Below are 57,671 nucleotides of genomic sequence, written 5' to 3'. Positions count from 1 at the left end.
AGCGATAATCTGCTGCCGCTGCTGGGATTAGGTGAACGCCTGTATCCACAACTGGAAGAACTGTTTGGTACCAACCCTGATAAAACATTTGAAGAATTACCCACTGTAGCAGAACTGAAAGACTATTGGGAAAAGGTAAGCAGCAGGTTGGCAGCACACTTCAAACACATGCAAACCTACGAATGGCTGGAACCGCACACCCGTGTTTCGGAAGAAGACTTTGCCGCCGATCCGTTCCGCAACAAACTGAATGTATTGATGAGCAGAACAGTTCATATCGGTTATCACCTGGGTCAGTTAACCCTGTTGAAACCGGAGGAGCCTATTGCATAATTTTCGCTTTCACTGAGGATGTTTTAGAATGAGCGGAGGCCTGCAAATGCAGGCCTCCGCTCATTTACAGGTACGCAACAGGTAGTTTTCGCAAACCGCCCACTCTTCAAAGCAACTATGTAAACAGTTACCAGCAATCGGTAACGCCTTCCAACAAACGGGTAACCACTTCTGGCAACCTTTCAACAATTCCTGGCAAATCAGCAGTACCTACCGGTTACCGGAAAAACATTTTAACCTTCCCGGCTATTATTTTCCATTACTTTCCAATGACTATTGGTTAACCCGGAGCTATTTTCCACTAATTGATACAAAATACCGGCTACCCAAAACAGATTTCCAGGCTACTCTGGAATTTGTTGCGTGTAAAAGTGTTGGATGGACTACTAACCTGAAAACAGGTTCGTTTACGATGCAACAATTTTTCAAAATCTGCCCGTAAGTTTTGGTTATGTAGTAGCAATATTTGGATCCCCTGGAATTAGTTCTGGCTAACGGGAAATCATTTTAGAGTAGCTGGAAATCTGTTTTGGGTAACCGGGAATGAGTTTGGGTTAGCCGAAAATCAATTTGGTTGAAACAGAAATCATTGGAGAGTTACCAAAAACTGTTGCCGGTTAACCTGCACCACTAACAGGGTAAACGGAAATGATTCCATGCTACCCGGCACTGTTTTTTAATTTACCAGCAATCATTTCAAGGTAGCTGAAAATTACTCCAACATATCCTGCAATAAGTTTTTGCTACCCAAAAGTTTCTGCAGAATACCCTGCAATTATTACAAAGTACCCTGGAATTACTGGCGGGCAACCAGAAATAAATCCAGGTTAGCTTACACTAACCCACGCAACCTGGAAAATGGGTCTCCCCTTGCGGACAAAAGAAAAGGGGTTGATCATTTTTATGATCAACCCCTCTATGAAAAAAGCATTATGACTGATTAATGTCTTCCACCTCTTCCGCCGCCACCGCCGCCGGATGATCTGCCGCCACCACCACCAGATGGAGCGCTAAAAGATCGACCACCGCCGCCAGAAGGCGCACTGAAAGTACGGCCGCCGCCACCACCAGGATTACCACCAGAAGGACGGGAATAACCGCCGGAAGGTGCGCTGTTCCTGTATTGCTGGAAGTTTTGTGTACGTTGTTCGCCACGGTTCATTTGCTGTTGCTGGCGATTTAAACCCTGGATGGTTTCTCTGCGGTTGTTATCCACCTGCTGCCACTGGGTTTGCTGGCGTTGCTGCCATTGCCCCTGGTTGCCACGTTGATATACATTACCGTTACCATCTGTATACACACGGCCATTATTAGCGCCACCGTTAGCTGCTCTGCCACCACCCGCTGTATTACCGCCGGGGTTACCGCCTGCTACACGGCCACCATTCATACCGCTGTTGTTAATACCGTTGCTGAAGCCATTGCCACCATTATTACCATTAAAGTCCTGGCGGGCACCACCTCTGCCACCATTAAAACCACCATTGTTGCCACCGTTAAAACCGCCGTTGTTTACACGACCACCATCTCTACCGCCTGCTCCGCGGCCACCACCATTGGTAACCACATCATTACGGTAGTTATAAATGTTGTTGATTGAACGGCCACCATTCATTCCCTGACCTGCATAACGACCTCCCATTCTGCCTCCATCACGGCCACCGCCTGCATTTCTGCCACCGGTGAAATTTCCCATACGGTTGCCACCGCCATAGTATCCGCCACCATAGTGCGGGCCATAATAACCGCCATGTGAGTAACCGCCATAGTAACGGTACGGAGGACGATAAATGGAAGGGCCCCACCAGCCACCACACCAGCCGCCCCAGTTGTTATAACCACCATAACCCCAGCCCATATTAAACCAGCCAAAGCTATAGTTAAAACCAAGGTTCCAACCCCACCATGGGTTATAGCTTACACCAAAACCCCAGGTGTATGGGCGGGCGTAGTAATAGTTACCCCACCATGGAGAGTAGTTATAACCGGTACCGTAAATAACTGTACCGCCATATACGTAGTTGTTTAAATAACCGGGCGTATAACCCATGTACACATAATCAGGTGTGGCATCATATACATACACATATTTCAGGTTGTAAGCAGGGCTGCTTGGTGGAATCTGCTCCACTTCGTCCGGCCTGTCGGTACTTACCGCCCAGGGGCCATCAGGACTATCAGACACAAACCATACCCCTTTATCCACACTATAATATCTTCCTTTATACCCTAATACAGAGCTTTGCGTGTTTACCGCATACGTTAAATCGGTACCAGTGATGGCTTCAAATTTAGGCTGACCATCGTAGGTAACAGAAGTGCTGGCGGAGTGACGGTCTACTTTAGCCGTTTGTGGTATCTGGGCATCCATTACCGCCTCACGGGCAGCGCTGGTACCAGGCACACTGGCCAACACGTTATCTTTTGGCGATCCTTCCGGAATTTTAGCAAAGTCGGCCGGTAACTGGTTAGAAGCTACATACGACCAGCTGCCATTCAATTTATCCGTTTTATACCAGCGACCCGATAACAGCACATAGTATTGCTGTGTATCGGCATCCAGGAATAAATCCTGTTGTGAGTTATCTGCATATTGCAGGTTGGTGCCCTGGATTTCTACAAACGATGGATTACCATTGGTTTGTATTAATTCCGCCGGAACCGTGCTTACTATAATTTCAGGAACCGCATCACTTTGTGCCTGTGCCACATCAGCCGAATCGCGATAACCTACATCACTGTTGTTTTGGTTATCTACCGCAGTTGCTACTTTGGTTAAGTTAGCAGGCGTTGATTCTGTATAAGCATATGGCCCTTTAGCGCTGGTAGCTTTAAACCACTTTTTAGCACCATACAGGTAAAAGTTGCCGTCACTGTTTTTCACAATGGTGAAAGGAGTATTTACTACGGCGCTTACGCCCCAGTCTTTATTTTCTTTCAGCTTAGGCTCCCCATCAATCAGCACCAGCATCGAAGGCGATGTAGCATAATAGATTTTAGGTGCTTTGTTGCTTAAATCCTGCGACAGTTTTTTCTGATCGGCGTTGGCATCGATGGAAGTAAGTATTACATCCTGCGACAGGTCTTTTTCCACTGCCGGCAGTCCTGCTTCCAGGCTCGTTTTTACATAGCTGAGCGTGTTGGCATCTACCTCGTCCGGAAACTTCAGGTTGGGCACCCTTGCGCTTTGCACACTGATGCGCCTGTTGTCCCTATCGGTTTCTACCATACTTACCGACCAGAACGTACCAAAAACAGGTTCGCTGGAGGCATCTTTCTGATAGGAGACAGCTGCGCGTGATTTTAAGATATTACCCGAAAAAGATTCTGGCTGCGGTTCGTATACTTTTATGATGGATCCGTTGGTGGAGTTAATCACCCTCGGCCATTCGCCCTGCTGTGCATTGGCGGCGCGGGTAAAGCCGGCCATGAGCAGAGAAAGTAGGATTATTCTTAAGGTTGTCATAATGCTAATTCTAATGCAAATTAGACACCATATCGATAGAAATGTTACACCGCGGGATTAACATTATACAATCCTTAACCTAATGGCTTGTTAAGCAGTATAAACGTGCCTATTTCACCGATAAATAAAGGCGGGCTGCCTACGATGGTAAACAGCCCGCCCTATACTTTTTTTTCTTATTTCACTTCTTTCAGCAGCTCGGTTACGGCTGCTTCCAATTGCTGGTCTTTACCCTTACCTGCAACCTGATACTCGTTCATTACTTTAATATCGGGCTCAGTCTGATGATTTTCAAGGTATTGTCCTTTCATATCCTTACAACCCAGCGGCGGAACGCCCCAGCGCAAGCCGGGTTCCTGCAGCATTTCCCAGCCGGCAAATGTACAGGTGCCTGGCACCGGCATTCCTACCAGTTTGCCCAGTTTTAACTCCTGGTAAGTAAAGGCATAACAATGCCCATCGCTGTAATTAGATTCACATGCCAGGGAAATGCTGGGTTTGGTCCAGCGGAAATTAGGTTCATACCCATTGCTGCGGGTGTCGGTGGAATAATCCATAAACTTCTTGCCACCTAAAAACATAGCCAGATCGGCTACCAGGTCGCCACCGCCATTAAAACGCGTGTCTATTACAATACCTTTCCGGTTAATGTACTTGCCCATCATTTCTTCAAAAGTGGCCCTGTAAGCACCATCGTTCATGCCGGGAATATGCACATAGCCCAGGGAGCCATTACTTAAACGATCTACCTCTTCCTGGTTACGGCGCACCCATCTTTTATACAGCAGTTCACTTTCTTCACCCGGCGTAACAGGTTTTACAGTTACCTCTTTTTTAACAGCACCATCAGCAATTACCAGCAACACATTTTTGCCGGCTTTGCGGTTGAGGTATTGCGCCAGGTCTTTATCCGGTGTAATCACCTCACCATCTATCGATTCAATGATCATACCCGGCTTCACCGTAAATACTGCCTTGTCCAGCGGACCTCCTTTCAGCACTTCTTCAATCAACACCCCATTGCCCTGGTGCGCATAGCTGTAAAAAGCACCTAACGAAGCAGTTACATCGCCACTGCCACCACTGCCATAATAAGCAGCCCCGCTATGGCTCACGTTCAGCTCGCCTAATAGCTCACTCAGCAGCTCGGCAAACTCGTAGCCGTCACCTATAAAAGGCAGGTATTTTTCGTAATCGGGCTTATAGCTATCCCAGTTTACACCATGCATGCTGGCGGTATAAAAAGTTTCTTTTGTTCTGCGCCATACATGCTCAAACATAAACCTGCGTTCGGCCGCAATATCCAGCGTCATTTCGCCGGCAATAGAAAGTGATTCGCGTTTGCCGCTGCTTACTTCTATTTTAGATATACTGCCACCCGCTGCCAGGAATATGTTTTTTTGATCTTTATCCCATTCCATACTACCACCCGAAGAATTTAACGCCACCAGCATTTTAGTTTCTTTCGTGCGTAGATTGGTAGTCCATAAATTGGTGCCTTTTTCAAAGCGGGCCAGGTAATACAGGTTCTCCCCATCCTTGCTTACCAATGCATCGCTCAACGAAGAGGAGTGAATGGTAAAGCGTGCTTTGCGATAAACAAGATCCTGCCAATCTATTTTTACAGAGTCTTTTTTCGTTTCTTTCTTTTTACTGGAATCAGCTTTGGCTTTGTTTTCCTCTATCTCTTTTTGCAGGGTAGCTTCTTCCTTGCTGAGTTTAAAGTTGTCGAAAGCTTCCTGTGTAAAGAATAGTCCATACACATCCATTTGTGAGCTGCCGCTTTGCGCTACCGACTTTAAACCATCCCGGTTAGAGAACCACAACATGGCCTTACCACCCATAATCCATTTGCCGCTCATATCACTAAAACCATTTTCAGTAAGGTTTACCACCTTGCCCTTGCCATCGGCCTGTATCAGCCCTATTTCTCCGCGTGCAACACCTGGCAATGAATAGTCGAACAGCAACCATTTACCATCCGGGCTCCATTCAAAATACTGATCTACATCGCCCATCGAAAACAGCTCCTGATCGGTTAACAAGGTTCTTATTTTGCCGGAAGCGATGTTGTACACTTTCAGGTTCATCCTGTCTTCAATAAAAGCCACTTCTTTACCATCGGGCGAATACAAAGGCTGGTAGGTTTCGTGTTCGCTGGCAAACAGCAGGCTTTCTTTCAGCAGGGTAGCTGCATAAAAATAAGGCTCTTCACTACGCTGTCTTTTAGTTTCGTATATCTTCCAGCTGTTGCCCCTTTCACTGGCATATAACAAGGCTTTGCCATCAGGCGAAAAAACCACGCTTCTTTCCTGCTCGGGCGTGTTGGTAATGCGCCGGGTAACGCCCCCTTCCACACTGCTTACAAACACCTCGCCGCGGTAGATATAAGCCACTTCCTTTCCATTGGGCGATACCGCCATATCCCGCACCCCGCCATTTACCTGCATTACCTGCTCGTTGTTGCTTTTTACATCAGCGGCAATGGTAATATTCACTTTGGCAGGTTTGCCGTTGGCTTGCTGGGTATATAACTCGCCATCATAACTAAAACACAGCAGGCCGTTATCCGATACCGTTAAAAAACGTACCGGGTGCTTTTTAAAAGCCGTAACCTGTTGCGATGCACCGCCTTCCAGGCTCATTTTGTGCACGTTAAACGATCCGCTTTCTTCACTTAAATAATAAAAAGCTTTATCATTATCGGTAAACACCGGCGTTCTGTCTTCCCCGTTGAAGGTGGTTATTTTACGATGGGTGCCGCTTTCTTTATCATACACCCATATATCGCGGGTAATAGAAGAAGTATGGTGTTTGCGCCAGGTGTTTTCACCACCTTTCTTATCCTGGTATAACAGGTAACGCTGATTTTTACTCAGCCGCACCTCCTCGGCGGGCGTAGTCAGCAATTGCTGCACCCTGCCCCCGGTAATAGCCACCTGGTATAGCTCGGGCTGTGATGCACTGGGGAATTCGCGGTTGGCAGACGCATCCTGCCGGGCTGCACCAAACAACACAGTTTTGTTATCGGCCGAAAACTCATATGGATATTCGGATGCGGAATGATAGGTAACCCTTCGCGGCTCGCCACCGCCAGCAGGCATTACAAACACGTCAAAATTGCCAAAGCGGTCGCTGGCAAAGGCAATGCTTTTACCATCATGGCTCCACACCGGCATATAGTCGTGCGCAGCGTGTTGCGTAAGCGATGTAGCCGCGCCGCCTGTTGCAGGCACCCGGTACAAATCGCCTTTATAGGTAAATACAATAGTTTGCCCGTCGGGCGAAATAGCAGCGTAACGCAGCCAGCCCGGTGTAACCTGTGCCCATAAGACACTTACCGGAACCGCTGCCAGCAGAAGCAGTATTAATTTTCTCATTACAATTTAAATAGGCTAGTAAGGTACAACAACTCCGCTTTTCAACATTGTTTTTTAGGATGAAAGGAACATCTGCAATGCTTAGCGGGACATCTACTTTCTTTGCCCCTGCGCGCGCCACAGGATATAAAAAACTCTCTTATCTTGTTTACACTTTCCAGTTTTCGTATTCTCAACCCCATACTTGTGAACAATTATAAACGAACAGTCATTGTTGTTGTACTGGTATGCCTGCTGCAAACTACTAACGCATACACACAAACAACCGGCCCTGCAAAGGTGGTACAAAGCTATTCCGTTGCCTGGCAAAGGCTATTGGCTATTAACACCTGTCAATACCTGCTAACCAGCGTGCAATGTGTAACAGATCCCGACAGCGCCATGCTGTATGCCTGCCGCCAACACCGGCTTAGCAGACTACTGCCTTATAACGAGGCATACAATACAGGCCTTCCCTCAGCAGGCAGCCAGCTGATAGACTCCGGCTATATAGAGCAGGCTGATGCCCTGGTAAATCACATCCCCGCCGGTAAGCAAACAGAACTGTTGCTGGACCTGGCCAATTACTACCTCCACCAACCCACATCCTCCAAAGCGGACATGGACAAGGCCTGGAACTATCTGCAACGTGCCCATGTGCAAAGTATGCAAACCAGCCTGGAAGCTACCACCTGGCTACTAATGGGCCAATACCATTTTTTAAACCGCCACCGCGCAGAAAGTGACATCTGTTTTTTGAAAGCAGAAGAACTGGCAGCCAGCAAAAACAACAAATACCTGCTGGCCCTTATCTGCGAAAGCCGGGGTAAATGCCAGCCACAAAACAGCACTACCCGGCTGGAATATTTTCAAAAAAGCAGGCAACTGTTTCACCAGCTGAACAAACCCGAAAAAGAAATTGAAATACTGTCTTTCATCATTGCTTTTCATTCGCCCGGTGACACGGTAGCTGCCGCTAAAGCGCTGGCGCAACAACTGGCCCTGGAAAATGCCATGGGTTATAAACACACCCAGTACAACTACGATGCCCAGGCTTGTATGGCAGAGATACGCGGCGATATAACGGCCACTATTCAATACGAACACCAGGCATTGCAAAGCATGCAATACACTGGTGACACTACCCTGGCCACCATCTTTTACGCAAGACTGGGCAAAGCTTATTGCCAACTTGGTAAATCCGAAGAAGGCATAGCCTGGCTACAAAAAGCCATTGCCCAACGCAAAAGCCTACCCCAGTCATCCTGGTACAGTAGTTTTTTATGGTTAACCCGGCAGCTGATGGTACATCATTCGCCACAGGAAGCATTCAACCTGATGACGGCAGTATCGGCCACGCATCCCCCCGCCACCTTGCCCGACAACATCTTTTACCTGCAACTGCAGGGTGAATGTTACCAACAACTACAGCAACCTAAACAGGCCGATGACTACTATACCCGCTTTCACCAACTGGTAGAGCAACTGCCGGCCCAATACCCTGCCACAGGACTACCGGAACTGTATTGCAGCATTGCCGGCTTTTATATAGATCAGAAAAACATGCCACGCAGCCGTCAGTATATCAACAAAGCCATCAGTTTATCTGGCAGCAACTATTCCTTATTCAACCAGGCACACCTGGAGTGGATTCAATTCAGGCTGGATTCAGCCTCAGGCAGTTACAATGCAGCCTTGCAGCATCATATTGCTTACACCCTATTAAACGATTCGCTATACAACCTTTCGCAACGCAAACAAATGGATGAACTGGTGAACACGCAGCAATCAGAACAGGAAAAACACCATCTATCCTTACAACAACAACAAACGCTGTTAAAGCAGGCAGCTAAAAACCAGGCTTATTTGTTACAAAGTGTTATACTCACAAGCATTACTGTAGCACTGCTATTAGCAGGTTTATTCCTGCACCAACACCGGTTAAAAAAGCGGGAAAACCAGCTAGCCCGGGAAAAGAACCTGAACCTGCAAAAGCTGGCACACGAAAACGAATGGCTGCTGAAACAAATGCCCTACCATGCCAAAAACCACCTGCAAACAATGGTAAGGCTACTACAATCGCAATCGACCTATTTACAGGACAATGCACTGCTGGCTTTGGTAGACAGCGCAAACCGCACACAGGCGCTCTCCCTGATACACCATAAACTGCACCAGAACGACAACCTTACTTCCTTCAACATGCAAACCTATTTACCCAGGCTGGTAGCCTGTTTAAAAAACAACTTTGCGTTTGCCAGGGATATTCATTTTCAATTGGAGATAGCCGCCATGGAACTGAATATTTCGCAGGCTATACCGCTGGTGCTGATTATAAACGAAGCCGTTACCAACGCTATTAAATATGCCTTTAACGATAGCAACAGCCACAATGAAATCAGCATTACAATGCAAAAGATCGCTGGCCAGCAGGTGGAATTATTGATAGCAGATAATGGCAAGGGTTTGCCCCCGCGGCTTAACAGTTTACGCACCAATAGCATGGGCACTATATTGATGCGGGAGCTTACAGAAGATATGAATGGCCAGTTTACTATTAGTACCCACCATGGCACCCTTATATCAGTTGTATTTGAACCAGCCCCCCTTTTTCAGGAACAAGCCATGCAGGAATAGGCGGCTTACCTATTCTATTGTTAAAATTTCTCCTTTGGGTATGGACACATTATATACAACAATACTTTTATGCTTATTTTTTATATCATAAAACTACTGACGTGAAAAAAGCCCTTATCCTTTCCGGCATGTGCCTGTTAGCCGGTGTAGCCAGCCATGCACAATACCACATTTCAACAGACAACCTGGTAAAACAATTTTTAACCGCCAGTACCGAACAGCACATTTTTGTAAAAGGAACAGATTTAAAGCAGGTAATATGCCTGAATAAAAGCGAGGCCATTGATTCGCTGGAAGTAACGAACCTAACCGCCATCCGCATTTACAAAAAAGACAATTCTAAAACCACCTTTTACTTTAATACGATCAAACTTACCGATAGCACCATTACCGGTTGCAAAACGCATTTCTTCAATTCTTACATCAAACCTATCGCGTTAACAGATATTGAAAGAATTGAGATCATGCGTTAATCACAATATTTTTTATTCTGCCCGCAAACTTTTTACCGGTGCGGCAACAGCCGCTTTTATAGCCTGAAAGCTCACTGTGAGTAAGGCTATTACAACCGCTAATGCACCTGCTGCCACAAACATCCACCAGCTTAACTGAATGCGGTATACAAAGTTTTGCAACCATTGCCCCATTACAAACCAGGCTATAGGGGCTGCAATAACAATAGCTATCAGCACCAGCTTAATAAAGTCTTTAGACAGCAATGTTGTAATACTCATTGCCGATGCACCCAGCACCTTACGTACACCTATTTCTTTTAACCGCTGTTCGGCAGAAAAAGTAGCCAGGCCAAACAGGCCTAAACAAGCAATGATAATAGCAATGCAGGTGAAGTAGGTAACAATATGCGAGGTGCGCGTTTCCCTTTCATAATTGCGCAGAAAATCCTGGTCTAAAAAAGAATAAGAGAAAGGCGTGCCCGGGAATATTCTGCTCCAGGTTTTCCCGATGTTGTCCAGCGCACTATGATAGCCGGTAGTTTTCAAAGAAGCGATTACATAAGCGTAGCGGTTGCCAAACGTATTGGCAGTAAGGCCAAAAGGTTTTATTTCGTTATGCAGGCTTTCGTAATGATAATTCTTTACAACACCTACTATCCTCAACAAACCGTGCTGCTCTTTAAAATCGTATTGTATGGTTTTACCTACAGCATTATCTACCGTATATCCCAGTTTAGCAATAGCCGCTTCGTTCAATACAATGCTATTAGAATCGGCAGTGAACGCTTTGGAAAAAGAACGGCCTTTCAGTAATTCAATGCCTAAGGTGGGGATGTAATTGTCTTCTACAGAGCACAGCTGTATATCCACATGCTCTTTGCTACTTTTTCCTTCTGCGTAAAACAACAGATCGTTTAAGTTAGGAATGCCCGGATAGGTAGAACCTGCCGTAACCGCTTTTACTGCCGGCTGCTTTAGTAACTCGTTTTTGAATGCCTGGTAATTTTGCTGTACGTGTTCATTGCCCGACTGCACAGGCAATATCACCTGCTGTTCTTTTTGAAAACCCAGCTGCTGGTTTTGCATATAATTCAACTGACGGGCTATTACAATAGCCGCCAGCACCAGGCATATAGAAACCGTGAACTGAAACACCACCAGCCCTTTGCGAATCATTACTGCCGATAACTGGTTCATCAGTCTGCCTTTTAACACGGCAATAGGTTTAAAAGCTGCCAGATAAAAAGCGGGGTAAATTCCTGCCGCCAACCCGGTTAACAAGGTAAGCCCTGTGATATATACCAGCAATTGCGGCCTTGCCAGCAACGTCAGCTGCTTTTGTGTAAGCTGGTTAAATAAAGGCAATAAGGCTGCCGCCAGCACCAAAGCTACCAGTAACGACAACACACACATCAATACACTTTCCCCTAAAAACTGCTGTATCAATCCACTTTTCCCTGCCCCCATTACTTTGCGCACACCTACCTCTTTGGCTCTTTTTTGTGAACGGGCAGTGGTAAGGTTCATAAAATTAATACAGGCTATCAGCAATATAAATGCTGCAATAGAACCCAGAATATACAAATAGGAAATGTTTCCATTAGGAGCCAGCTCATTGGGTAAAGCTGAATATAAATGGATGTCTTTTACCGGTTGCAGGTAGAGCGTTTTTACCAGGCCCGCCGCTCTTAACTCTTCACCGGCTTCCTTTTTAAATAAAGCCTGTAGCTTTTGTTCAAACGCTGCTACCTGCGTACCTGGTTTTAACTTCACATAAGTATAGAAGAGATTGTTGATAGTCCAGTTAGAATTGCTTTTTACAAAATGCCACATATCATCATTTTCCATCGACAAAAAATAAGTGGCTGGTATATGAGAAGGTAGCAATGCATTATCCACTACACCACCCACGGTGTAGTTTCTATCGCCAAACAAAGTGTTGATGGTAATAACCTTACCTACCGGGTTGTCAGTGCCAAAAAACTTTTGAGCAACGGGCTGCGATAACACCACACTACCAGGCTTTTCCAGCGCTTGCGCAGCATTACCATATACAAAGCGATAATGAAACAGCTGAAAAAAATTAGCATCGGCATAACAGGCATGTGGCTCAAAAAACTGCTTGCGCCTATCGCCATGGCCATAAGTGAGCAGCATGTTGTCAATATCTTTAAAAGAAAGTAACCGGGTAATGGCTTCCACTTCGGGCAAATGTTGCTTTACACCAGGCCCTACAGGTGCCGCGGCCGCGGCCCACTCTTCGTTTATTTTACCAGACTTAGTGGCAATCCGGTACAGATTATCTACCCCATCATGCTGCTGATCGTAACTCTTTTCGTCAAAAACATACAGCAGTATCAACAGGCAGGTAGCCAACCCCGTTGCCAGACCTACAATATTGATAAAAGAAAACGACTTGCTGGCGCTGATGTTTCTGAAGGCGATTTTCAGGTAGTTCTTAAACATAACAGTGCATTATTAGTTTGGAAGTTTTCAAACACCCCATTATAACCGCCAATGAAATGCCAGCATGCTTACTGCTATTAATCAATGCGTTACACAGCAACAGACACTTTCACTGTTCGCTTTTGTTACACTTATTGTTCAGTTATGCACCCAATGCTTCCTTATCACGTAACCGTTTATACACCTTCTGCGGCAGTTTAACTGCGGGTATTATGGCCAGCAATATAACTACTGCCGTGAATATAAAGCCATCCTGCAAAGCATAATGTTCGGAAAGACTTTGCGGATACTGCTTAGCCAGGTAATGCGCATAAATATAGCTATGTAACGATCCGCTGATGGCTATACCTACCGAGCCACCCAGTTGCAGCATTAAACTGTTTAAAGAAGTGGCGGTAGCTGTTTGTGATAGTTCTACTGCATTTAACATGGCTGTTGACACAGGCGCTATCAAAAAGCTAATGCCCAGCCCCCGCACCAACATAGCGATAATAATAAACCATACCGGGGTGCCAATATTGATACGTGCAAATAAAAAGAAAGAAGCAGAAAGCAATACAATGCCCACAATGGAGATATTACGTATTAACCCCTTATCGGCCAGTTTGCCTGCCAGCGGACGGGTAACCAGCATAATAAGCGCATTGGGCAACAACAGCATGGCGCTTTGTATTTCGGAATACCCTAACAGCCCTTGTAACAAAAACGGAAGAAAGAACATGCCGCCAAACAACGCCAGGGAACGTATAGCCACTATAATAAAAGCCCGGTTAAACCCCGCAATAGTAAACACACTTAAATCCATCAGAGGTTGTGGCCGCCTGGCACTGCGAACGAAAAGGTAAAAGGATAATAGCGTGACTATTACCCCGCCAATAAATTGCCACGAAGCAAAGCCATATTTAGATCCCGTGCAGGTTAATGTCCATTGCAACAGAATAACAAAACTTACAAACAACAGGTATCCTTTCACATCAAAAGGAGGATTGGTTTTAGGCTGCGCCTTTAAAAAGCCCAGGTAACGGAATGCCAGTAATATGGCAATCACACCTATGGGGATGTTTACATAAAAGATAGATTCCCATCCCAGGTATTGTGTAAGCACCCCACCCAGGGTAGGCCCTAAGGCAGGCCCCATTACGTTGCCTATTCCCCACCAGCCAATAGCGCTACCTCTTTCTTCCCTGGGGAAATTTTCGGATAATATCCCCAGCGAACTGGGCGCAATAGCCCCGCCACCAATAGCCTGCACCACCCTGGCTATTACCAGCATTTCCAGGTTGCCCGATAAACTGCACAGCAATGAGCCCAATGTAAACAGCGTAATACTGCCTATGTACAGGTTATAATACCCAATCCTGTTTTTTAACCAGTTGGTAAGTGGTATAAACAACAAAAAAGTGATCATATAAGCCGTTACCACCAGCGTTACATCATCCACCCCAACTCCAAATTCTTTCTGTATCACCGGCAACGAAACGTTTACTATACTGCTATCTATAGCTGCCATAGAGGTTCCAATCATCAGCGTTACCAACACCTGCACCTTATCTCGAAGCATATGCCTTGTTATTTCCTTTTTTCAATACTTGCGCCATGCCATTGTAATAACCCGGCACCGTGGCGATTGTTGCAGCCCTCCTGCCTGTTTTGCGCATAAAAAAGGGCAGCCCTGTTAAGTGCCGCCCCGCATGTTATTAGTACAACCCGGTTTTACTGCAAAACGAGTTTCACCGGCCTGATCAATTCATTATTGGCACTGTCTAAAGTAATGTACTCGCCTTCCAGCGTTTTATTATCCACCCACTTCATACGTCCCGGCCCCCACCTGGTAAGCTCCGCATCTGCCACCTGCTCTGCCTTGCCATTGTTTACCGTATACAACTGTATGCCATTAGGTACAAAACCGGCCACCAGATCGTACGAAAAACACAGGAACGTTTTTTTATCAGGCGATATCAACGGCATATCCCACACATTCACACGCTCACCAGTTGCCTGACTTACTAAAATAGTTTCACCACTTTCATAGTAAGCAGCCGACACACAATAGTAACCTATATCAGACAAAAGGCCCTTGTAGTAATACCTTACATAATCGTCCCCGTCTGTTTTATCATTGTTTTTAAAACCTCCGCCATTGCCATTCTTTACTACAAACCGGAGTGAGTCAGCTTCTCTTGTTACCCAGGCCGAATCGCGCGTTAACGCCACCTGCTCTGTGCTATCGCTGTAGTTGTCGGAATAGAGTTCCTGTTTTTCGGTAAGAAAAGCAGACTTTTCCAGCGGATACACCAGCAAAACTTTATCGCCTAACACCACGGTATCTATGGGTAAAACTACTGCTGCTGCACTGGTTGCTGCGCTATCAGCCTTCACATTGTTTCCTGCCTGGTTGTTACAAGCCATCATGGTGGCTGCCAGGCATAAGGAGAATAGGGTCTTCTTCATCGCGCAAAGATAACCCTCTATTCATGTATACAAAACAGATTTCAGTTCTTCCATATGTTAACTTTGAAGCAAACAGCTACATGAAAACCTTCCACCTAAACCAACTCACTGTAAAATGCCTGCTATGGGCTACTATACTACCTGGCTTCACCACTGCTTTTGCGCAGCAGCGCAAACCGGCACTTACTATTTCACCGCTGGCATTGATAGATTGGGGGGGGTAAGAGTACGAAGGTGAGCAACAAAGACAGGGAATACAACCCTGATACAGATGGCGACCACGAGGGGATGGACTTAACTTTTCGCAGAATTATGCAGGACATCGACACTCATCCACGCACTAAGTTTATGCCGCATATTACTGCTGGCTTTCGCATAGGGTTTATACTGTAGTTATCTTATTTACTGCCTTTTACCAACAGAGTGTTATTAGTAAAAGGCAGCTGCTATCTGAATATTTAGTTTCCCGCGTAAGAAGCCGGATCTAATGCCTTGGGCGACCAGTGATTAAAAAACTCCAGCACTTTTGCCGGGCTATGGCCTTTTCCCTCTTCCAGGTAAGCACTGTTTTGTGTGTGCAGCCTGTTGCCATTTCCATCCAGCACTACAAACACCGGGAAGCCAAATCGTTGTGGATAACCCAATGAAGCCAGTAATTTTTCGTTTTTATTTTCTTTGCTGTAATTCACATGCACTACCACATAATTGCTTTCCATAGCAGTATGCAGGGTGTCGTTTTCGGTAACCAGCTTGTTAAACCGTAAACACCAGCTGCACCAGTTACCACCAATCTGCAGCAACACATGCTTCTTTTCTGCTTTGGCTTTTTTTACTGCCGCAGCTACTTCTTCTGCTGCATTGGCATTTACATTGTATACCTGCGCCTGTTGCTGCGCTGTAACGCTGGCCATTGCTATAAAGCAGGCAAACAGCATTATTGCCATTCTTTTTACCATAGGAATATTGTTGGCAGTAAAGATAAACAGGCGAAGGGAATATTAAAACCCTTGCAGGTTGATATCGTCGCTTTCGAGTATAGCTACCTTTTTTCCCATCTTTTTCTGAATAATGCCAAAATGATGCTGATCTTCCGGACAAATCAGCGAAATAGCCTTGCCGCTGGCTCCTGCCCTGCCGGTACGGCCTATGCGGTGTACATAATCTTTGGGCGAGCGCGGCAATTCATAATTGATTACCACAGGCAACTGTTGAATATCAATACCCCTGGAAGCCAGATCGGATGCCACCAGCACGCGCAGCTTCCCTTCTTTAAAGCGTTGCAGGGTTTCCAGGCGGGCTGTTTGGCTTAAATGCCCGTGTAAAGAAGCGGCATGAATGCCATTTTTAATCAGCTTGCCAGTGAGGTTATCAGCCGTTCTTACCGCAGATGTAAACACCAGCACCTGCTGCATATCTTCCTTCTTAATCAGGTAGCGCAACAATGGCCCTTTACGAGCTTCTGTTACGTTGTAAGCCTGCTGTTCTATCAGGTCGATATCTTGCTCTTCTTCTACTATTTCAATGGTTACAGGCCTGTTCAGCAAATGCTTTTGCATATCCTGTATATCGTCGCTGGCTGTAGCTGTAAATAGTGCATTCTGACGTTTGGAAGGCAATAAGGCAAAAATCTTGTCCATTTCCTCTTTAAAACCCAGGTTCAACATCTTATCCGCCTCGTCCAGCACCAGTATTTCTATCTCCGACAAATGTATCGCCCTGGAATCGATCAAATCCAGCAAACGGCCAGGTGTAGCTACTAACACATCTGTGCCATGTAATGACATCATCTGCGGATTAATAGACACCCCCCCATACACCGCCATGGTTTTGATCTTATAAGGTAAATGCACACTAAAGATGTTAAATACTTCGCCCACCTGTACTGCCAACTCACGCGTAGACACCATTACCAGAACCCGCACATGACGGTCTTTCTTTTCCACCCTACGCTGACATAGCTGCAACACAGGTAATACATACCCTGCCGTTTTACCCGACCCCGTGCGAGCAATACCCAGCACATCCTTTCCTCTCAACAGTGCCGGAATCGCCTGCTCCTGCACAGGAGAAGGCTTGCTGTATTGCTGATCAATGACCGCTTGTAATAATGGTGCGGATAACCCCAGGGTAGAGAATGACATTCGAAATTTTTAGGCAAAGCTATTGTAATTTCTGCTAGCACCTTTTTATTTACCGGTTTGCAGGCTACAGCCCACACATATTACCAAAATATTAAATCAAACATTCTGCTAGTTACCTGCTTCACCTCTCCTGTCTTATCAATAAACACCCTGCTATCTGAAAGCAACCATCATTGCTGTGCGAAGGAAACGTGTAATTGATTTCGTACCCTATTCGTCAAGTATATAAAGGATATAGTAAAGCGTACCAGCCTGAAAAGGCCGGCAGGCCATACTATGTGTAGTGGGAAGAGTCAAGTATGTTTTCTGTAATCATAACCATAAACATCTTTATGAAAAAAACAAACATCCGGCTTTCCTTATTAAGCCTGGTAGTAGCAGTAGTGTTGTTCAGTTGTAAAAAAGAAGCAGACGTTAACCCGGTTAATCCCAATGCCGGCAAAGGGCTTACCGCAGAAGGCCGTCCTATGGTATTTGCTTCTAAAACCACCGTTACGGCTTCTGCCTGGATGGCTTCTGTGGCAGACGAGATAAGCCTGAGTATGTTGTCTATTCCGGGTTCGCATGATGCCGGCGCTACAGTTGAGCCTGTCAGCGGCACTGCCAAATGCCAGACATTAAGCATTGGCGATCAATTATCAGCCGGCATCCGCTTCGTGGATATCCGTTGCCGCCACATCGACAATGCCTTTGCTATCCATCACGGCTCGGTATACCAGAACCTGAACTTCGATGATGTGTTAAACGCCTGCTTTACTTTTTTAAACACACATCCGGGCGAAACCATTGTAATGAGCGTGAAAGAAGAATACAACTCCTCTAACATCACCCGCACTTTTGAAGAAACCTTCAATAGCTATGTAGCTAAAAATCCTTCCCAGTGGTATACCGGTGCCTCTGTGCCCACACTCGGCCAGGTACGCGGCAAGATTGTGTTATTACGCCGCTTTTCAGCATCTGTAACGCCTAAAGGCATCGATGCCACCAACTGGGCAGATAACACCACTTTCTCCATCACTAACAGCAATGCACAGTTACGCATTGAAGATAACTATGTAGTAAATGACAACAGCGCTAAATGGAGCAATGTAACATCCTTGCTGAGTGAAGCTAAAACCGGCTTGGCCACTACTATGTACATCACCTTTACCAGTGGTTATAAACCGCTGATTTTTAGTATTCCAAGCATCACCTCTGTATCAGGCACCATTAACCCTAATGTTACCAGCTATTTTACTACTAACACCACAGGCAGGTATGGAATTATTCCCATGGATTTTTCAGAAGCATCCAGAGCATCATTGATATACCAGACTAATTTCTAATTCAGAGTTGAAGAGTATAGTAAATACCCCCGTTTAATAGCAACAGGCTTACTGATTTATCAGATAAGCCTGTTTGCTTTATACAACACTACACGCGAGCAGCGCGACGAAAAAAATCATTAATGTGTCCAGATCATCCCTTGCGGGTTAATATTCCAATGATATTTCTGCGCTTCGGCAAAGGTTGAAAAATCCATCTTCTTTCCTAGTATAATCTCCTGGTATGCCTGATGCATTTGCCTGGCAGCTATAACAGACTGCATTCTACCTACACCTGTACAAAGCCCCGGAATAGCTACGTTGTTAATATGCTCATGTTTGCTGGCTTTGATTAAAATAGCTTTCATCGCCAGATAAGCATTAACAGAAGTATCTATATTAAAATTGGTAGGAATGCGCATAGTTGGCGCAGAAATAAGATAAGGAATATGCTTATCGCCGGTTTCTAATACCAATGCCTGTCCTACCAGCAATTCACCCTCGGGCAGTTCTTTAATCATTGTCTGCAGCCGCTTTTCCAACTCCCACCCGAATCTTTCAGATAAGGCATAATCCAATCCACCATCCATAAACCCAAAAGAGTTGGCAGGACTCACTATAGCGTCACATTTTACCTGGGTAATATCCCCTTCCATTATCACTACGTTTTCCTCTTCTGCAAAAACTGCTTTCCATGCAGTAATCAGCCTGGCATCAATAGCCGATAAAATAATATTCATACAAGAGTATTGAGTTGTTTGCCGGTGGCCAAACTAAGAAAATTTTATAATTTTAAGAAAAAACATGCGCACCGCTTACCTGATACTACTCTTGCTGGCAGCCAGTTCTGCCTTTGCGCAACGGGAGGAGTTTGAAAGATACTATTCATCTGATACACTGTACAAAAACGCCAAAGTAAAAACAGTACGGGACAGCCTTCCTACTTACAAAGGAGGTCATCAATGCACAGATTATGACAAAGAGGGCCGGATCATTAGTAATTACAATAGCCGCGATCAAAAAAATGATAAAGTAATTTATCGGTATTTCTATAAACAGGATACACTGGTATGCCACACCATATACAGTTTGCCAGCCATTGCTAATGACACCATCTATCGCGTAGAGAAATATAAGTATAACCAGTTGCAGCAGATTGAAACCTATATTGAAATGGCCCATTCCATTCCCACAAAGCTAGACCCGATACATATTAACTACACCATGGAAAAATTCATTTATAATGAAGCCCATCAATTGGTATCTCAACTCAAATATGTGAATAAGATCGAAGTGCCGCCTTTTGCTCCCGGCCTGGTATTGACAGATGCACAGCTACAACTTTCTTATAGCTATCAATTCAGCTTTAATAGTAACCATCAACTTGTTGCCCGAACAGAAACCGCCAGTAACAGACCCCATCTGCAAACAGACAGCTTCTTCTACAACACCAACCACCAACTGGTAAAACAAGTTACTCATTACTATCCGGGGGCGGTAGGTGAGCTAGCAGCGCGGGAACAATACCATACTACACTGATCTCGTATGGCCAGGGCTATGAAATCCGCCGGCAGTACGATACCATTGACGGTATTAAGCAGAAAGAAGATATATTCAAACACAGCTATTATAAAAACGGCTTACCACATGCCACCTATATGAAAGGTCAGATAACAGAATCGTATCAATACGATTATTATCCATAATCCTTCTTCCTTTCCAACGTAATCCCCGGCATACAGCAAACAACAAAAGGCTGTGTAGAAACACGGCCTTTGTTCGATTGCTTGCCATACAAAAAAATAGCAGTTATGGATGGACTCGAACCACCGTGGAAGGTTGTGCAAACCTTAGCCTCACCACTCGGCCACATAACTCATAATGGTTGAGCGAAAATAGGGAGAAGTTTTTAGTCCACCAAATTAATGGGTTTTATATTTTCAGAAACCTTTCTGCAACAAAAAACCTGCATCCCACTTAGTTTAGGGATGCAGGCTTGCACAAGTAATAATACTTATTTATTTATATTATTTTCATTACTTATTCCAGATAACCTTTGCGCTCTTTACATTCTGCGAGTTAGTACCTACCTGGATAATGAATTCTCCGGGTTCCCAGTCAAACTTCAGATTGCTGTTATAAAACTTCAGCAATTCGGTAGTAACCGGAAAAACAACCTGTTTGCTTTCGCCAGGCTGCAGCATAACTTTCTGAAAACCACGCAGTTCTTTTACCGAACGGGTTACACTGGCTACAGGATCGGCAATATATAACTGCACCACTTCTTCACCGGCATATTTACCCGTGTTGGTTACAGTAACACTTGCAGTAACAGTTGCGTTACCCGTTGCTTTTGCAGTACTTAACACCACATCGCTATACTGGAACTGCGTGTAGCTTAAACCATAGCCAAACGGATATAACGGGCTGTTATCCACATCCAGGTAATTGGATTTGAATTTAGATTCAAACTCGTTGTTATAAGGGCGGCCTGTGTTTTTGTGGTTGTAATACACGGGTATCTGACCTACGTTGCGTGGGAAAGAAGCGGTGATTTTACCCGCAGGGTTGTAGTTACCAAACAACACATCGGCAATGGCATTACCAGCTTCGGTGCCACCAAACCAGGCATCCAGAATAGCAGGCACATGCTCGTTTTCCCATTCCAGTGTAAGTGGGCGACCGTTAAACAGCACCAACACAACTGGTTTACCGGTGGCCAGTAAAGCCTTTAATAAGGCCTGCTGGTTAGCAGGTAAGCCTATATCAGAACGGCTGGAGCTTTCGCCAGACATATCAGCTGCTTCGCCCAGCACAGCCACTACCACATCTGACTTATTAGCGGCAGCTACTGCTTCTGCTACCATATCAGCAGCAGAACGACTGTCAATCTCTATTTCTTTACCAAACACATTCACCTTTCTGGCAAATGTGGTATCATCAGAAATGTTAGCACCTTTGGCATACACAATGTTTACGGCATTGCCGGCCACAGATTCCAGCCCCTGTCTTACAGTAACGGATTTATCAAAATCGCCTGATACGCTCCAGGTTCCCAGCATATTGCGGTGGTTATCGGCCAGTGGGCCTACCAGTGCAACAGTGCCTTTCTTTTGTAAAGGCAGTACCTGATTCTCGTTTTTCAGCAATACGAAAGAACGTGCAGCAATAGCACGGGCTTCCTGTCTGTTTTGAGCGCTAAGGATAATGTCAGCTGCCCTTTGGTCGTTTAAGCGACGGTAAGGATCTTCAAACAAGCCCAGCTTATATTTTGCTTCCAATATACGGCGGCAGGCAGTTTCAATTTCTTGTTTGGTGATTTTACCGGCAGCCAGCGACTGCTTCAGAGTACCTAAAAATCCTTCGCTTACCATATCCATATCCACACCCGCTTTTAAAGACAGTGCAGACACTTCTGATAAGTCGCCCATACCGTGTGCAATCATTTCGCTGATAGCGGTGTAATCAGTAACTACAAAACCGTTAAAGCCCCATTGCTTGCGCAGCAGATCGGTCATTAACCATTTGTTAGCACTGGCAGGAATACCGTCAATATCATTGAACGAACTCATAATGCTACCCGCACCTGCATCAACAGCAGCTTTGTACGGCGGCAGGTAATGTTCGTACATTTTAATACGGCTCATGTCCACAGTATTGTAATCGCGTCCGGCTTCAGCTGCACCATATAAAGCAAAGTGCTTTACACAGGCCATTACCGCATCGTTAGCCGCCAGGTTGTTGTTCTGGTAGCCCTTTACCATAGACTTAGCTATCTGTGACCCCAACCAGGTGTCTTCACCCGATCCTTCCGATACACGGCCCCAGCGTGGGTCGCGACCAATGTCCACCATAGGGGAATACGCCCAGTCTAAACCATCTGCACTGGCTTCCGTAGCTGCAATGCGGGCGCTGTGCCTGATCAATGCCGTATCCCAGCTACAGCTTAACCCTAGAGGTATAGGGAATACCGTTTTGTGGCCGTGAATAACATCCAGTCCAAATAACAACGGAATGTGTAAACGGGATTGCTTTACAGCCAACTCCTGCGCCTGACGAATTTTAGCTGGTCCGGTAATACCGAACATACCTCCTACCAATCCTTTTTTCAGGTTTTCTTCTACACCCTGACTTACTACAGCACCAGTAACAGCACCACCCGGTGTAACCAGGTTTAACTGGCCAATTTTTTCATCCAGGGTCATTTTAGCCATCAGGTTGCTGATAAAAGTGTTCATTTTAGCATCCTGTGCCTGCATTACCAAAGGCATTGCCAGCAAGCCTACGCCGGCCAGCAACCACCTTGTTTTTGTTCCTTTTTTCATCTGTATATCCTGTGTTTACTTTTTGATTAAATAGGGTTGTATCGCCTGCTGCCATATTTTATAACCTGTAGCATTCATATGCAGGCGGTCTTCTACAAACAGCTCTTCCCGGGGCTGTCCTTTTTTATTCAACATAGGTGTGAATACGTCAATAAAGCCCGCATGAGTCTGTTTGCGCAGAAAAGCTTTGATCAGCACATTTGCTTCCACCATTTTGGGCATCAGCTTCGCACGGCTGGGGCTGGGTTTAATAGAAACATAATCCACTTCTACTGCAGGCATGCGGTTGCGTATTAGCTGAAACAGCTGTATAAAGCGGTTGGCAACGGTAGCAGCAGATACGGTATCAGAAGCTGCCAGATCATTATCCCCGCAATACACGATGATTTGTTTAGGCTGATAAGGGAAAATAATATCATCCGCGTAACGGATCACATCGGGTAATGATGAACCACCAAAGCCCCTGTTGATAACGGTATAGTTGGGAAACCAGGTTTGCATATCCGTCCATTTGGTAAAGGACGAACTGCCTACAAATAAAATACTATTAGCAGCAGGCATCTGTACACTATCCGATTTTTTAAACTGTTGAATATCGTACCAGAAAGGCGGCTGCTGTGCCTTTACACCTGTAACTACCAGCAATAACAGGCTCAATAATGCCTGTTTGCCTTTACGTGTCCATTGTGTTCTGTTCATACTTTTATTTTTCATTTCCGTTTAACCACGGGCTTTTAAAATCCAGTTTACGTAATCCACTTTGCACCTCGGGACAGCTCATAAACAACTTCCATAATAAACCCGTACGGTAATTCTCTATCATCACTATTTCCGGACCCTGATCTATCGCCAGGTAAGAAGTAGCGTACCAGTTCTTTTGTTCACTAAAAGCATCTGTAAAACCATAATCGCCCCATATTTTAGCACCTACTGAATCGTAAAAATAGCGAACCGCTTTCATGGATTGTTCAGGCGTATAGGGGAAAGAAGATAAAGCAGCGGTAGGCGTAATTACCCCCAGATCGTTATCGGGCGAATGTGCATTATACCCTTCGTAGTTATCGCTGGCAGTAAGCCCCCAGCAACGCTCGCTATAACCTTTGAAATGGTTGGGGTTACGTACACAATGTGTATAATTAATGAGCGTATGATTTTTATTCTGCTGCCAGTAATCGGCATACCTATCCGTTAAACCGCGTGGATCTAACCCAAGGAAAGAATATTGTGCAAAGAACAGGGGACCACCATAATCAAAGCCCAGCGGTAAGGTGATACCATAAAAAGACTTCCCGTTTTTAAAGTGATTGCTTTGTGCAAAACAGTTATGATAAACCCTGGCATCGATCGCATATTTAGGAGAAGAAGCACCCAGTATGTAGGTAATTAAAGTTTCGTTCCAACCTCTCAGTTCAAAGTTCATGCTCCAACCGTTATTGGGGCTCCAGTGCCAGTACAGTAAATCCATACCTCCCCGTGTGTGCCAGTTCCATTCCACTCCCTCCCATAACAGGGTTACCTGGTTACGCAAATTTTGCTCGTCAGGCGTATTGGCAGTAAAGTATTGACGCACACACAATAGCCCCTGCATCAGAAACGATGTTTCTACCAGGTCGCCCCCATCATCTTTTCTGCTAAAGGGTATCATCTTGCCCGTTTCGCCATTTAACCAGTGCGGAAACACTCCATGATAGCTATCTGCCTTCCATAAAAAGCCGGTTATTTTTAACAGGCGCTTTACCGCCTCGTCCCTGGTAATCCAATGCCTGTCGGCAGCCACTATAATGGCCATAATACCAAAGCCGGAGCCACCGGTAGTTACAACTTCATTACCATAGCTAAAAGATTCGTTGCTGCGCTCGCGGGCAAGGCCGCTTACGGGATGTGCAAAGTTCCAGAAATAACGGAAAGTTTGCTTTTGTACCTGCTCCAGCAAAGCCGTATCGGACAATGACTGTTTTTTAGGTTGCGCCTGTGTTATCAATGGTAACACTGCCAGCGCTATCGTAATTAGTTGCTTCATCATGAATGGTATAAAAACAAGTTGCGCATTGTATATTATCATTTGCCGTTAACCCATAAGCTAAAACAAAGAAATATGCAATGCGCAACGCTCTATTATCAAATCAGTTTACCTGGTGCTGTTAGTAGCCAGGGTTTTGTGTAAGCACGTTATTGCTGGAGTTGATTTCCGTTTGTGGAATAGGAAACACCTCGTGCTTGCCGTCCACAAAGTTTTTACCCAAGGCCCGCATCACCACACCAGCACGGCCCTGACGCACCAGATCGTACCAACGGTCATGCTCCATAGCTAACTCAACACGTCTTTCTTTCCAGATAGCATTTCTTAAATCTGCCTGTGTTGTTGCGGTAGTGTTACCCAGCTTAGCCCTGTTACGCACTTTGTTTAAGGAAGTTTGCGCCACATCGGTGCTACCCAGTTCGTTCGCAGCTTCTGCGTTAATCAGGTAAATATCCCCCATACGCAATATCCTGATGTTTTTGTTGCTGTAATCAGTGTTGTTGCCATAGCTTTCTGCAATATTGCTAGGGTAAGCTTTATAGTTATACATGGCATTTTCGGCATTAATTACCACTACACCATCAAACAAGGTATCGCCAATGTGTATGATAGTAGCTTTTCTTCTTACATCACCTGGCTCAAATGCATTATCCAGGTCAGTGCTTGGCGTGTTAAAGCCCCAGCCAGTGTATACGTTTGTTACATTGAAAGTACCACCTCTTATGCCCTGTACCTGCGAATATTGTTGCACAGCTGCAAACGGACTGGTAGACTTGCTTTGAATTTCGAATAACGACTCTTCACTGTTCTCTCCTACTTCACGCCAGATAGTAGCATAATCGTTTACCAGGCTATAGGTACCTACACTTTGATTAATCACCTGATTGGTTAAATCGTAAGCCTGCTGCCATTTTTTCTCATACATGCTTACTTTGGCCAATAAACCGGTAGCTGCACCTTTTGATGCACGGCCATATTCACCATTCAACTGATCGCGGGTAGGCAATATGCTGATAGCATATTTCAAATCAGATTCGATCAATGCATAAATAGAATCTTTTGATACACGCCTGTTATACTTTCTGATAGTAGCATCATCCTGAGCCACCACTGTATCTTTATAAGGCACATCGCCAAAAGTTCTTACCAGTGTAAAATAGTAGTAGGCACGTAAAAATTTAGCTTCTGCCAGATACCGCTCCTGCACACTGGTTTCCAGCTTAAATTTAGGAACGTTAAACAGGGCCTCGTTACAATAGTTTACACCTAAGAAATAAGCGCTGAATACACCTGCCGGTGAGCTGGATGTAGGCGTCCAGGTAATAGCATCCATCTGATCTTTATCAGATCCCACATCACCTGGTGAACTGCCTTTATCTGCATCATCAGAAGCAATGCTGGTAACGCCAATCCAGGCAAAGCTGGATGCATCCCAATTCAACAATTGGGTGTAGCAAGCATTTACAAATTTTTGCGCATTAGCCGGGTCAAGGAAAGAAGAGTCAACTGAAGAAAGCTGCCCTTCAGCCGCAGGGTTTAACCAGCTTTTGTTACAAGCTGAGAAAATAAATAAACTGATGATTGCAGTAACTATTATAATATAAATGCGTTTCATGATACTTAGTTATTAGAATGACAGGTTAACGCCCATAGTGTAAGTAGAAGTAACAGGATAAATGTTATACTCAATACCTGCTTCGGTAGCAATACCTGGCAGTTCTGGAGTGTAACCGCTATACTTCTTAATAATAATTGGGTTTTGCGCTGAAACAAACACGCGCAAGCTACTAATACCTAAATGCCAGCTGGAAGAAGGAATAGTGTAACCTGCAGTGATGTTATTGATTCTGAAAAAGCTTCCAGACTCTACATAATAAGTAGATGGTTTGGGAACAGCGTTAGATGCACGTGGGTTAGTGCCATTAGGGTTGGTGGGTGACCAACGGTTTTCTGCTCTTGCCATTTCGATATTATCATTACCAAAACGAATAGCTTTTTTACCGTTATATATTTTATTACCCAGGTTACCATAACAGTCAATAGAAAAATCAAATTTCTTATAGTTAAAGCCTGTATTAAAACCAAAGTACATTTTAGGCTGGTAAGAACCCACTAACTGACGGTCAGCATCGCTTAACACACCATCACCATTCACATCTTTATATTTAAGATCGCCCAGTTGGGTACCATCAAAGTGTGGAGAATTATCAATCTCTGCCTGTGATCTGTAAATACCATCTGTCTGGTATACCCAAAAGCTACCGATGGGGCTGCCAGGAACGGTATAGGTGGTGATTTCACCATTTTTCAGATCACCCGCTTTTAACTGTAAAGAACCAATTACACGCTCTACATTGTTTTTGTTGAAAGTAACGTTAGCGCCTACATGGTAAGAGAAATTTGCATTTACTCTATCTTGCCAGTTTAAGGTAATTTCCACACCTCTGTTACTTACATCAGCCGCTCTGTCGTACACGATTTTGTCTTTATCACCTGTAACAGATGTTAAAGAAACAGGGATATAAGCATTGGTTTTTTTATAGTAGTAACCAATTTCACCTGTTAACCTTCTGTTTAAAGTAGTAAATTCTATACCTGCATCAAAACCAGTGGTAGGTTCCCAGGTAGCATTAGGACTGATAAACTGGTTAACAGTGATACCCTGGCCCACATTAGTACCGCTACCAAAATAATAACTTCCGGTGGTGCCTACAGGGTTAAGGTAAGCCACCTCACTGGATACGTTATCGTTACCTACTTTGCCATACCCTACACGCGCTTTCAGATTATCAAAAACACGTTGATTTTTCATAAACTCTTCCTGTGAAATTACCCACGAAGCACCCACAGAATAGAAGGTACCCCATTTTTGACCGGTAGGGAATTTGCTGGAGCCATCACGACGTAACACACCAGTAAAGTTATACCTGCGATCGAAGCTATAACCAAGTCTGCTATAGCCGGAAGCCCTGCGCACCATAGTGCCGCTGCTGGTTCCGGTGATGGTATTTACATCACCCAACTGGCCTATATACCACAGGTTTGACTGGTTAGGAATATTTTGCTCGTTAAAAGAACTGAGTCTCAACCTGGAACGTTCAGCAGAATAACCAGCTGTTAGCTTAAACTCATGCTTATTAATATTATAGCTGTATGTAGCGTTGTTGTCGAATATATAGTAGAAGCTTTTGCCATTAGCCACTGTTAACAACGAAGTTTTATTTTGCTGAACATCAGATACAAAATAAGAGGGCTTGTAGTTGGTAGTATCTACATTATACTGATCGAAGTTGAAGCTGCTACGAATAACTAAACCTTTTACCGGAGTTAACTCGGCATAAGCATTACCCTGTAAACGCAGGCCATTGCTGAAATCATTGGTATAATCCAGTGCAGCAACAGGGTTAGCAATACTTAACTGACTCAGGTAACCATAACTGCCATCTGCATATTTTACAGGAGAAGTTGGTGCCATGCGGTAAGCATCGGAAAACTCGTTAGGCTTATTGTTATTTTTATAAATGTTCAGGTTTAAGTTATGGCCCAGTTTCAGAAAAGATGCCACTTTGTACTCATTATTCAAACGAATAACACCACGTGTATAATTATTACCTCTTAAAATACCTTCATCTCTTAAATAACCGGCACTGAAGTAATAAGTGGTTTTATCTGTACCACCACTTAAATTAACGTTATGACTTTGCATCATACCATTACGGGTGATTTCTTTAAACCAATCTGTATTGTTAGTAATAGTATCTAAATTGAATAAAGCTGCTTTTCCATCATATGCCAACGCTTCATTACTGTATGCTGCATAAGTTTGGGCATCTGCCATTTTCACTTTGGAAGTGGGCGTTTTAAAACCTACATAAGAATCAAAACCAACGCGCATACGGCCACTTTTACCAGATTTGGTAGTGATTAATACCACACCATTACCAGCACGGCTACCGTAAATAGCTTGTGAGCTCGCATCTTTTAACACCTCTACTGATTGTATATCGGTAGAGTTGATGTTAGTGATATCTGTCATAATAACACCATCTACTACATAGATAGGATCAGCGCTACCTGTTACAGAGTTGGTACCCCTGATACGTACCACCGGCTGATCGCCTGGTTTACCGGAAGCCATAATTTGCACACCGGGAGTTTTACCCTGTAAGCCTTGTGCCGCAGTTAAAACGGGTTGCTTGCTGATTTCAGCGCCACTTACTTTGGCAACTGAACCCACTACCTGGCTTTTACGCTGGGTACCGTAACCTACTACTACTACCTGGTCTAACTGTGAAGTAGACAATTGCATTTTTACAGATACTTCGCTTTTTCCTGCAACCGGTACTTCTTTGGCGTCGTAACCGATATAAGAAAACACCAGTATAGCGTTGGCATCATCCACACGAATGGTGAAAGCACCTTCCGCATTGGTAGTAGTGCCTCTTTCGCCACCTTTTACCTGTACCGAAACGCCTGCTAACGGACCATCAGTTTCATTTACAACTTTACCCTTAATAATAATTTCATCAGGGGCAGCTGCTCCTTCCTTTATTACTACCAGGTTATTTTCCATGAATTGAAATGATAAGCCTGTGTTTTTAAACAGCATGCCTAAAATTTCTCTCACTTCCGTATCCTGCACATTCAGGGTTGCCTTTTGCTTAATAGCAGGCAGGTTGGTGTTGTACAGAAAACGGTACTGCGATTTTTGTTCAATGTTGGCAAGGATAGTGCTGATATCAGCATTTTTTGCCTGAATAGAGATTTTGCGTTGCCCGAGACCTTTTGCTGACACACTCATTACAAAAGCGAGCATACACACTGTTGTCAGTTTCATTAGAAGCAATAGCTTTTTTACCAAAGTTTTTTTGGCATCCGTTACCGGAGATTTCATACTTTTAGAATTGTGGGTTAATGAAACCCAGCCCCGCCAAGGGCTGGGATACGCTTAATTGGATATTTTAACCTGCTTTTTCCGGAGAATGCGCCAACATTCTCCGTTTTTTTTGTACTTATTTGGGATGTAGATTTTTTAAATAGCCCAGTAAATAGCGCATGGGTTTTCTTTTTTTCATATTAACAATATCGTTTCTCTATTTATCTGCCATCACCAGCACTTTATGGCCCTGAATCTGAAAGCGGAACGGAACAGCCGTTGCCAAAGCATCGAAAGCCTGTTCCACCGTTTCATTTTCAAAAGAGCCATTAAAACGCAATGCCTGCAGGGATGGTGCAGTAAATTCTATGGCTATATCATACCAGCGTTCCAGTTTAGGAGCCAACTCGCCAAAGCTTTCTCCTTTAAACACCAGCCTGTTATGCATCCAGGCAGTTTCGGCCAGTTCGGCCGATGGTAGCTGTGTATTAATGTGCATTATTTTAGAATCTGCCAGTTGCAGGTCTTCTTCAGTAACAGGGGCCACGGCTGCACTTTTTTGTGCGGTAGCCATTACCTTTTTACGGGGTATTACCAGCTTTTCATCGGGATGCAGCACAATAGGCGTTGCCTGTTGCCCTTTGCCGGAACGGCTTATCTGCACCATACCACTGATTAAAGTAGTTTCTACCTCTTTATCGGTATCATATGCTTTCACGTTAAAAGCAGTACCCAACACCTTAATATCAATACCTGCCGTATGCACAATAAAAGGCTTGCCGGCGTTTTTGGCAACATCAAAATACCCTTCTCCTTTTAATTCCACCTCACGCTGCGATCCTGTAAAGTTGACGGGATAAGAAATGGAGCTACCCGCATTCAGCCAAACAGTGGAACCATCGGGCAGTTTGCTTTGCATGCGGCTTCCGTTCTGTGCTACAATTACCTGAACCCTGCGATCGCCGGAACGGTACACCAGCTGCCAGTACGCTGCTATCAGCAGAACACTGGCGGCCGCTACCATAACGGCAACACGTTGAGGGGTTAACCAAATGCGTTTAGCAGGCACAACAGGTGCTGCCACCGCTTCTTCTACCCTGGCCAGCTGTAATATGCGGGCCACATTTACCTCTTCTCTTGTGTGTATATTATCCTGGAAAGTATCAGGCGCGGTGCTACGCCATAATGCACGCATAGTGTTATACTGCTGGCGCACGCTTTCATCTGCCTGCATCAATAGCTCCAGCTCATTTTCATCAGCTGCAGAAGCTTCCCCGTTCAAGCAACGGGACATTAAAAGCCAAACCCGGTTAGAATTATTACTCATATGACCAGTTATGTCTATAGCATAACATTACCATAGACAGGCTTTTTGCAATCATCTACTAAAGGAAATCAAAAAAAAGTTAAAAAAATTATGCCCGGCTGGTTAAGAAAGGAAGGGATTTCGGAAAGAAGGCTTCTGAACGGCCACTGCAGCCGCAATTCTTTTTACGGCAATAGCCATCTGAGCATCAATGGTATTGATAGAAATGTTGAGAATATCGGCCACTTCTTTATAGGCCAAACCATCTTCCCGCACCAGTTTAAAAATCATTTTACAGCGGGGTGGTAATGCATCTACTGCCTGCTGCATCCGTTGCATCATTTCAGCAGTTACCAGTAAATCGTGGGGCGAAACAGCCGTATGGGTTAAATTAATATCGAGCTGATCGTAAGAAGCGGTGATGAGTTCTTTGGCTTTATGCGACAGGGCGTTTAACGACTGGTTTTTAACGGCTACGTATAAATAAACTGTCAGATTTTCTATGGCCGCTATGTTTTGGCGGTTGTACCAAAGCTTTACCAGCACATCTTCTACTATTTCCTCTGCCTGCTCCCTCGAACGCACCAACGTTACCGCAAACTGCTGCAATTTGGTTTGCAGCAAGCGGCAAAGCTCGGCTAACGCCTGCTCTTCACCTAAAGCAATTCGCTTCTGTATGGCTACTAAATCATGTGTCATCCCAAGTGGCTGAGGCTGTGCATTATAATATCAGTACATCACTGATTTCGGAACAAAGAAACAACATTTTCATTTGGTGCAACATAAAATATAAGGAACACGCGTTTATAGGGGTACTGGCGAAAATGCCCCCTCTTCCTGCATTATATTAGTAATAACAGGTATATTTTTGCGGTAATTGTTTCACTCCGGATACATTCAACCCATGGCAAGTAAATTAAAGAAAAGGCTGTTTCGTTTTTTAGTATTACCCATTGTTTTGCTGATAGTGCTGGTAGGCATTGCTGCCGCCATATTATATACCCAGCAGGAACGTTTGGTAAAACTGGCTGTACAGGAACTGAACAAACAATTTCCAGGCGAGCTGGTCATTGGAGGTAGTACTATTACGCCTTTCCAGAACTACCCCTATGTATCTATTGCCTTGCACCAGGTACAGTTTTATGCGAACAAGCAAAAAACCGGTACTCCCATTTACCAATCGGAGAAGATATTTGTAGGATTTAGCCTGCCCGACATATTAAAGCAACAATACCGGGTAAAGGCCATAGTGTTAAAGAACGGACACCTGAACCTGGTACAGAACAAACAAGGCCAGCTGAACATTATTGAAGCCAGCCGCATGCAAACAGATTCTACAGCGGCCCCTGCCAGCGATTCTACCGGGCTGGACCTGGATATAAAGAAGATTGTATTAAAGGGCATGGACATTAGCTTCCAGGATAATATCAGTGGCAACCATTTTTTCACCCATATTGAAAAGATCAAGTCTTCTTTACGCAACGATAGCGCCAACGTTTATGCTGATTTGCAAGGCAATTCCGTAGTAGATTTCACTACCACTACCGACACCAGTTTATTCCGTCATAAAAAACTGGAAGCGGATATTAAGATAGCGTATAATAAAGCCGGCAAAACACTACAACTGCCTGTAGGCAAAATAAAACTCGAAGACGCCAGCTTTAACATTACCGGCACTGCCTGCCTGGATAAACAGCCAGAAGTGGATTTGAAATTTTCCGGCGACAAACCAGACTTTAAGCAGCTGTTTTCTTTTGCCCCGGAGGAGGTAGCAAAAGAGCTGAAGCACTTTAAATACGATGGCCACCTGGCTTTTGAAGGTACCGTAAAAGGCAAACTAGGTGATGGTCAAATGCCTTTAATGACCCTTTCGTTCTCCTGTAAAGATGCCTGGTTACATAATACCGAAGCCAATAAGAAACTGGACTCCCTGGCATTTTCCGGCTATTACACCAACGGTGCCAGCCGCAGTTTAAAAACATCTGAACTGCGCCTGACCAACATGAATGCACGCCCCGACAAAGGAGTTTTCAGAGGTAACTTTATTATGCGTGATTTTACCGATCCTAAAATTCTGATGCAGCTGCAATCAGAGCTGGAGCTGGAATTTATTGGCGCATTTCTGGGTATTAAAGATTTAGAACGCATTACCGGACACATTAGCCTTAGCATGAACTTTAAAGAGCTGGTAGATGTAAGCGCCCCAGAGCAATCGCTGGGTAAACTTACCCAGGGCATTCAAAGTGAATTAAAAGTATCTAACCTTACCTTCCGCATTCCCAACTTCCCGCACAATATTGAAAACCTGGATTTACATGCCAATATGAAAAATGGCTTTGTAAGCCTGGATACCCTGACCTTCCGCCTCGGCCATTCCGATTTTCAACTGAAAGGCTCGTTAAGCGATTTACCAGCTTTGTTTCACCAGCAGCAAAAGCCGGTGCAGGTAACGTTTAAGGCCCATAGCAATAAACTGGTGATGAGCGAACTGCTGGCTTTTGACACCGCCAAAAGCAATAAAGCCAAAGAAGAGATCTATGGCTTTAATATAGGACTCGTTTTGGAAACCTCGGTAAAAGAACTGCAACATCCCAGCCCCCTGCCTAAAGGCAAATTTAAACTGGAAAACCTGTTTGCTTCTTTTAAACACTACCCGCACAAGTTTCATGATTTTGGCGCTGAGCTTACTATTATAGACACTTCTGTAATGTTGCGCAACTTTGCCGGCAAAATAGACAGCACCGACATCCATTTCAGCGGCCGTGTAAACAATTATGCCCTCTGGTTTGATAAGGTGATGCGCGGACGCACTACCGTAGCCTTCGATTTTAAATCGGAACGGTTGGCTTTACATGATCTGCTCGGCCCTGTCAGCCGCAACTTTGTACCTAAAGATTATCATGATGAAGTAGCCCATAAATTGTGGCTGCGGTCTAAAACAGAATTGAAATACGATTCCACTTTCCGCTTTGCCAAAATTAAAATTGCCAATATATCGGGCAGTCTGCAAAAGCACGCTTTTGAGCTGGATAGTATTAAGGGTATGGTGAAAATTGGTGCGGATCATTTTATTAAAATTGATACGCTTACCGGTAAAATAGGCAAAAGTGATTTTGATATTAACATGCGCCTGTACACGGGAAAGGATACCGTTAAAAGGAAGAAAGAAAACTACCTGGCTTTTGCCTCCCGCTTTTTGGATGTAGACCAGTTAACCAATTACCAGCTTACCGCTGCCCAGGAAGATGCTCCTGCCCTGCCTTCTGCACCGGTAGTAACCAACGTGGCCCATAACACATCGGCGCATGCAGATGCTTTCAATATTTTCCAGATACCTTTTATTGACTTCAAAGCTTCCGTGAATATTGGCAAGATCAAGTATCACCGTTTATGGATCAAGAACATAGCCGGTAACGTTCGTATGTTAAGCAATCAGCACCTGTATCTCGATACGCTCCGGTTGGAAATTGCAGAAGGCAGAATGGGTATGCGGGGACATTTCAACGGCAGCGATCCTAAGAAGATCTATTTCAGAAGCCGCATTAAGGTGGAAGACATGAATATAGAAAAGATGATGTTGAAGCTGGACTACTTTGGCCAGGATTATGTGATTAATAAAAATATCAAAGGACGTTTAAACGGACTGATCAGAAGCCATGTGCAAATGCACCCTGACTTAACCCCTATTATTGAAAATACAGAAGCGCAGCTGGAAGTAGACATACACAATGGCGTGCTGATTAATTTTGCCCCTATGCAGGCGATGGCTTCTTACTTTAAAGATAAGAACCTGAACATGGTACGCTTTGATACCCTGCGCAACAAACTCACCTTTAAAGACGGCGCTTTGACCATTCCCGCTATGAACATTAACTCATCGCTGGGCTTTATGGAAATTTCGGGTAAGCAGTACATGAACATGCAAATGGAATACTATATGCGCATTCCTTTAAAAATGGTTACCCAGGTAGGTTTTCGCATGTTGTTTGGCAGAAAGCAGGAGGAAGTGGACCCCGATCAGGTGGATGCCATTGAATACCGCGACATGAACAAGAAGGTACGCTTTATGAACATTAAAGTAACAGGCACACCAGACGCCTATAAAATAGGCCTGGGCAAAGCCAAAAAATCGTAACATAACCTGTTTTATCTTATCAAAGGCCACCTGCGCAAACGCAGTGTGGCCTTTTGTTTTGAATTAGGTTTAAATAATAAATGTTACCCTTATTTTACTAAAACGCTACCTTATTGTTAACCATACCCTTACCACCCCAACAATAACCTTAAGTTAACATTGCTAACGTTGCTTGCAGGCTCTTAACTGTAAGCAGAGAATGAAAAAAGCAACAAAACTGTTTAGCTGTATGCTGTTATTAACGGCATCGATAAATGTGCAGGCACAACAAAGAGTAGCCACCCATGTGGTATTGATTACTGTAGATGGGTTCCGTCCCGAATTTTACCTGGATAGCACCTATGGCATGCACACGGTGCGCCATTTAATGCAGCAGGGTGTAGCCGCTAAAGGTGTAGACCCTGTATTCCCATCTGTTACCTATCCCGACCATACCACTATGGTAACCGGCGTAACACCCGCCAAACATGGCATTGTATACAACACTCCTTTTGAAGCAGAAGGCCAAACCGGCAAATGGCTATGGGACTATAACCTGATTAAAACAGAAACGCTGTGGAGCGCCATGCAAAAAGCCGGCAGAAAAACAGCCTGCGTTCGCTGGCCCGTAACGCTGAACGCCCCTATTGATTACTGCTTTCCTGAATACTGGGATTATAAAAATATGAAGGATGCCCGTCCGGCTATGGAAGCAGCCACCACCCCGCGCAGCCTATGGAAAGAAATACAGGACAGCGCTACCGGCTTCTTACGCCCGCAGGATTTGAATGCAGATGACAATGAACTGGTGCAGGACGAAACTGCTGCCCGCATTGCTTCTTATTTAATCAGGCAATACAAGCCCGGCTTTCTGGCCGTTCACCTGGCCTGTACCGATCATTATGAACATCAGGATGGCCGTGAAAGCTACATGGTAAGGGCCGCAGTTGCCGGGGCCGACAGAGGTGTAAAATCAATACTGGAAGCATTGAACCGTGCAGGCATTACTGATAGCACGCTGGTGATAGTAACAGGCGATCATGGCTTTGAAAACATTTATCGCAGCCTTAGCCCCAACTACCTGCTGAAACAAAACGGCCTGATCACTGATGTAAAAACCGGTAACTGGAAAGCGCAGTTTCACAGCCAGGGTGGTTCCGCCTTTTTACAACTGAAAGATGCCAACGATCAGCAAACTGTGCAACACGTACGCACCCTGTTGAAAAACCTGCCTGATTCTATCAGGCAATACTTTACTATTGTTGAGAAAGAATTATTAACACAGATAGGAGCAGATCCTAATGTACCATTAGCGTTAACTGGTTTAAAAGGCACCACTTTTGGCGCAGGTACCAAAAAGATGATAGATATTTTTAAAGCAGTAAAAGGTACACACGGTTTCTTCCCTGACCATAAAGAAATAGAAACCGGCTTTGTGGCTGTAGGCCCCGGATTGAAAAAAGGTATTATTATTCCTAAAATGAAATTAATGGATGTTGCTCCTGTAATTGTAAAGGCAGCGCAGATTCCGTTTGCACCAACAGATGGTAAATATCCTGCAGCGTTTTTTGAATAATATTATTTCTCTCGTTTCCAATAAAGCCGGCAGCTACCCTGCCGGCTTTATTTTTACCGGTTTTCCGGGATATAAATAACGACATTATATTAAAAATAAAGCCCTAGATTTGAAATACCCTTTTTTGCATAATTTATGATTCGTTTTGCCCACGTGCCCTTACCGGCAGACATACACCTGATTCAACAGGAAGTGTTGAAGCTGGCTACCCAATGGAAGCCCCATCACAACACCTATCATTATGTAGGTGACTGGAATGTTGTATCGCTTCGATCGCCGGGTGGTTCTGCTCAAAATATCATTGCCGATATTACACATGTTGGGCAGGAATACACCGATACACCTTTAATGGAAAGCTGCCCGGCCATCCACAGCTTTGTAGCTTCTTTACAGTGCAGTGTGATGTCAGTGCGGTTGTTGAATTTAAAAAGTGGCGCCCTTATAAAACCTCACCGCGATCATGAGCTTTGTTTTGAAAGCGGTGAAGCAAGATTACACATACCTGTGTTTACTAATGATAAAGTTTGTTTTTATTGCGAGCAGGATATCATACCCATGCAGGAAGGCCAGTGCTGGTATATTAACGCTAATCTGACACATAGCGTTGAAAACAATGGACCTTCGGACAGGATACACCTGGTAATTGATTGTGTAGTGAATGACTGGATAAAGGAACTGTTTGCCCGTGCGCAAAAAAGTGAAGGCATAGACAATTCCCGTATCGAAAACACCTTAGCCACTATTGCAGCTTTAAGAACCCATCGCTCAGCACAAACAGACGCATTGGCAAATGCATTGGAAGCGCAGTTAAAATCGCTTTCCTAATTATTTTATTTATGACGCCTATAACCGAACCTTCCACGCTTGCCGGCTGGTTGCCGTACCAGTTGTATAATGGAACAGATGCCCGATGGATATATCCGGGCACATTACCTTATACCGATCCTTTCTTTGACGAAACCATATCTAAATGCAAATCCTTGCCTGAAAACGGCTTTGGCAAACGCTATAGCAGTGCGGTAGATGTTTTACCCGGATGGTCGGCCCCTGACAATGCTTTACCACCTGCAGCCATTATATTCCATGTATCCCGCTGTGGTTCTACCCTGCTGTCACAATTACTGGGATTGAACCCCAACCATATAGTACTGGCAGAAGTTCCTTTTTTTGATGATCTGTTGCGCGCCCGGTATAAACAGGGAGGCAAAGACCTGTCGCACCTGCTGCCACATGCGGTTTCTTATTATGCACAAAAGCGCACGGGCACAGAAGAAAGACTGTTTATAAAAGCAGATAGCTGGCACCTGTTCTTTTATGAAGAAATACGGGCACATTATCCGGATGTACCATTTATTCTTTTATACAGAAGGCCTGATGAAGTAGTTGCTTCACAGGAAAAAAAGAAAGGGATGCATGCGGTACCAGGTGTTATTGAAAGTGAAATTTTTAACCTGGGGCAGCTACCTGCTTACCAGGAAGGCACGCACGCTTATGTAGCTGCCATACTGGAACAGTACTATCAGCGGATGCAGCAGATTCACGCCAAAGACCCTTTAGCTTATCTCGTGAATTATAATGAAGGCTTTGGTGCTATAACAGAAAAAGTATATCAATTAACCCACACCCCTTTTACAGAAAAAGAACAGCAGGATATTATGCAACGATGCGGCTTTGACGCAAAAGAGCCGGAAAAGAAATTCGCGCTTCCTGCTACCGGAATTGATGAAACTGCCGGCTACCTGGCAAAAGCCTTTAAGGGCTATCACCAGCTGGAAAAGCTAAGAATGTAACCCTTATAACCAGTACCCGTTTTTACTACTCAGCTTAACAGTAAAAACAGGTTACCCCCAATCATAAATCAGTAAACAGTATTTCGATGAAAACCATCTCCCTGGGTCTGTTATTACCTACCTCTTCTATCCTTCCTGTCAGCAAGGATTTTGAGCGGGGTGTAAAAGAAGGCTTCCGTTCACAAGACACAGATATTACCCTTGAACTGGTGAAAGAGTTTATAGGACAAGGCAGTTTAAAACAAACAGAAGAAGCCTGCAGCCGTTTTTTCAACTATCACGAAGTAGATGCCGTAACCGGCGTGGTATCGCACAAAGTAGCAGATGACATTGCCGATCAGTTTAACAAAAACAAAATACCTTTTATCATCAATGAACTGGGCTCACATATCCCTAATGTAGGCAAGCTGAGCACCTACACCCACGTTAATTCCATGCACTTATGGCAGCATGCCTGGGCCATTGGCAACTGGGGCGTACAAAATTTTGGAAAGAAAGGAATGTATGTAAGCTCTGTGTATGACTCTGGCTATGCTTTTTCACAGATGTTTCATACGGGGATGATGCATGCCGATGCCAATGCGCAATGGTCTTTTTCAGTAACCCCGATGCCGCCATCCGGCTCATTAGCCGATGTATCTGTGATATTCCCCTATCTCGAAAGCTATCAGCCCGATTTTGTGTTTGCCACTTTCTGCGGCACAGAAACTACTTTATTTCTCAATGAATGCATAGCAAGGGGATGGCACAAAAAAACGCAGTTTATAGGTCTTCCTTATTTAACCTCCGCACTGGAAACCTTGCATGACGACTTTACTATACATACTACAGCCTCCCATTATAATAACACGGCCATAGAAGCCAACCGTGCCTTTTATCACCTGGGCTATGAAACTGGTGTTTTACTGGCTAAAGCAGCCGCTGCCGGCGGAAATTTAAACGAACAATTGCAGCAGTTCCATGCCGGGCTAAAGTTGGCAAATGAGCAGCAAACCACTATGGCCGGCAACTATGATATGGTGATAACGCGTAATGACATCAAAGCCGGTCAGGCAACACATAACGTACAGGAAATAGCCTCACTGCCCGGATTTGAGATGGAATACCATTCGATGAAATCATTAGTTCACGAAGTAAACTTTGGTTGGATGAATCCATACCTGTGCGTGTAACATGACTACTATCATCCTTTGCAACTCCGACACATTAGCTATCCCTACTATTATGCACCTGCAACAAACAGGTCAGTTAGGCGCGGTGGTTATTCCCGACAAGTCAGCAGCCTTTTTACAAAATGCGCTGGCACAAGTTATGATTGCGCCCGACAAGATATATGTTACCAGTAAAAAGCAATTAGCCGATACAGTAAGTACATTAATCACCAACCTGCAGGCCGAGCTATTACTCACGCTTACCTTTCCCTGGAAACTACCGGACAGCATACTTACTCTCCCTTCCAAAGGATGCCTGAATGCACATTTTGGCTTGCTTCCACAATATGCGGGAGCCGACCCGGTGTTCTGGCAATTGCGTAACGGCGAAAAACAGGGTGGCATTACTATACATGTGATGACCAGTGATATTGACGCAGGCCCTGTAGTATGTATACAGGAAATACCCCTGATGCCATTGGAAACTTATGGCATTCATTGTGAACGGTTAGGACATGCGATGGCCACTTTGTTTAATAAGTTATCGCAAAGCTTACAACACCCAAAGCAACCTGCTACACCACAAACGCCGTCTCCGGCCCTGTATTTTTCCAAACCCGGCATTACCGACCTAACCATTCAATGGGAACAACAAACAGCCGATGAGATGATACAACTGGTAAATGCCACCAATCCCAGGTATGGCGGTGCCATCACCCGTTTTAGAGATATACAGGTGAGCCTGCTGGAAGTATTGCCCATCAACATCAACAATCCTCCGGACAGGGTAGTGCCTGGCACTATAGTACACATAGACAGTACGCATGGCATTATAGCAGCTTGCGCCAACAATACTTTTATCCGCATTACCATTTTGCAACTACGTGAAGGGTATTTATCCGGCAGCAAGCTATCTCAAATGGGATGGCAGGCCGGCGAAATATTTTATTAATTATTTTATTTCTTCATCATAAAACAAATATCTATGGACGGAACAGTCGGTGAAATCAGGTTATTTGCCGGAAGCTTTGCACCTCGCAGCTGGGCATTTTGCCAGGGCCAGGTGATGCCGGTTAGTCGCTACACTGCATTATTCTCACTTATTGGGAGTATTTATGGGGGCAACGGATCAAGTACCTTTGCGCTACCTAACCTGGCAGGAAGAACCCCTGTGGGTGCAGGCGCATCGCCAGGCACACAAACATATGTACTAGGCGAGCAAGCCGGTTCAGTAAATGTAACGCTGGACGCCAGCACTACTCCTTTACACACCCATGTAACAACAGCCGGACATTCCACACCAGGATCGGCCACCATTACCATCAATGCCGTGAACAGCGCCAACAGCCTGACTCCGGAAAATAATTACCTGGGTACAGATTCTTCTATCAGTTTTTATGCCCCAGCCACTGCACCAGTTGCAGCGATGGCGCAAGACACCATCACTGTTTCCAATGTTACAGCACCGCAGATTAACGGAGTAACACTGGCAACAGCCGGCAGATCTTTGCCACATAACAACATGCAACCTTACCTGGCGCTGAATGTAATCATCTGCCTGTCAGGTGATTTCCCTGCACGAAACTAATTGCTCACCACATTCACTCACCCTACATTCAATATCTATGGACGGAACAATGGCTGAAATACGCTGCTTCACAGGCAATTTTGCCCCAAAAACATGGGCACTTTGTTTAGGACAACTACTGAATATATCTACCAACCAGGCGCTTTTTGCGTTACTGGGAACCACCTATGGTGGTAATGGCACCACCAATTTTGCCTTACCCGATTTAAGAGGACGTATTCCGGTGGGTACTGGCACCAGCACTGCAGATGGTGGTAATTATACATTGGGGCAAGTAGGTGGCGAACCAACGCACACGCTTATTCTTGACGAAATGCCTATACACAACCATGCCGCTACGGTTACCGCTTCTTCTGCCAGCGGTACTATAAATTATTCTGTTAATGGTACAGGAGAGGCGGGCACAATTACCAATCCTTCCGGTGCCTTACTGGCTGCTGATGATGGTTCTTTTTCAGCACAAATCTATGTGGCACCTAGCCCGTCGCTTGTTTTCAAAACGTTGGCCAGCGATGCAGTTACTATCAGTAACCTTACGCCCGGCACCCCCAGTGTTACAGTAGCCTCTGTAGGTAGCACTACCGCACACTCCAACATACAGCCGGTATTGGGCATGAATTATATTATTTGCATGTATGGAGTATTTCCATCCAGAAACTAAATTAACACTCACTTCTTAAAAGATATTTTTATGCAAGGAACTATTGGAGAAATACGCATGTTTGGCGGCACTTTTGCCCCGACTGGCTGGATGCTTTGCCAGGGACAGCAACTGAACCTGAATGACTTTCAAACAGTATACGCTGTCATGGGCACCACATTTGGCGGCGATGGCGTCAACTCATTTTTACTGCCTGCTTTAGGCGGTCGCGTACCTATAGGAACTGGACAAAGACCAGGTGGGGCCAATGTTGTTATAGGCCAGGTAATGGGTACTGAACAGGTAACACTAACAACGGCCAACCTGCCGCAGCACTCACATACACCTACCTTTACCTTAAACAACACAGCAGTAGGTGCGTCAGTTTCCATGAAAGCTGCCACCACCGCGGGGGCCACTACCCCTGTTAACAACAACCTGGGAACGGATGCCGCTACAGCCTTTTACGCTACTGCCACTGCCGGCACCAGAGTGCCGCTGGCAGCGAGCAGTGTACCTGTTACCGGTTTTGCAGGACCTAACCCTACTATAACACTATCCGTCTTCGGGAATTCACTGCCGCATGATAACATGCAACCATACACTGCTGTCAATTATATAGTGTGTGTGTATGGAGTGTTCCCTTCCAGGAATTAAACTCATTTATAGTAATAAAAAAGCATGGCCATTCAGCCATGCTTTTTTATTGTATCTATGCTTATTACTTAAAACAGCTTGATAATAGAAAGTCTTGTTGTACCATCTGTAGATACTGGTAACTGATTGGCAACGTTATTGGCAGTAACAATATTAATTTTATCGCCCACTGCCAGTGAATATACAGTAGTAACCATACCTGTAGAAGTACTTGTTGCCGGAAAATTAACGTTACTAAAAGGTCCGCCCACTCCCCATGCTATAACAGTAGCTGAACCACCGGATGGTGTGTAGTTTACTCCCGGCCGGGCAATGCCAGTAGCAGTATAGGTGGTAGTTAAGTTAACAGTTATCATATATACACCTGCAAGTGCCGCTGTATAAGTTGACCCGTCAAAAGACCCGGTACCAGGTGCACCATAGCTATTGAATGTTAAGCTACCAAAAGAACTGGTAGAAGCAACAGCTACATTCTGAGAATTTGTATTGGCAGCAATAACACCTATTACACCACTTCCACCACCACTTGGCGTAGACCAGGTACCATCCCCTCTTAAAAAAGTAGTAGAGCTGGCTGTTCCACTTGTGGTAGAAATTTTTCCTACTGTAACACTATTATCTGCAATTTTTGTGGTGGTGATTTTACTGCTTCCGATGGTAATTACACCAGTGCTTGTAAGTGAAGCGTCCCCAGTCATCGAAACCGGTACACCTGGAGCATAGGGAGCAGTACTCATTGTTAAAATCATCTGGCCGCCTGTGGTTCCGTTGGAAAAGCCATCACCTGTAGCTCCGGTGGCTCCGGCAGGACCAGTTGGGCCTGCAACACCTTGTGCTCCAGTAGGACCAGTGGCTCCCGCAGGACCGGTAGGCCCAGTTGCCCCCGTAACACCCTGAACACCTTGTATACCTTGCGGACCGGTAGCACCTGTGGCGCCAATCGGTCCGGTAGCACCAGGTACCCCCTGAATGCCTTGAATACCCTGAGGACCAGTAGCACCTGTATCGCCGGTTACTCCCTGAATGCCCTGTGGCCCCTGGGGACCAATAGGACCGGCAGGCCCAGTAGCACCAGTTGGACCAGTGAGACCAATAGAACCTGTGCTTCCAGTTACCCCCTGAATACCTTGCGGGCCTTGTGGACCAGTTGGGCCAGCTGCGCCAATAGCACCGGTTGGACCAGTATCACCCGTTGCGCCGGTTACTCCCTGAATGCCCTGAATACCTTGCGGGCCAGTAGCACCTGTTGCACCGGTAACACCTATTGCACCAGTAGCGCCGGTTGCACCGGTTACTCCCTGAATGCCTTGGATACCTTGCGGTCCGGTAGCACCTGTTGCCCCGGTAGCCCCTATTGCACCAGTAGCGCCGGTTGCGCCGGTTACTCCCTGAATGCCTTGGATACCTTGCGGTCCGGTAGCACCTGTTGCCCCGGTAGCACCTATTGCACCAGTAGCGCCGGTTGCGCCGGTTACTCCCTGAATGCCTTGGATACCTTGCGGACCGGTAGCACCTGTTGCGCCAATAGCACCGGTTGGACCAGTAGCGCCGGTTGCACCGGTTACTCCCTGAATGCCTTGGATACCTTGCGGACCGGTAGCACCTGTGGCTCCGGTAACACCTATTGCACCAGTAGCGCCGGTTGCGCCGGTTACTCCCTGAATGCCTTGGATACCTTGCGGACCGGTAGCACCTGTGGCTCCCGTAGCACCTATTGCACCAGTAGCGCCGGTTGCGCCGGTTACACCCTGAACACCCTGAACACCTTGAATACCTTGCGGACCTGTGGCTCCAGTAGCGCCGGTAGCACCTGTGGCTCCCGTAGGCCCGGTTGGGCCTACGGCTCCGTTACATATGTAAATGGTAAGTGTAATATTAATTTCAGTGGCATCTAACACTCCATTGTTATTGGAGTCGTTACCAACTTCAATTTTTGAACCACCTGTAGCGCAATTAGCACCAGCAGCTTCTGATGATGTTTTCACCAAGGCGTTTGAGCCGTTGGTGCCTGCAGGGCCTAGCGCACCCAGGTAACTCCAATCAGGAGCAACGGTGGTTCCCTTGTTAAAATAAAAGCCACTGGTGCCATCTGTCTGAAACACCAATAAGCCGGTTGCGGGGCTTACTATAGCAAGTCTTTGCGTAGCAAGCATTCTCGGTATCAGTATACCTTTTACCGTGCTTTTTACATCCAGCATAGCACTATTATCAGGCAGCGAACCATCGGCATTAACACCTACGTTTTGCGCAGAAACCTGTAACGTGCATGCCAGTAAAAAGCCTAGAATGAGTCTTTTAAGTCGCATGGTTGTTTAATAAATGATTGAGTATTAAAGATTATTGTTTTACTATCATATAGGCAGTTCTGGAAATGTTCACCATGCGCACATAATAAACTCCCGGCGTTACATGACTAATATCACAGGAGATACTGTTTGGTCCCACCACAGCATTCATTTCCTGGCGGGCTACTATCACACCAGCATTGCTCACTACTTCCAGGTACACCTTCTGCTGTATAAAGCTGCTGAACTTCACATTTACAGGGCCGGTAGTAGGATTAGGATTTACCTGCAATACAGAATTAGGATATCCTACGGGCGCAACAGAAGCCGTATTTGAATAACGGTAACTGCCATCTTTAAAAAATACTTTATAGCGGTAATACCTCGGGCTAGGATAAGTATAAGGCCCCTCAACAGGTTGCGGATCGGTAAAGTAATAATTGGTAGCTGAGGTAGCTGTTGTGGCTGCAGGTAAGCTGCCTATATACTGAAAAAAACCTTTATCAACTATGCGTTCCAACTCAAAGTGATCAGTATTGATTTCATATAAGGTAGTCCAGGTAAGATCAGCCTTGTTACCAATTAAAGTTGCTACCAGATCTGTAGCACGTGCTGGATCAGAAATATTACTGGCCAGCACATACTTACCAGCAAAAGCAGCATTATTGATTTCAATGGTATTAGCCACTGAATCAAAAGCTTTTTGCGTTTGTAAAGTACCTGCTGTATTGGCAGCCGTTACATAGTACACGCCCAGCTCTTTCTCTGCCACCCCATTGAGTTCATCATCAAAATACCGGAATGTAACATCTTCTTTAGCCGTTGTGCCATTAGTTGCGGTAACATCAAAAAAGCGGTTAATGCCAAAGGCACCACCCAACTGTTGCGATTGATGTCCACGTTTAATAACGGTGTGCCCTAAATTAGAAGCAGGTGTAAACAACATACCCAGGTTTCCTGGATTAACGCTGCTACCGGAAGCAGTGATCTCAGCCGACCTCATAATAAATCCGCCGTTAGACCCCAATACACGGGAACTGGCAGTTTCACCATTTAATACGCCTGTAGGTCCCAAATCCAGGTTGTATCCATTTAAATCAATATTGCCACTGCCCAGGCCTACTGAACCTGCTACATAGATATGTTGTAACAGTGTAAGGGTATTACCCGCTTTGCTTAGAACAATATTGTTAAAGGATGTGGAAGATGTACCTGATACAGAAGCAGGCAAAGCACCGGTAAAATCTACAGTTCCGCCACCGGCAGCGAAGGTGCCGGAGTTGACAAGGCTACCTTCATTAATCACGATATGAGCGGTATTGGCTACCAGGTAGCCACCATTGCTAATAATCAGCCCCTGTGAAGAAGCCGGTTTAGAAATGGCAATAGCTGCCATTAAAGGCAGGGATGTTAAGAACAGCTTGGGTTGCATTTTATGCGTGTTTGCAATTGGTTATTCCGATAAAAATAACTTCTTTTTTTGTATATAAATATTTCTTTTTTTTCCTGTATCATTACAGCCATTTATATCCTCTGCAAAGATCGATTTGTTATGAAAAGAATATATCCCTGTTTTCCGTTAATTATTGTCCTTTTTGCCGCTATACTCACCTACGCAAATCATTTTCACAATAGTTTTCATTTTGACGACAGCCATACGATAGAAAACAATCTTAGTATCAGAAGGTTACAAAACATCCCTTCTTTCTTTACAGATGCCACTACTATGAGCACGTTACCTTCTAACCAGTCGTACCGCCCATTGCTTACCACTTCCACTGCTATAGACTTTTATCTGGGTGGCAAGCCTTCACCCGATCCGTACATGTTCCATATCACCAATTTTATTTTGTTTTCATTAATAGGCATATTGCTTTATGCTTTTCTAATATTTTTCTTAAACCAGGCGCAACAGCATGCGCTGAATAAGTGGGTAGCAGTAATCACAACAGGATGGTTTCTGCTTCATGCTGCCAATGCCGAAACTGTGAACTATATCATAGCCCGGTCGGACATCATGTCAACCTTATTTATTATAGCTGCCTTTATTTGTTACGTATATTCAGCCATTTGCAGAAAATATTATTTATACCTGGTTCCGGTATTACTGGGACTGCTCTCTAAAGAACAGGCTGTCATGTTTATTCCTTTGTTTTTGCTATACAAATTATTATTTGAACAAAACCTTCCTGTTAACAGCTGGTGGAAAGGCAGAAAGCAGGTTATAAATGTGGTATTTAAAAACCTGGTTCCTGTTACCGTTACAGTAATTGTGTTTTTATTTGTACGCCACATGACCTCCAGCACCTGGACCCCCGGGGGAGCTAATAAATGGCAATACATTCTTACACAGCCTTTTGTAATATTCCATTACTGCTACAACTTCCTATTCCCCGTTAACCTGGTAGCAGATACCGACTGGACTGTTATCAATAGCTATAGTGATGACAGGGTAATTGCAGGGACATTGTTTGTGTTGGTACTGGTAATGCTTATCATTAAAACATCGGTTAAAACAACCACACGCCCTATCGCTTTTGGTATAGCATGGTTTTTACTGGCGTTAGCACCTACCAGCCTGCTGCCCTTTGCAGAAGTATTAAACGATCACCGTACATTTTTCCCCTACATAGGCCTGTTTTTAGCCTGTGCAGCGCTGGCACAGCAAACATTACCGGCATTGATGCAAACACAATATCCTGCCCGTAAATGGGTAGCGCTTGCGGCCTGTATGCTGGCGCTTACATTACATGCATTTGCTACCAGGGAACGCAATAAAGTATGGGCTACCGAAGAATCGTTATGGAAGGAGAATACAGTAAAAGCCCCTGGCAATGGACGTGGCTGGATGAATTATGGAGTAGCTTTAATGTCAAAGGGCGATTTTCATACCGCAGAATACTGTTTTATAAAAACTACACAACTCTGGCCATATTATTCCCGTGCTTATACAAACCTGGGTATAGTAAAGCAGTATAGCAATGCACCTGCCGAAGCAGAAGCTTATTTTAAAAAAGCTATTTCTTTAGATAACCGTGTGCCTTCTACCTATGGCTTGTATGCCAGATTTTTAACCATGCAAGGCAGGTTTTCAGATGCTGATGTTCTTATCAGCCAGGGATTAGCACTTAGCCCTCACGATGAAGTATTACTAAAAACTAAAGAAGCAAACACTGCCGCCCTTGTACAGAGCACGCACACTTCAGCCAATAAAGCCCCAGCCCAACCAGCACACGCTAAAACACCAGAAGACTATATCAACATTAGCTTAAAGGCTTATAACAACGGCAACTACCTGCAATGTATTGAAGCCGCACAAGAAGCCTTGAAATTACATCCGGGTTACGACATAGCTTATAACAATATATGTGCTGCTTATAACAGGCTAAAGCAATACGATAAAGCTATTGAAGCTGCCAACCAGGGTTTACGTTTTAACAATAACAATATTTACCTGAAAGGAAACCTGGCCGAAGCTTACAAACTGAAAAATCAGTAATTATTTTTCCTTTTCCAGCTTCTCCTGTAACAAGGCCATCTCCTGCGTTAGCCTTGTTACATTTTTCTGCAGCTTAGAGTTTACGACAGATAAATGCAGCAGGTATATCAATATCAGAAATATTAATACGGTAAATACAAGGTTAGGGGCAGCATACACCCCAAACAACTTTGCCAACACTTCCAATCCATCACGCCATAGCGAGAACAGAGTAAGCAATGCAGTACAGGCAATCCACACTACGGCATACTCTTCGCGTAGTTTGCCTTTTACAATTAAACGGGAGATGTAAAGCACAAACAAAAAGTCAACTATAATAGTGATAAGCTGTATTCTGGCCATTACTGATAGGTTTAAAAATGACGTATATAAGAGAAGAACATGGAGATGGTTACTTTGGTGCAATAATAAAAGGTAGCAAAATTTCTGATAGAAGATTTACCGCCTGCCCTTTCGCGCATTACTACAGGAGTTTCCGCAATTTCCAGCCCCTGCCGGGCGAAAAACACCAGTGATTCCGGTTCGGGGTATTCATCAGGATAGTACGCCGAAGCCATGGCTATGGCAGTTTTATTCAACAAACGAAACCCGGAAGTGCTATCGTAAATAGCATTTCCGGTAAATACTTTATTTAACCAGTGAAAATACCTGATACCGGTACGCCGTAGCGCTGACGACTGAAACCCTTCCTTCACCAGGAAACGGGAACCAATAACCACATGCGCGCCCGTTGCCTCCTGGCATTGAAGCAACCGCACAATTTCTTCCGGAGGATGCTGCCCATCTCCATCTACCTGCAAAGCAAAATCAAACCCATATCTATGGGCGTACCGGAAACCGGTTTGCACAGCCCCGCCAATACCTAAGTTTACAGGCAAATCCAATACCACCACCCCTTCTTTTCTGGCAATTGCGGCAGTATTATCAGCAGAAGCATCGTTTACTACCGCTATGGATAAATCGTACCCGGGAATGGTTACTTGTCGCAATTGTTGCAGCAAAGCAGGCAACGCTTCCCCTTCGTTAAAACAAGGTATTACTACAAGTACAGTTTTGGCAATTGGCATGTTGGAGCAGGACTATTTGTCAACTAAACTATTAAAAGATTCGACAATGACAAATATATACTGAAATCCTATACCCTTTCCTGTTAGGGTAACTGCAGCCGGGCCATCTGTGTAGACTTTACTGAAACAGCAACCAAAACACAGGTAAGCGACTGGCTACGAAACCTTTGTGCGTGAACGATACCGTTTTACTTTGTCAGGATTGAACATAATATTTACCCCTGACAGCTTTAATAATTGCAGTAGCACTTTATCTGAATGCGCACCTTCCTCCATTGTAAAAGACAGTAAACCATCTATTAACCGATAACAACATACACATTGATTCATTTATTTGCAACCTTTACCAGACAGCACCATACCCTCTTTATGGATAGCATAATAAATTTCATATATGAATGAAAGGTTTTTCTGGTCTGTTTGCTACAGACTCTGTTACATTGAAGCTGGTAGTAACATGGCGTGCTTGTTGCCATTGTATAACATGTTCTGCATACTTCGCACAAAATGCTTACAAATAGTATGAATGGAACTGATAGCAAACAGGATTGCACCACTTGCATTCCCTGTTAGTCAAGATAATAATGCCTGATGCTGTTTAGCCTGTCATCCAGTTCATACACCCAGGGAGTGGCTGTAGGTATATCCAGCTGTGTTACCTGTTCATCGGAAAGGTTTTCAATGTATTGCACCAGTGCCCGCAAGCTATTGCCATGTGCACTGATAATCACTTTCTGATTTTGCTTCAATGCAGGGATAATGCTTTCATGCCAGAAAGGAAGGGCACGCGTCATGGTTTCGCTCAGGTTTTCTGTCAGCGGCAATTCGCGATACGTAAGATCGTTGTAACGCAGGTAGTGTCCGGGAAAGCGCTCATCATTTTCTGTAATGGCAGGTGGGTGCGCATGCGGATCACGACGCCATTGGTGCACCTGCTCTTCACCATACTGTTGCACAATCTCAGCCTTGTTCAGTCCCTGCAAAGCACCATAAAAGCGCTCATTCAGCCGCCACGATTTCTTTACCGGTATCCATAGCTGATCCATTTCTTCCAGCACAAAATGCAGGGTTTTAATGGAACGCTTTAGCACCGAAGTAAACCCTATATCAAAAGTAAACCCATGCTTCTTTAATAGTTGTCCTGCCTGATGCGCCTGTCGCACACCTTCTTCCGACAAATCCACATCTGTCCAACCAGTAAAGCGGTTTTCTTTATTCCATATGCTTTCGCCGTGGCGAATCAATACTAATTTTTGCATATTATTTTACCACCATTATCCTGCCATTTTTATATTATATGTTTACCTTTTCTTTACCAAACCACGTTTTACCTGCTGCTATTACAAGTCATATATACTACTATACAAAAGATAAAAAGGGTTAATTTTATATAGAGATAAAGACACTCAGCAACACTGCTGTTATTTCTTGTTTTTAACAGGCACCAGCATAGTATCATTCATGATAGCAGGATTCTTTTCTTCCGCCCTTGCTTCTATTTCCAGCGGGTTATTATAATAACCATATCGAAGGCAATACCACAGGTAAACAGGTAGGAACAGCAATACAGTCATGCGCTGATATTGTCTCACATGGCATACCTCGTGTCGTACCCACTCGCTATCCCGCAAAAACTCTTCAGCAGTTACCCCATGCAAATAAATAGTACGGCGCACCACCATGGCAATAGCGGAAGCTTTCATTTTGCGGGCTGCATACCTTGCCATCCGGGAATTTTCTTTTATCAGGCACACTAACATAGCTTATGCATCTACAACCTTTCAGAAAGGCCCTGTTTGTTTTGACAGAGCCATTGTTTTATCAACATTGATAAGGTTAGGTTCAGTTATCGGCAATAAAAAAGCCCCGATATTACTATCAGGGCTTCCTTTTCGTGGAGGTTACCGGAGTCGAACCGGTGACCTTTTGCATGCCATGCAAACGCTCTAGCCAACTGAGCTAAACCCCCGAAGAGGTTGCAAATGTATAGGATACATTTGATTCAGACAAAATTTAATCTCATCTTTTTATCCAAATAAAAAAGAGCTCCCGTAAACAGGAACTCTTTCTAAATATAAATAGGTGGATTACGCTGGTAATTATTCGCCCCAGATTTCGCCTTCGCCTTTTAACCAGGCTTTTACAGAATCGGTGGTTACAGACTTTGGACGCTCGATCGCAAATCCTAATGCTCTATCCCAACACAGGCTGGCTAATACACCCAGGGCACGGCTTACACCAAACAACACGGTGTAAAACTCATATTCGTTCATGCCGTAGTGTACCAACAATGCACCGCTATGCGCATCTACGTTAGGCCATGGGTTTTTCACCTTGCCTAAAGCAGTTAAAATAGGAGGTACAGTATCGTAAATGTTCCATACAGTTTGTACTAATGGATCGTTAGGCATGTGCTTTTTACCAAACTCCATTTGTGCAGTAAAACGTGGGTCGGTTTTACGCAATACAGCGTGACCGTAACCAGGTACTACTTTACCGGAAGCCAGGGTATTGTTTACATACTCTGCAATTTGCTCAGGAGTAGGTTTAGCAGTGTTCAGCTCTTCGCGCATTTCAAAAATCCACTTGATCACTTCCTGGTTAGCCAGGCCATGTAAAGGACCAGCCAAACCGTTCATACCTGCTGCAAAGCACAGGTAAGGATCGCTCAGGGAAGAACCTACCAGGTGGGTAGTGTGTGCAGATACGTTTCCACCTTCATGATCGGCATGAATGGTCATGTATAAACGCATCAGTTCAAAAAAGCTCTTGTCTTCGTAACCCATCATGTGAGCCAGGTTACCAGCCCAGTCTAACAGGCCATCCGGCTGGATATGCTCGTTGTTTTTATATTTACGGCGATACACATAAGCAGCAACACGGGGCAGGCGGGCAATCAGATCCATAGAGTCTTCAAAAATGTAACCCCAGTAATCTTTCTTGTTAATGCCTTTTGCGTATGCTTTTGCAAAATGACTTTCTGTTTGCATAGCCATGATAGCAGCAACAAACATAGTCATCGGGTGTGCACTTATAGGAAACGCATCAATTACATCAAATACGTGGTTAGGAACGTGACTTCTGCGCTGCCATACGGAAGTTAATAACTGAACATCTTCTTCAGTTGGAATTTCACCTATCAGCATCAGGTAAAAGATGCCTTCCGGTAAAGGTTCGTCACCGCCTGGAGCTTTAGGTAATAACTGTTGTAACTCGGGGATGGAGTATCCACGGAAGCGGATACCTTCTTTAGGGTCCAGCAAGCTGGTTTCGGTTACCATGCCTGTTATGCCACGCATACCCTGGTAAATTTGCGATAGGGTTACCTCCCCTATTTTTTTAGAACCATGCTCTTTCAACAAATCTTTTATCTCTGCACCAGCGGCTTCTGCTTTCGCTTTGAACCTTTCCTTGATTACTTCCATGACTGCAAAAATTTTTAAATATAGGCTACGACAATTGACCTTTTTTACCTGCTTTTTTAATAAAGGTTAAAGGTAAGTCAACATGCTTATCAACACAAAAGTTTTTGAAAGAAATGAAAACTCCACCCTTATTTAGGTGACTTCTTATATATATAATAAGCCACGCATGAAAACACCAGGTTGGGTATCCAGGCTGCTACTAACGGCGGTAAGTTTCCTTTCGTTGAAAAAATAGTAGAAAACCTGTCCATTAATATAAACAAGGCAGCGATAATGAAGCCCATAGCCAGGTGTACACCGCTTCCGCCTCTTACTTTCTTACTGCCAATGATAGCACCAATTAACGTTAATATAATAACCGCTATCGGCGTAGCATCCCTTCTGTACCTTTCTATCTGAAGTGCCTTTACTCCTTCTGTTCCCCTAAGCTCTTCCAGTTTTATTCGGTGAACGAGTTCGGGAGTGGTCATTTTATCTTTGGCAAAATCATCCTTTCGTAAATCGCGTGGCTCAAAAGTGAACTTCATTTGCTTGGTGGCTGTTAACGTAGTTTTTTCTTTCAGTCCATCTATCTCTCTTTCCACTACCTGGTCCAGTGCCCATTTTTTAGTGGCCGTGTCCCAGCGTATGGTTTCGGCACGCAGGTTAAACGACACCTCATGAGGTTTGGCTTTGCTTACGCGGTGTAAGAAAAACGGGCCGCCCTGTTTGCGCACGGTATCATAATAATGCACCCCTGCATAGGTAAAAGAGTCTATTCTGAAATACAGGTTATTACTGCCTTGCACCAGGGGGTTGTAGGTAGAGTTACCATTTACATATACGTCTTCAAAATAAGTACGCTTCACTTCGGCACGTGGAATCACATACCCGTTGGCATACCATAATATAGCTCCCAGAAAAATACCCGCTAACAGGTAAGGCTGTAACACCCTTCTGAAATGCACGCCACTGGCCAGTATAGCCACAATTTCACTTTTACCCGCCATTTTAGAAGTGAAGAAGATCACCGCAATAAACACGAACAGCGGAAACAGCAGCGCTATAATATGGGGAATGAAGGCCAGATAATAGTCCACCACTATTTTAGAAAAGCTCCAGCCACTTTTTACAAAGTCGTCTGTTTTTTCGCCCACATCCACCACCACCGAAATAATGGCGAATAAGAAAATAGCAAAGAAAAAAGTAGTAAGAAATTTTTTGATAATGTACCAGTCGAGCTTCTTCATACCCCCTAAATGTAAAATGGAATTTTTAAATACTACAATCTTTGCTTTAATACCGGTATTATGTTTTTCTTCCAACTATCAAAGTCGCCTGCCAGAATACGCAAACGCGCTTCCTTTACCAGCCACAGGTAAAAAGCAAGGTTATGAATGCTGGCTATTTGCAAAGCCAGTATTTCATTGGCCACAAACAGATGGCGCAGGTAGGCTTTGGTATAGTAACGGCTGGTTTCACAATCCAGTGAAGGGTCAATTACCGAGAAGTCGGTAGCCCATTTTTTATTACGAATATTAACAACTCCTTGGGTAGTGAACAACATGCCGTTGCGTCCGTTACGGGTAGGCATTACACAATCAAACATATCTACACCCAGCGAAATACCTTCCAGAATATTCCACGGCGTGCCTACGCCCATCAGGTAACGGGGTTTATCTGCTGGCAATATATCGCAGCAAAGCGCCGTGTATTCATACATCATTTCTTCCGGCTCCCCTACACTCAGGCCACCAATGGCATTACCGGTTGCGTTGCAGGAAGCAATGTATTCGCTCGATGCCCTGCGCAAATCCGGGAAAGTGCTGCCCTGTATAATAGGAAACAGGTTTTGCGTGTAACCATACTTATCAGGCGTTTCGGCCAGGCGGGCAAAACAACGGTCCAGCCAGCGGTGTGTTAACTCCATGCTTTTACGGGCATAGGTATACTCACTGGGATAAGGCGGGCATTCATCAAAGGCCATGATAATATCCGCGCCAATACTACGTTGAATATCCATTACACTTTCGGGAGTAAACAAATGGCGGCTACCATCTATATGTGACTGAAACAATACGCCCTGCTCGGTAATTTTCCGGTTTTCGGCCAGCGAAAATACCTGGTAACCACCGCTATCGGTAAGTATAGGACGGTGCCATCCATTAAAATGATGGAGTCCTCCGGCTGCTTCCAGCACGTCCACACCCGGGCGCAGGTATAAATGATAGGTATTACCCAGTATAATCTGTGCATTGATTTCACTGTACAACTGCTGTTGGGTTACGGCTTTCACGCTTCCCACGGTGCCTACCGGCATAAAAATGGGTGTTTGTATTACACCATGATCGGTGGTGATTACCCCTGCACGGGCTTTGCTGTTGCTGTCAACTCCCGCTAATTCGAATGATAATGCTGCCATAGCCGGCAAAAGTACTAACAACCCCCTCAACTATTCAACCTAACAACTATTTTTGCCGGATGAATATATTGCCTTCGGTTCTGCTGTCGCTATTTGCGCTATTTTGTACAATAGTGGCGGTGCAGGTGTTTTATTACCTGTTTTTCTTTAGAAGACTAGCTGCCTACAAACCTTCACAAAAGGCTGAAACCCAGGAATATCCTGTTTCTATCATCATTTGCGCCCGTGACGAAGCGCACAACCTGGCTAAAAACCTGCCGGGCATCCTGGTACAGGGCTACCGCACCAGCCACGAGATTATTGTGGTAAACGACAATTCCAAAGACGAATCAAAATACTTACTGGACGAATTCAAAAAATCATTCAAAAACCTGATTCCTGTGCAACTGTCACAGGAAGCCAAACTCATACCAGGTAAAAAATTCCCGTTATCTATGGGCATTAAAACAGCACGCTACGAAATAGTGTTGTTAACCGATGCGGATTGTATGCCGGCCAGCGAATTCTGGCTGCAGAAAATGCAGGATGCTTATCAACCAGGCATTGATATTGTGCTGGGTTACGGCGCTTATCATAAAATGCCGGGTATCTTAAATAAGCTGATCCGCTTTGAAACCTTCCATTCAGCCTTACAGTACTTTTCATTTGCACTGGCCGGCCTTCCTTATATGGGCGTGGGTCGCAACCTCTCTTATAAAAAAGCATTATTCTTTAATAACAAAGGCTTTTCATCTATTAACCAGATTCCTGGTGGCGATGATGACCTGTTTATTAACATGGTGGCCAACAAAAAGAATACAGCAATTGTAATAGACCCCGAAACCTACACCCTTAGCAGCCCCAAGAAAACCTGGAAAGAATGGTGGCGTCAAAAAAACAGGCATTATTCAGCAGCGCGTTATTATAAACCCAAGCATAAGTTTTTATTGGGATTGTATTCTTTAACACACGCTATGCTATATCCCTTGCTGATAGTAGCGTTGTTTTATAACTGGTGGATAGCTTTATCGGTATACGGCGTGCGTTTACTGTTACAATCGTTTATCTGGTACAAGAGCATGAAGAAATTGCAGGAGGTGGATCTGTGGCCCATGTTCCTGTTGTTCGATATCTGGATGTTTGTATACTATTTCCTGTTTGTGCCCGCTTTATGGAAAAAGCCTAAGCAACATTGGAATTAATAACAACAAATTGAGTGTTTACTAAAAAGGAGGATGTTTACCATGGAGGTAGTTTTAAAATATTTTACAGAGTTTACGGAGAAGCAGTTGGAACAGCTGACTGCATTGAAAGAGTTATATACAGAGTGGAATGAGAAAATAAATGTGATTTCCCGCAAAGACATTGATAGTCTGTATCTGAAGCATGTGCTGCACTCATTGACCATTGCAGCGGTGATAGATTTCCGGCCAGGCTCTCAGATTATAGACATAGGCACAGGTGGCGGTTTTCCGGGCATCCCTCTGGCTATTTTCTTTCCCGAAGTACAGTTTCACCTGGTAGATAGTATTGCCAAAAAACTGAAGGTAGTACAAGCGGTAGCAGAAGGCGCTGGCTTAACCAACGTTACCGTACAACATACCCGTGCTGAAGAAATTAAAGGCCGCAAGTTTGACTTTGCCGTTTCCCGTGCGGTAGCTCCTTTAAAAGACCTGCTGCAATGGAGTAACCCATTGTTAAAGAAAGGGGGGACGCAGGAGCTGGCCAACGGTTTAATATGCTTAAAAGGCGGCGACCTGGCCCAGGAAATATCTGAAAGCAATGCCCGCCCCAGGATGATCCCTGTAAGAGATATTTTTCCGGAGGAAGGTTTTGAAGACAAATACCTGCTGCACGTAGCGCGATAAGATTCTTAAAATATACTTAACTCATCATAAACTACCGGGTTTTATCCGAACTTCACTGAATGCCCCCAAGTAGCAAACCACCGATAGCACTTGCACCGGCAGGCTGGAAATGTGCCATACAGGAACTGCTTTTTATGAAAAGGATGGTTACTGGCATATTGGCTGTCGTGCTGATACTGTTCATTTTTCCTCATTTCTTTCAGCTGATCGAAAAACGGGAAGGCATAGTATTGCACGATATTGTGTTGCAGTATGTTCCTCCAACCAATGTATCTGTACCTATTTTTATATTGCTGTGGGGTATGTTCTTTTTGTTTGTGGTTCGTATTATACAAACGCCTGCCCTGCTTCTTACGTTTTGTTATTGTTACTTAATACTGTGCATCATGCGCATAGTAACCATATCACTGGTGCCTTTAAATCCGCCACATGGTTTGATAGAGTTGGCCGACCCGCTCAGCAATCTCTGCTATGGCAAGAAGTATATTACC

Annotated in this window: 44 protein-coding genes and 2 tRNA genes (2 of these 46 only partly in view); 20 read left to right on the top strand and 26 right to left on the bottom strand. The window is 44.7% G+C overall.

Features of this window, described 5'->3' with window-relative positions:
- Positions 1 to 333, top strand: the 3' portion of a protein-coding gene (locus FLA_RS01610) for a DinB family protein (RefSeq protein WP_076381661.1). Its footprint begins 198 nt before the window's first position; the window shows 333 of its 531 coding nt (coding positions 199-531); its start codon lies beyond the left edge, outside the window; its stop codon occupies positions 331 to 333.
- Positions 334 to 1,273: 940 nt separating this feature from the next.
- Here the strand turns inward: FLA_RS01610 and FLA_RS01605 are convergent.
- Together FLA_RS01605 and FLA_RS01600 are read right to left on the bottom strand one after the other, a co-directional pair.
- The gene (locus FLA_RS01605) at positions 1,274 to 3,799 is read right to left on the bottom strand and encodes a DUF3300 domain-containing protein (protein WP_144264137.1); all 2,526 of its coding nucleotides are present in this window, start codon (positions 3,797 to 3,799) and stop codon (positions 1,274 to 1,276) included.
- A 176-nt stretch (positions 3,800 to 3,975) separates the two neighbouring features.
- A complete protein-coding gene (locus tag FLA_RS01600; RefSeq protein ID WP_076381659.1) occupies positions 3,976 to 7,179 on the bottom strand; it encodes a S41 family peptidase in 3,204 nt (1,067 codons plus the stop codon).
- Positions 7,180 to 7,365: 186 nt separating this feature from the next.
- Here FLA_RS01600 and FLA_RS01595 point away from each other — a divergent pair, with 186 nt between their 5' ends.
- Both FLA_RS01595 and FLA_RS01590 read left to right on the top strand, forming a co-directional pair.
- Positions 7,366 to 9,795: a sensor histidine kinase gene (locus FLA_RS01595; RefSeq protein WP_076381658.1), complete on the top strand. Its 2,430-nt coding sequence runs from the start codon at positions 7,366 to 7,368 to the stop codon at positions 9,793 to 9,795.
- 101 nt (positions 9,796 to 9,896) lie between these two features.
- Positions 9,897 to 10,268, top strand: a complete 372-nt coding sequence (locus FLA_RS01590; RefSeq protein ID WP_096510642.1) for a hypothetical protein — start codon at positions 9,897 to 9,899, stop codon at positions 10,266 to 10,268.
- 12 nt (positions 10,269 to 10,280) lie between these two features.
- On the opposite strand, the gene FLA_RS01585 is transcribed toward FLA_RS01590, so the two are convergent.
- From FLA_RS01585 to FLA_RS01575, 3 genes are all read right to left on the bottom strand, one after another.
- Positions 10,281 to 12,716, bottom strand: coding sequence for an ABC transporter permease (locus FLA_RS01585; RefSeq protein WP_076381656.1), 2,436 nt, complete (start codon positions 12,714 to 12,716; stop codon positions 10,281 to 10,283).
- A 142-nt stretch (positions 12,717 to 12,858) separates the two neighbouring features.
- Entirely contained in the window at positions 12,859 to 14,277 is a 1,419-nt protein-coding gene (locus FLA_RS01580; RefSeq protein WP_076381655.1) for an MDR family MFS transporter, read from the bottom strand.
- A gap of 152 nt (positions 14,278 to 14,429) precedes the next feature.
- Entirely contained in the window at positions 14,430 to 15,167 is a 738-nt protein-coding gene (locus tag FLA_RS01575; RefSeq protein WP_096510640.1) for a hypothetical protein, read from the bottom strand.
- Between the two features lie 80 nt (positions 15,168 to 15,247).
- Here FLA_RS01575 and FLA_RS31325 point away from each other — a divergent pair, with 80 nt between their 5' ends.
- Entirely contained in the window at positions 15,248 to 15,391 is a 144-nt protein-coding gene (locus tag FLA_RS31325) for a hypothetical protein (RefSeq protein ID WP_159445171.1), read from the top strand.
- A 10-nt stretch (positions 15,392 to 15,401) separates the two neighbouring features.
- Positions 15,402 to 15,560, top strand: a complete 159-nt coding sequence (locus FLA_RS31320; protein ID WP_159445170.1) for a hypothetical protein — start codon at positions 15,402 to 15,404, stop codon at positions 15,558 to 15,560.
- Positions 15,561 to 15,625: 65 nt separating this feature from the next.
- Here the strand turns inward: FLA_RS31320 and FLA_RS01570 are convergent, their stop codons facing one another.
- Entirely contained in the window at positions 15,626 to 16,123 is a 498-nt protein-coding gene (locus FLA_RS01570) for a thioredoxin family protein (protein ID WP_076381652.1), read from the bottom strand.
- A gap of 42 nt (positions 16,124 to 16,165) precedes the next feature.
- A complete protein-coding gene (locus FLA_RS01565; RefSeq protein ID WP_076381651.1) occupies positions 16,166 to 17,308 on the bottom strand; it encodes a DEAD/DEAH box helicase in 1,143 nt (380 codons plus the stop codon).
- A gap of 332 nt (positions 17,309 to 17,640) precedes the next feature.
- Here FLA_RS01565 and FLA_RS01560 point away from each other — a divergent pair, with 332 nt between their 5' ends.
- On the top strand, positions 17,641 to 18,633 hold the full coding sequence (locus tag FLA_RS01560; protein ID WP_084206463.1) for a phosphatidylinositol-specific phospholipase C: 993 nt from the start codon (positions 17,641 to 17,643) through the stop codon (positions 18,631 to 18,633).
- 119 nt (positions 18,634 to 18,752) lie between these two features.
- On the opposite strand, the gene FLA_RS01555 is transcribed toward FLA_RS01560, so the two are convergent.
- On the bottom strand, positions 18,753 to 19,352 hold the full coding sequence (locus FLA_RS01555) for a macro domain-containing protein (protein WP_076381650.1): 600 nt from the start codon (positions 19,350 to 19,352) through the stop codon (positions 18,753 to 18,755).
- 64 nt (positions 19,353 to 19,416) lie between these two features.
- On the opposite strand from FLA_RS01555, the gene FLA_RS01550 reads away from it, so the two are divergent.
- Positions 19,417 to 20,319 carry a hypothetical protein gene (locus FLA_RS01550; RefSeq protein WP_076381649.1) on the top strand — a complete coding sequence of 301 codons (903 nt, stop codon included), beginning with the start codon at positions 19,417 to 19,419 and terminating at the stop codon, positions 20,317 to 20,319.
- A gap of 100 nt (positions 20,320 to 20,419) precedes the next feature.
- Here the strand turns inward: FLA_RS01550 and FLA_RS01545 are convergent.
- The 8 genes from FLA_RS01545 to FLA_RS01510 all read right to left on the bottom strand — a co-directional run bounded on the left by FLA_RS01545 (position 20,420) and on the right by FLA_RS01510 (position 31,839).
- Positions 20,420 to 20,490, bottom strand: a tRNA-Cys gene (locus tag FLA_RS01545).
- 159 nt (positions 20,491 to 20,649) lie between these two features.
- The gene (gene bglX, locus FLA_RS01540) at positions 20,650 to 22,938 is read right to left on the bottom strand and encodes a beta-glucosidase BglX (protein WP_076381648.1); all 2,289 of its coding nucleotides are present in this window, start codon (positions 22,936 to 22,938) and stop codon (positions 20,650 to 20,652) included.
- Between the two features lie 15 nt (positions 22,939 to 22,953).
- Positions 22,954 to 23,637, bottom strand: coding sequence for a GDSL-type esterase/lipase family protein (locus FLA_RS01535; protein ID WP_076381854.1), 684 nt, complete (start codon positions 23,635 to 23,637; stop codon positions 22,954 to 22,956).
- A 4-nt stretch (positions 23,638 to 23,641) separates the two neighbouring features.
- Entirely contained in the window at positions 23,642 to 24,961 is a 1,320-nt protein-coding gene (locus FLA_RS01530) for a glucoamylase family protein (RefSeq protein ID WP_084206462.1), read from the bottom strand.
- A 118-nt stretch (positions 24,962 to 25,079) separates the two neighbouring features.
- The gene (locus tag FLA_RS01525; RefSeq protein WP_076381646.1) at positions 25,080 to 26,573 is read right to left on the bottom strand and encodes a RagB/SusD family nutrient uptake outer membrane protein; all 1,494 of its coding nucleotides are present in this window, start codon (positions 26,571 to 26,573) and stop codon (positions 25,080 to 25,082) included.
- 12 nt (positions 26,574 to 26,585) lie between these two features.
- Positions 26,586 to 29,795 carry a TonB-dependent receptor gene (locus FLA_RS01520; RefSeq protein ID WP_159445169.1) on the bottom strand — a complete coding sequence of 1,070 codons (3,210 nt, stop codon included), beginning with the start codon at positions 29,793 to 29,795 and terminating at the stop codon, positions 26,586 to 26,588.
- A 256-nt stretch (positions 29,796 to 30,051) separates the two neighbouring features.
- Positions 30,052 to 31,128: a FecR family protein gene (locus FLA_RS01515; protein ID WP_076381645.1), complete on the bottom strand. Its 1,077-nt coding sequence runs from the start codon at positions 31,126 to 31,128 to the stop codon at positions 30,052 to 30,054.
- A 135-nt stretch (positions 31,129 to 31,263) separates the two neighbouring features.
- Positions 31,264 to 31,839, bottom strand: a complete 576-nt coding sequence (locus FLA_RS01510; protein ID WP_076381644.1) for an RNA polymerase sigma-70 factor — start codon at positions 31,837 to 31,839, stop codon at positions 31,264 to 31,266.
- Between the two features lie 205 nt (positions 31,840 to 32,044).
- Here FLA_RS01510 and FLA_RS01505 point away from each other — a divergent pair, with 205 nt between their 5' ends.
- From FLA_RS01505 to FLA_RS01465, 9 genes are all read left to right on the top strand, one after another.
- Positions 32,045 to 35,275 (top strand): AsmA family protein, encoded by a 3,231-nt coding sequence (locus FLA_RS01505; protein WP_076381643.1) that lies wholly within the window; start codon positions 32,045 to 32,047, stop codon positions 35,273 to 35,275.
- A 199-nt stretch (positions 35,276 to 35,474) separates the two neighbouring features.
- Positions 35,475 to 36,830 (top strand): alkaline phosphatase family protein, encoded by a 1,356-nt coding sequence (locus FLA_RS01500; RefSeq protein ID WP_076381642.1) that lies wholly within the window; start codon positions 35,475 to 35,477, stop codon positions 36,828 to 36,830.
- Between the two features lie 135 nt (positions 36,831 to 36,965).
- Positions 36,966 to 37,655, top strand: a complete 690-nt coding sequence (locus FLA_RS01495; RefSeq protein WP_076381641.1) for an aspartyl/asparaginyl beta-hydroxylase domain-containing protein — start codon at positions 36,966 to 36,968, stop codon at positions 37,653 to 37,655.
- 11 nt (positions 37,656 to 37,666) lie between these two features.
- Positions 37,667 to 38,620, top strand: coding sequence for a sulfotransferase family protein (locus FLA_RS01490; RefSeq protein ID WP_076381640.1), 954 nt, complete (start codon positions 37,667 to 37,669; stop codon positions 38,618 to 38,620).
- Positions 38,621 to 38,706: 86 nt separating this feature from the next.
- Positions 38,707 to 39,792, top strand: coding sequence for an ABC transporter substrate-binding protein (locus FLA_RS01485; protein WP_076381639.1), 1,086 nt, complete (start codon positions 38,707 to 38,709; stop codon positions 39,790 to 39,792).
- 1 nt (position 39,793) lies between these two features.
- Positions 39,794 to 40,723: a methionyl-tRNA formyltransferase gene (locus FLA_RS01480; protein ID WP_084206459.1), complete on the top strand. Its 930-nt coding sequence runs from the start codon at positions 39,794 to 39,796 to the stop codon at positions 40,721 to 40,723.
- Between the two features lie 33 nt (positions 40,724 to 40,756).
- Entirely contained in the window at positions 40,757 to 41,359 is a 603-nt protein-coding gene (locus FLA_RS01475; RefSeq protein WP_076381637.1) for a phage tail protein, read from the top strand.
- A 37-nt stretch (positions 41,360 to 41,396) separates the two neighbouring features.
- The gene (locus FLA_RS01470) at positions 41,397 to 42,020 is read left to right on the top strand and encodes a phage tail protein (protein WP_076381636.1); all 624 of its coding nucleotides are present in this window, start codon (positions 41,397 to 41,399) and stop codon (positions 42,018 to 42,020) included.
- Positions 42,021 to 42,050: 30 nt separating this feature from the next.
- Positions 42,051 to 42,656, top strand: coding sequence for a phage tail protein (locus FLA_RS01465; RefSeq protein WP_076381635.1), 606 nt, complete (start codon positions 42,051 to 42,053; stop codon positions 42,654 to 42,656).
- A gap of 68 nt (positions 42,657 to 42,724) precedes the next feature.
- Here FLA_RS01465 and FLA_RS31975 read toward each other — a convergent pair whose 3' ends face one another.
- Positions 42,725 to 44,962: a DUF7151 family protein gene (locus tag FLA_RS31975; RefSeq protein ID WP_084206458.1), complete on the bottom strand. Its 2,238-nt coding sequence runs from the start codon at positions 44,960 to 44,962 to the stop codon at positions 42,725 to 42,727.
- Between the two features lie 31 nt (positions 44,963 to 44,993).
- A complete protein-coding gene (locus FLA_RS01455; RefSeq protein ID WP_076381634.1) occupies positions 44,994 to 46,373 on the bottom strand; it encodes a T9SS type A sorting domain-containing protein in 1,380 nt (459 codons plus the stop codon).
- Positions 46,374 to 46,493: 120 nt separating this feature from the next.
- Here FLA_RS01455 and FLA_RS01450 point away from each other — a divergent pair, with 120 nt between their 5' ends.
- The gene (locus FLA_RS01450) at positions 46,494 to 48,440 is read left to right on the top strand and encodes a tetratricopeptide repeat protein (protein ID WP_144264136.1); all 1,947 of its coding nucleotides are present in this window, start codon (positions 46,494 to 46,496) and stop codon (positions 48,438 to 48,440) included.
- Here FLA_RS01450 and FLA_RS01445 read toward each other — a convergent pair whose 3' ends face one another.
- The 8 genes from FLA_RS01445 to tgt form a co-directional block, all read right to left on the bottom strand.
- Positions 48,441 to 48,782, bottom strand: a complete 342-nt coding sequence (locus FLA_RS01445) for a DUF2304 domain-containing protein (RefSeq protein WP_076381632.1) — start codon at positions 48,780 to 48,782, stop codon at positions 48,441 to 48,443.
- An 11-nt stretch (positions 48,783 to 48,793) separates the two neighbouring features.
- Positions 48,794 to 49,507 carry a glycosyltransferase family 2 protein gene (locus FLA_RS01440; protein ID WP_076381631.1) on the bottom strand — a complete coding sequence of 238 codons (714 nt, stop codon included), beginning with the start codon at positions 49,505 to 49,507 and terminating at the stop codon, positions 48,794 to 48,796.
- A gap of 569 nt (positions 49,508 to 50,076) precedes the next feature.
- Complete coding sequence (gene gpmA / locus FLA_RS01435; protein WP_076381630.1) at positions 50,077 to 50,766, bottom strand: 2,3-diphosphoglycerate-dependent phosphoglycerate mutase; 690 nt, start codon at positions 50,764 to 50,766, stop codon at positions 50,077 to 50,079.
- A gap of 162 nt (positions 50,767 to 50,928) precedes the next feature.
- Positions 50,929 to 51,234, bottom strand: coding sequence for a DUF4157 domain-containing protein (locus FLA_RS01430; RefSeq protein WP_231940376.1), 306 nt, complete (start codon positions 51,232 to 51,234; stop codon positions 50,929 to 50,931).
- Positions 51,235 to 51,402: 168 nt separating this feature from the next.
- A tRNA-Ala gene (locus FLA_RS01425) sits at positions 51,403 to 51,476 on the bottom strand.
- A gap of 130 nt (positions 51,477 to 51,606) precedes the next feature.
- Entirely contained in the window at positions 51,607 to 52,932 is a 1,326-nt protein-coding gene (locus FLA_RS01420; RefSeq protein WP_076381628.1) for a citrate (Si)-synthase, eukaryotic, read from the bottom strand.
- Positions 52,933 to 53,060: 128 nt separating this feature from the next.
- Positions 53,061 to 54,161, bottom strand: a complete 1,101-nt coding sequence (locus FLA_RS01415; protein ID WP_076381853.1) for an LptF/LptG family permease — start codon at positions 54,159 to 54,161, stop codon at positions 53,061 to 53,063.
- A gap of 32 nt (positions 54,162 to 54,193) precedes the next feature.
- Positions 54,194 to 55,333 carry a tRNA guanosine(34) transglycosylase Tgt gene (gene tgt / locus FLA_RS01410; RefSeq protein ID WP_076381627.1) on the bottom strand — a complete coding sequence of 380 codons (1,140 nt, stop codon included), beginning with the start codon at positions 55,331 to 55,333 and terminating at the stop codon, positions 54,194 to 54,196.
- A 59-nt stretch (positions 55,334 to 55,392) separates the two neighbouring features.
- Between tgt and FLA_RS01405 the strand changes: the two genes are divergently transcribed.
- The 3 genes from FLA_RS01405 to FLA_RS01395 all read left to right on the top strand — a co-directional run.
- The gene (locus FLA_RS01405; protein WP_076381626.1) at positions 55,393 to 56,514 is read left to right on the top strand and encodes a glycosyltransferase; all 1,122 of its coding nucleotides are present in this window, start codon (positions 55,393 to 55,395) and stop codon (positions 56,512 to 56,514) included.
- Positions 56,515 to 56,556: 42 nt separating this feature from the next.
- Positions 56,557 to 57,180 carry a 16S rRNA (guanine(527)-N(7))-methyltransferase RsmG gene (gene rsmG, locus FLA_RS01400; RefSeq protein WP_076381852.1) on the top strand — a complete coding sequence of 208 codons (624 nt, stop codon included), beginning with the start codon at positions 56,557 to 56,559 and terminating at the stop codon, positions 57,178 to 57,180.
- A 134-nt stretch (positions 57,181 to 57,314) separates the two neighbouring features.
- Positions 57,315 to 57,671: the 5' portion of a phosphatase PAP2-related protein gene (locus FLA_RS01395; protein WP_096511415.1), read on the top strand. Its footprint extends 225 nt past the window's final position; 357 of the gene's 582 nt are visible here — the first part of the coding sequence; it begins with the start codon at positions 57,315 to 57,317; the stop codon falls past the right edge of the window.

The sequence above is a fragment of the Filimonas lacunae genome, assembly GCF_002355595.1.
In the GTDB taxonomy this organism is placed as follows: domain Bacteria; phylum Bacteroidota; class Bacteroidia; order Chitinophagales; family Chitinophagaceae; genus Filimonas; species Filimonas lacunae.
Note: the sequence above shows the minus strand (reverse complement) of the source record. Positions and strands in the feature narration are given on the sequence as shown.

Bases quoted from the DNA above. Each gene is read 5' to 3' on its own strand.
- FLA_RS01475 (WP_076381637.1), top strand. From the start codon at position 40,757: ATGGACGGAACAGTCGGTGAAATCAGGTTATTTGCCGGAAGCTTTGCA.
- FLA_RS01530 (WP_084206462.1), bottom strand. From the start codon at position 24,961: ATGATGAAGCAACTAATTACGATAGCGCTGGCAGTGTTACCATTGATA.
- FLA_RS01535 (WP_076381854.1), bottom strand. From the start codon at position 23,637: ATGAACAGAACACAATGGACACGTAAAGGCAAACAGGCATTATTGAGC.
- FLA_RS01510 (WP_076381644.1), bottom strand. From the start codon at position 31,839: ATGACACATGATTTAGTAGCCATACAGAAGCGAATTGCTTTAGGTGAA.
- FLA_RS01520 (WP_159445169.1), bottom strand. From the start codon at position 29,795: ATGAAACTGACAACAGTGTGTATGCTCGCTTTTGTAATGAGTGTGTCA.
- rsmG (WP_076381852.1), top strand. From the start codon at position 56,557: ATGGAGGTAGTTTTAAAATATTTTACAGAGTTTACGGAGAAGCAGTTG.
- FLA_RS01605 (WP_144264137.1), bottom strand. From the start codon at position 3,799: ATGACAACCTTAAGAATAATCCTACTTTCTCTGCTCATGGCCGGCTTT.
- FLA_RS01450 (WP_144264136.1), top strand. From the start codon at position 46,494: ATGAAAAGAATATATCCCTGTTTTCCGTTAATTATTGTCCTTTTTGCC.
- FLA_RS01575 (WP_096510640.1), bottom strand. From the start codon at position 15,167: ATGAAGAAGACCCTATTCTCCTTATGCCTGGCAGCCACCATGATGGCT.
- FLA_RS01500 (WP_076381642.1), top strand. From the start codon at position 35,475: ATGAAAAAAGCAACAAAACTGTTTAGCTGTATGCTGTTATTAACGGCA.
- FLA_RS01440 (WP_076381631.1), bottom strand. From the start codon at position 49,507: ATGCCAATTGCCAAAACTGTACTTGTAGTAATACCTTGTTTTAACGAA.
- FLA_RS01455 (WP_076381634.1), bottom strand. From the start codon at position 46,373: ATGCAACCCAAGCTGTTCTTAACATCCCTGCCTTTAATGGCAGCTATT.
- FLA_RS01470 (WP_076381636.1), top strand. From the start codon at position 41,397: ATGGACGGAACAATGGCTGAAATACGCTGCTTCACAGGCAATTTTGCC.
- FLA_RS01550 (WP_076381649.1), top strand. From the start codon at position 19,417: ATGCGCACCGCTTACCTGATACTACTCTTGCTGGCAGCCAGTTCTGCC.
- FLA_RS01480 (WP_084206459.1), top strand. From the start codon at position 39,794: ATGACTACTATCATCCTTTGCAACTCCGACACATTAGCTATCCCTACT.
- FLA_RS01565 (WP_076381651.1), bottom strand. From the start codon at position 17,308: ATGTCATTCTCTACCCTGGGGTTATCCGCACCATTATTACAAGCGGTC.
- FLA_RS01465 (WP_076381635.1), top strand. From the start codon at position 42,051: ATGCAAGGAACTATTGGAGAAATACGCATGTTTGGCGGCACTTTTGCC.
- FLA_RS01515 (WP_076381645.1), bottom strand. From the start codon at position 31,128: ATGTCCCGTTGCTTGAACGGGGAAGCTTCTGCAGCTGATGAAAATGAG.
- FLA_RS01525 (WP_076381646.1), bottom strand. From the start codon at position 26,573: ATGAAACGCATTTATATTATAATAGTTACTGCAATCATCAGTTTATTT.
- FLA_RS31325 (WP_159445171.1), top strand. From the start codon at position 15,248: ATGAAAACCTTCCACCTAAACCAACTCACTGTAAAATGCCTGCTATGG.
- FLA_RS01570 (WP_076381652.1), bottom strand. From the start codon at position 16,123: ATGGTAAAAAGAATGGCAATAATGCTGTTTGCCTGCTTTATAGCAATG.
- FLA_RS01445 (WP_076381632.1), bottom strand. From the start codon at position 48,782: ATGGCCAGAATACAGCTTATCACTATTATAGTTGACTTTTTGTTTGTG.
- gpmA (WP_076381630.1), bottom strand. From the start codon at position 50,766: ATGCAAAAATTAGTATTGATTCGCCACGGCGAAAGCATATGGAATAAA.
- FLA_RS31975 (WP_084206458.1), bottom strand. From the start codon at position 44,962: ATGCGACTTAAAAGACTCATTCTAGGCTTTTTACTGGCATGCACGTTA.
- FLA_RS01585 (WP_076381656.1), bottom strand. From the start codon at position 12,716: ATGTTTAAGAACTACCTGAAAATCGCCTTCAGAAACATCAGCGCCAGC.
- FLA_RS01490 (WP_076381640.1), top strand. From the start codon at position 37,667: ATGACGCCTATAACCGAACCTTCCACGCTTGCCGGCTGGTTGCCGTAC.
- FLA_RS01430 (WP_231940376.1), bottom strand. From the start codon at position 51,234: ATGGCAAGGTATGCAGCCCGCAAAATGAAAGCTTCCGCTATTGCCATG.
- FLA_RS01580 (WP_076381655.1), bottom strand. From the start codon at position 14,277: ATGCTTCGAGATAAGGTGCAGGTGTTGGTAACGCTGATGATTGGAACC.
- FLA_RS01415 (WP_076381853.1), bottom strand. From the start codon at position 54,161: ATGAAGAAGCTCGACTGGTACATTATCAAAAAATTTCTTACTACTTTT.
- FLA_RS01420 (WP_076381628.1), bottom strand. From the start codon at position 52,932: ATGGAAGTAATCAAGGAAAGGTTCAAAGCGAAAGCAGAAGCCGCTGGT.
- FLA_RS01600 (WP_076381659.1), bottom strand. From the start codon at position 7,179: ATGAGAAAATTAATACTGCTTCTGCTGGCAGCGGTTCCGGTAAGTGTC.
- FLA_RS01405 (WP_076381626.1), top strand. From the start codon at position 55,393: ATGAATATATTGCCTTCGGTTCTGCTGTCGCTATTTGCGCTATTTTGT.
- FLA_RS01485 (WP_076381639.1), top strand. From the start codon at position 38,707: ATGAAAACCATCTCCCTGGGTCTGTTATTACCTACCTCTTCTATCCTT.
- FLA_RS01505 (WP_076381643.1), top strand. From the start codon at position 32,045: ATGGCAAGTAAATTAAAGAAAAGGCTGTTTCGTTTTTTAGTATTACCC.
- FLA_RS01495 (WP_076381641.1), top strand. From the start codon at position 36,966: ATGATTCGTTTTGCCCACGTGCCCTTACCGGCAGACATACACCTGATT.
- bglX (WP_076381648.1), bottom strand. From the start codon at position 22,938: ATGAAAAAAGGAACAAAAACAAGGTGGTTGCTGGCCGGCGTAGGCTTG.
- FLA_RS01555 (WP_076381650.1), bottom strand. From the start codon at position 19,352: ATGAATATTATTTTATCGGCTATTGATGCCAGGCTGATTACTGCATGG.
- FLA_RS01560 (WP_084206463.1), top strand. From the start codon at position 17,641: ATGAAAAAAACAAACATCCGGCTTTCCTTATTAAGCCTGGTAGTAGCA.
- tgt (WP_076381627.1), bottom strand. From the start codon at position 55,333: ATGGCAGCATTATCATTCGAATTAGCGGGAGTTGACAGCAACAGCAAA.